This is a genomic window from Streptomyces sp. NPDC025833, assembly GCF_055558055.1.
Genome location: NZ_JBVHNF010000004.1, coordinates 113,721 through 170,828, shown reverse-complemented (window position 1 = coordinate 170,828; position 57,108 = coordinate 113,721). Strand labels below are relative to the sequence as shown.

Here is a 57,108-nt window from a genome sequence, read left to right as displayed (position 1 = left end):
CGGTCGACGTCAAGCGGGACGGCTACGGCATCCCGCAGATCTACGCGTCCTCCGACGAGGACCTGTTCATGGCGCAGGGCTACGTCCAGGCGCAGGACCGGTTCTACGAGATGGACGTGCGCCGGCACATGACCTCGGGGCGCCTGTCGGAGATGTTCGGCAAGGGCCAGGTCGAGAACGACGCGTTCCTGCGCACCCTCGGCTGGGACCGGGTCGCCCGGCAGGAGTACGACCACAAGCTGTCGGCCTCCACCAAGAAGTACCTCCAGGCGTACGCCAAGGGCGTCAACGCCTACCTCCAGGGCAAGGAGGGCAAGGACATCTCCCTGGAGTACGCGGCGCTGGGCTTCACCAACGACTACAAGCCGGGCGCGTGGACCCCGGTCGACTCCGTCTCGTGGCTGAAGGCGATGGCCTGGGACCTGCGCGGGAACATGCAGGACGAGATCGACCGCGCCCTGATGTCGGGCCGGCTCGGCCCGCAGCAGATCCAGGACCTCTACCCGGCGTACCCCTACGGCCGCAACAAGCCGATCGTGCAGGAGGGCGGGTACGACGAGGGGACCCGGACCTTCCAGCAGGGCGGCAGCGGTTCCGCCGAGGGCACGTCGGGCACCGACGGCACGTCCGGCACCGAGGGCACGTCCGGCACCGAGGGCACGTCGGGCACCGGGGGCACGACCGGCACGTCCGGCTCCTCCGCCCCGACGGGGACGGACGCGGGCCTGACGAGCCAGCTCGGCGGCCTCTACCACGTCCTGGACGACCTGCCCACCGCCGTCGGTGTGAACGGCCAGGGCATCGGCTCCAACTCCTGGGTGGTCGCCGGGAAGAACACCATCACCGGCAAGCCGCTGCTCGCCAACGACCCGCACCTGTCGGCGTCCCTGCCGTCCGTCTGGTACCAGATGGGCCTGCACTGCCGTGACGTCTCCGCCAAGTGCCAGTACGACGTCAGCGGCTACACCTTTGCCGGCATGCCCGGTGTGATCATCGGTCACAACGCGAAGATCGCCTGGGGCATGACCAACTCCGGTGTCGACGTCACCGACCTCTACCTGGAGAAGGTCAGCGCGAACGGCTACCTCTACGACGGCAAGGTCAAGCCCTTCAGGACCCGCGAGGAGACGATCGAGGTCGCCGGCGGCAAGTCCAAGACGATCGTCGTCCGCCAGACGCAGGACGGCATGCCGCTGCTCTCCGACCGCGACGACGAACTCGTGCAGGTCGGCAGGAAGGCGTCCGTGAACACCGCCGCGCCCGACCGCGGCGACGGCTACGGCATCGCCCTGCGCTGGACCGCGCTGGACCCGGGCACCTCCATGGACGCCGTGTTCGCCCTCGACAAGGCCGGCGACTGGGACGCCTTCCGCGCGGCGGCGGCCCAGTTCGACGTGCCGTCGCAGAACCTGATCTACGCGAGCACCGACAACCACATCGGCTACACGCTGCCCGGCAGGATCCCCGAGCGCTCCGCCGACGACTCCGGCGCCCTGCCCGTGCCGGGCTGGGAGCCGAAGTACCGCTGGAAGGGCTTCATCGACCAGGACGAGCTGCCCCACGAGTACGACCCGGAGCGCGGCTACATCGTCACCGCCAACCAGGCCGTGGTCGACCAGGCCTCCTACCCGCACACCCTCACCACCGACTGGGGCTACGGCGCCCGCAGCCAGCGGATCACCGACCTGATCGAGTCCAAGATCAAGAATGGTGGCAAGGTCTCCACGGACGACATGCGGCAGATGCAGCTCGACAACAGCAGCGAGATCGCCAAGCTGCTGGTGCCCAAGCTGCTCAAGCTCGACCTCCGCGACCCGGAGGTCCGCAAGGCGCAGGAGCTGCTGGAGGGCTGGGACTACACCCAGGACGCCGACTCCGCCGCGGCCGCCTACTTCAACGCGGTGTGGCGCAACATCCTCAAGCTGGCCTTCGGCAACAAGCTGCCCAAGGAGGTGCGCGTCAAGGGACAGTGCCTGTGGGTCCACAAGATCGACAGCACCGGCCCGGTGGACGACGACACCAAGGTGCGCGAGTGCGGCCAGCGCGACGGCGGCCAGGCGCAGCCGGACGGCGGCGACCGCTGGTTCGAGGTCGTGCGCAGGCTGATGGACAAGCCGGACAGCGACTGGTGGAAGACCCCCGCCTCGGGCACCCGTCCCGCCGCGAAGAACCGCGACCAGCTCTTCGCCCGCGCGATGATCGACGCCCGCTGGGAGCTGACCGCCAAGCTCGGCAAGGACATCGACACCTGGAGCTGGGGCCGGTTGCACCGCCTGTTCCTGAAGAACCAGACGCTCGGCACCGAGGGCCCCAAGGTCGTCCAGTACATCCTGAACCGCGGCCCCTGGAAGCTCAGCGGCGGCGAGGCCACGGTGAACGCGTCCGGCTGGAACGCCGCCGGCGGCTACAACGTGATCTGGGTGCCGTCCATGCGGATGGTGGTCAACCTCGCCGACCTCGACAAGTCGAAGTGGATCAACCTGTCCGGCGCCTCCGGGCACGCGTTCAGCGCCCACTACACCGACCAGACCGGCAAGTGGGCCAAGGGCGAACTGCTGCCCTGGTCGTTCTCGGGCAAGGCGGTGGACAAGAACACCAGCGACACGCTGGTCCTCCAGCCCTGACCCCTCCCCGGCGGCTCCGGCCGCCGGACGGCACGGCACGGGAACGGCCCCCCACGCGCGCGTGGGGGGCCGTTCCCGTGCCCGGGGCGCGCCGAAGGACCCGGGACGCGGGTCCCCGGTCAGGCGGACGGGAAGCGGCGCACCATGGAGGGGGTCACCACCGCGTGCACCGGCTTGTCGTGCGCCTCCGCCGGGACGCGCGCCACGACCTCGTCGTCGTACAGCAGGACCACGAGCCGGGGCCGCGCGCCCGCGCGCTCCAGCCGGGCCAGCACGCGGTCGTACGAGCCGCCGCCGCGGCCCAGCCGGACCCCGCGCGCGTCCACCGCGAGTCCGGGCAGCAGGACGGCGTCCGCGGCCGTCACCGCCGCCGGGCCCAGCCGCGGCCCGGAGGGTTCGGAAAGCGTCATCTTTCCCACGCGCTCGACCCGCGCGAGGGATTCGGGACCGGTGTACTCGCCCCAGTCCAGGTCGTTGTCGGGCAGGAGGGCGGGCAGCAGGACGCGTACGCCCCGCGCGCGCAGCGCGTCCAGCAGCGCGAGCGTGCTGGGTTCGCGCCCCACGGAGACGTACGCCGCCACCGTGCCCCCGCGCGCCAGTTCGGGCAGCTCCAGGGCGCGTTCCGCCAGCGCGCGGCCCGCCTCGCGGACGTCATCCGCCGTCAACCTGTTCCTCACCTCCAGGAGCCTTCGGCGCAACATGCGCTTGTCAGGCTCGCCCGTGCGTCCGACGTGTTCCACTGGTCTTTTCCGCGCCTTTCGCAATGCAGTTCATATGAGGGCGAATCAACCGGAGCCACGCATTTCCAGCAAAGGCACCGGATATGGTGGCGGGCATGACTCAGTCCCACAGGATCAGCAAGGCTGTCATCCCCGCAGCCGGCCTCGGCACCCGGTTCCTGCCGGCCACCAAGGCCACTCCCAAGGAGATGCTGCCCGTCGTCGACAAGCCTGCGATCCAGTACGTGGTCGAGGAGGCCGTGGCGGCGGGGCTCGATGACGTCCTCATGGTCACCGGGCGCAACAAGCGCCCGCTGGAGGACCACTTCGACCGCAATTACGAGCTGGAGTCCGCGCTGCAGAAGAAGGGCGACGCCGCCCGGCTCGCCAAGGTGCAGCAGTCCAGCGATCTGGCCACCATGCACTACGTGCGCCAGGGCGATCCCCGGGGACTCGGTCATGCCGTGCTGTGCGCCGCGCCGCACGTCGGTCAGGAACCCTTCGCCGTCCTCCTCGGCGACGACCTGATCGACCCCCGGGACCCGCTGCTGCGGCGCATGATCGAGGTGCAGGAGCGGCACGGCGGCAGCGTGGTCGCCCTCATGGAGGTCGCGCCCGAGCAGATCCACCTCTACGGCTGCGCGGCGGTGGAGGCCACCGCCGACGGCGACGTCGTGAAGGTGACCGGACTGGTCGAGAAGCCGGACCCGGTGGACGCCCCGTCGCGCTACGCGATCATCGGACGCTACGTCCTCGACCCGCACGTCTTCGGCATCCTGCGCACCACCGAGCCGGGCCGCGGCGGCGAGATCCAGCTCACCGACGCCCTCCAGCAGCTCGCGCAGGACGAGAAGGTCGGCGGTCCCGTGCACGGCGTCGTCTTCCAGGGCCGCCGCTATGACACCGGCGACCGTGGCGACTACCTGCGTGCCATTGTCAGACTCGCGTGCGAACGTGAAGACCTGGGCCCGGACTTCCGGGCCTGGCTTCGAAGTTACGTAGCCGAGGAGATGCAGCAATCTTGAGCAGCGCCGCGACCCGCCCCGCCGGCCCGGACGACCTGTGGTCGGTGGACGAGCACCTGGAGGACATCCTCTCGACCGTCCGCCCCCTCGAACCCATCGAGCTGCAACTGCTCGACGCCCAGGGCTGCGTCCTGGTCGACGACGTCACGGTGCCGGTGTCCCTGCCGCTGTTCGACAACAGCTCCATGGACGGGTACGCGGTGCGGGTCGCGGACGTCGAGGGCGCGGGTGAGGAGTTCCCGGCCGTCCTGGAGGTCGTCGGGGACGTCGCGGCGGGCGCGTCCGCTCCGGTGCGGGTCGGCCCCGGGCAGGCCGCGCGCATCATGACCGGCGCCCCGCTGCCGCCGGGCGCGGAGGCCGTCGTCCCCGTGGAGTGGACCGACGGCGGGCTCGGCGAGGGCCCGGTGAGCGGCATGCGGGCGCGCAGCCTGGCCCCGGAGGGGGCCGCCGGGCACGTGCACGTGTACCGCCCCGCGCAGGCACGCGCGCACGTGCGCGCCAAGGGCAGCGACGTGCGGGCCGGCGACCGGGCCCTGGCGGCGGGCACGATCCTCGGCCCGCCGCAGATCGCGCTGCTCGCCGCGATCGGCCGCGGCACGGTGCGGGTGCGGCCGCGGCCGCGGGTGGTCGTCCTGTCCACCGGCAGCGAACTCGTCCAGCCCGGCGAGCAGCTCGCCGACGGCCAGATCTACGACTCCAACAGCTTCTCCCTGACCGCCGCCGCGCGGGACGCGGGCGCCATCGCCTACCGGGTGGGCGCCGTCGCCGACGACGCCGAGACCCTCCGCTCCACCATCGAGGACCAGCTCATCCGCGCCGACCTGCTGGTGACCACCGGCGGGGTGAGCGTGGGCGCCTACGACGTGGTCAAGGAGGCGCTGTCCCAGGTCGGCGACGAGGACGTGGCCGGCGGCGGGGTCGAGTTCCGCAAGCTCGCCATGCAGCCCGGCAAGCCCCAGGGCTTCGGTTCCGTCGGGCCCGACCACACCCCGCTGCTGGCGCTGCCCGGCAACCCGGTGTCGTCGTACGTCTCCTTCGAGCTGTTCGTCCGCCCCGCGATCCGCGCCCTGATGGGACTCACCGACCTCCGGCGCCCGCACGTGCGGGCCGTGCTGAAGGCGGACGGCGCGCTCCGCTCGCCCCGGGGCCGCCGCCAGTTCCTGCGCGGGGCGTACGCCGAGGGCGAGGTGTCCCCGGTGGGCGGCGCCGGGTCCCACCTGATCGCGGCGCTGGCGCAGGCCGACGCGCTGATCGTCCTCCCCGAGGACGTGGAGTCCGCCGAGCCCGGCAGCGAGGTGGAGGTCGTCCTGCTCGGCTGACGCGCACGGGTGCCCGTCCACTGGACGATCCTGGTCCGCTGCGCGCGCCGGCTTGGCGGTAGCGTGTCGCGCACAGCAAGGCCCGCGCTCCGCACCGCGACGGGCCCGGACCGGGAGCGCCACACACCATGACTGTGCCTTCCCGGGGGGAGACCCCCGGACGCCCTGTGCAGGAACGACTGACGCACATCGACGAGGCGGGTGCGGCCCGCATGGTCGACGTGTCCGGCAAGGACGTGACCGCCCGCACCGCCCGCGCGAGCGGACGGGTCCTCGTCTCACCCCGCGTGGTGGAACTGCTGCGCGGGGAGGGGATGCCCAAGGGCGACGCCCTGGCCACCGCGCGCATCGCCGGGATCATGGGCGCCAAGCGCACCCCGGATCTGATCCCGCTGTGCCACCCGCTGGCGGTGTCCGGTGTGAAACTGGACCTGTCGGTCGCGGACGACGCCGTGGAGATCCGGGCCACCGTGAAGACCACGGACCGCACGGGCGTCGAGATGGAGGCCCTCACCGCGGTGTCGGTCGCCGCGCTCACCGTGGTCGACATGGTGAAGGCGGTCGACAAGGGAGCGGTCATCACGGACGTGCGGGTGGAGGAGAAGACGGGCGGCAAGTCGGGCGACTGGAGCCGGTCATGACGGACGACACCCGGGCGGGAGCACCGCCCGCGCACCACACCGCGCTGGTGGTCACCGCCTCCAACCGGGCCGCCGCCGGTGTCTACGAGGACAGGGGCGGCCCGCTGATCGCGCGGGCCCTGCGGGACCTCGGGTTCGCCGTGGACGGGCCGCGGGTGGTGCCGGACGGGGAACCGGTCCGTGCGGCGCTGCGGGAGGCCGTGACCGCCGGGTACGACGTCGTCGTCACCACCGGCGGCACCGGCATCTCGCCCACCGACCGGACCCCCGAGGCGACCCGCGCCGTGATCGACTACGAGGTGCCGGGCATCGCGGAGGCCGTCCGCGCGTACGGGCGGGACAAGGTGCCGACCGCCGCGCTGTCGCGGGGCCTGGCGGGCGTGGCCGGCGGCACGCTGATCGTCAACCTGCCCGGGTCGAGCGGCGGGGTGCGCGACGGCCTCGCCGTGCTGGAGCCCCTGCTGGTGCACGCCGTCGACCAGATCCGCGGCGGTGACCATCGCGGCCCCGCCCCCGGGGGTGCGAGCTGAACGCCTCCTCCTGGCCCGTCGTACTGGCGGACGGCGACGTCGTCCTCCGGCCGATAAAGCTGCGCGACCAGCGGGCCTGGCGCGAGGTGAACCGGCGCAACCGCGACTGGCTGCGCCCCTGGGAGGCGACCATCCCGCCGCCCACACCGAGCGGGCCGGTCGCGCACCGGCCGACCTACCGCCAGATGGTCCGGCACCTGCGCTCGGAGGCCGGCGCGGGCCGCATGCTGCCGTTCGTCATCCAGTACCGGGGTCGGCTCGTCGGGCAGTTGACGGTGGCCGGGATCACCTGGGGCTCGATGTGCTCGGGGCACGTCGGCTACTGGGTGGACGAGGAGGTGGCCGGGCGCGGAGTGATGCCGACGGCGGTCGCGCTGGCGGTGGACCACTGCTTCCGCACCGTCGGCCTGCACCGGGTCGAGGTCTGCATCCGCCCGGAGAACCGGCCGAGCCGGCGGGTCGTGGAGAAGCTCGGCTTCCGCGAGGAGGGGCTGCGGCCCCGCTACCTGCACATCGACGGCGCCTGGCGCGACCACATGGTCTTCGCCCTCACCGCGGAGGAGGCGCCCGACGGGCTGCTCGCGCGCTGGCACCGGGCGCGCTCGCAGGCGGACCGGCGCGCCGGCCGGGCGGCCGGTTCCGGAGAGGCGACGGAAACACCGGACCCCGCGCGGAATGCTCGGAACGCGTCCGGGAATCCCGCCGAGCGCCCCTGAATTGAATGTATGTTCGAAATTGACGACGGCTGTCCGCTCCGGGTCCGGGAAATTGCCGACCGTGCCGGCTCGGTGATCGCATCGGTCGCAAAAAATGCTGGAAATATCAGCCAGATCGTGCGACACACCGGCCCAATTGGCGGATGGCCTCGGGGAAACCCCTCTACGGTGTGAGACGTGAGCAGCAGCGGCCTCATCTACGCAGTCATTGTCGGGGCCTGGGCCGCCTACTTGGTGCCGATGTGGCTCCGTAGGCAGGACGAGCTGAACGAGGCCCGTCCGACGGAACGCTTCAGCACCGCCATCCGGCTGCTTTCCGGACGGGCGGGCATGGAGCGCCGGTACGCCAGGGACCTGCGGGCGCGCTCCGCCCAGGAGGGGGAGCCGGACGCCGGCGACCCGGACGCGATCACCGACTCGGTGGACGTCCGGGCCTTCGCCGTGCCCCCGACCACCCGTCAGGTCACCGAGGAGACCGGGCCCGAGACGCCCGCCGGTACGGAACCGGTGCGCGACGAGGTGCCCGTGCCCGAGGCCGAACCCCCGTCCCCGTCCGCACCGCAGCGTGAAGCGGTGGCGCGGCGCGCGGCCTCGGCGCAGACGGCCGCGGCACGCGCCCGGCGCTCGAAGGTGCTCGCGCGCCGCCGGCGCACCACGGTGATGCTCTTCCTCGCCTTCACGGTCGGCGCGGTCTTCGCCGCCGTCGGCGGACTCGCGCTCCTGTGGGTGCCCGCCGTACCGGCCCTGATGCTCAGCGGCTACATCGCCTACCTGCGGACGCAGGAGCGCCGCCGGTTCGCCTACCAGATGGACCGCCGCAGCGCCGAGGCCGCCGCCCAGCGCCTGCGCGAGCGCCAGCCGCGCCGGCGCGCGTCCGCCGAGGAGGGCGCCGGCCCCGACGAGGCCGCCGAGGTCCGGGACACCGGCACCGGGCTGTCCGCGCTCGCCGCCGACCGGCGCGCGCTCGTGGAGCAGACCGACCACGCCGAGTGGGTCGACCAGCAGCGGGAGCGGCAGCGGCGGCCCGGCCACGGGGACAGCTGGGACCCGGTCCCGGTGCCCCTGCCGACGTACGTGACCGCGCCCGTCGCCCCGCGCGCCACCTCCGACGTGGATCTCGGCGCGCCCGGCACCTGGAGTTCGGCGCGCTCCAGCGCGGTCGTGCCGGAGCAGGACACGGGCCGCGCGTCGCGGACCGAGCCGGGCGAGCCGGAGCGCGCGTCCGGCGAGCAGCCGGCGGCCGGCCGCGGCGACGCGGTCCCGCGCGCCCGGACGCGCTCGCGCGGCGGGTCCGCCGCCGGTGCCGCCGCGCGCCGGTCGCGGGAGCACGGGCGCACGCCGCTCTTCGACCAGTACGAGGACGGCGACCGCCCGCGCGCGGCCAACGAGTAGCCGTGCCGCCCTGACCAGGGAGCGGATTTCCGGGCACCCGGATCGGGATGCTAGAGTTTCACTCGTTGCAAGGGCCTGTGGCGCAGTCCGGTAGCGCACCTCGTTCGCATCGAGGGGGCCAGGGGTTCGAATCCCCTCAGGTCCACGCACAACTGCCTCCGAGTCAGTTCGGGAGCGGTGAACGAAGATCCCGCCGATCATCGCGATCGGCGGGATCTTCGTCGTTCACGGGGTCTTCGCCGTTCACGGGGCGGGCGCGGCCGCGGGCCCCCGGTGATCTCGCTGGCGGGGGCCCGGGGGCGGGTCAGAGCCGCTTGGCGTAGCAGCGGCTCTCCTCGTACTCGCGGTAGAAGCCGAACTTCGCGCACGGCGCGTAGCCGCTGGAGGCGTACAGGGCGATGGCCTCCGGCTGCTTGGTGCCCGTCTCCAGGACCATGCGGATCCGGCCGGCCGTGCGGGCGTCCTCCTCCAGGGCCGCGAGCATGCGGCGCGCCAGGCCCCGGCCGCGCATCTCCTCGACGACGAACATGCGCTTGAGTTCGGCGTCGCCGTCCTCGTTGCCCTCGCCGTTGGTGTCCTGGCTGCGCCAGCCGCCGGTCGCCACCGGGCGGTCCCGCTCGTCGTACCCGATCAGGTACACGCCACGGGGCGGGTCGAAGTCGGCGGCGGCCAGGGCCGTGGCGTCGCCCCCGTCGCCGTAGCGCAGGTGGTACTCGGCCTGGACCTCGTCGTTGAGCTTCAGGGCGTCGGGGTGGTCGAAGCGAACCCGGCGGATGTTCATGTGCACTATCGTATGCCTATGCAAAGTGAGGGCCGTGCGGACAGCGACCAGTGTGCCGGTATCGTGCCCTGGTGCTGACTGTGACCTCGGTGAACGTGAACGGACTGCGGGCCGCCGCGAAGAAGGGCTTCGTGGAGTGGCTCGCCGGTACCTCCGCCGACGTGGTGTGCCTCCAGGAGGTGCGGGCGGAGCCGCAGCAGCTCCCCGAGCACGTCCGCGGCCCCGAGGGCTGGCACGCCGTGCACGCGCCCGCCGCCGCCAAGGGCCGCGCGGGGGTCTCCCTCTACACGCGCCGTGAGCCCGACGCGGTGCGCGTCGGCTTCGGGTCGGCCGAGTTCGACGGCAGCGGCCGGTACGTCGAGGCCGATCTGCCGGGTGTGACGGTCGCCTCCCTCTACCTGCCCTCCGGCGAGGTCGGCACCGAGCGCCAGGACGAGAAGGTCCGCTTCATGGGCGAGTTCCTCGCCCATCTCAAGGAGCTGCGCGAGCGGGCCGCCGCCCAGGGGCGCGAGGTGCTGGTCTGCGGCGACTGGAACATCGCCCACCAGCAGGCGGACCTGCGGAACTGGCGCGGCAACACCAAGAACTCCGGCTTCCTGCCGGAGGAGCGCGAGTGGCTCGGCCGGGTGCTCGACGCGCGGGACGGCGGCTACGTCGACGTCGTGCGGGCGCAGCACCCCCAGGCCGAGGGGCCGTACACGTGGTGGTCGTACCGCGGGCGGGCCTTCGACAACGACACCGGCTGGCGCATCGACCTCCAGGTCGCCACCCCGGGGCTGGCGGAGCGCTGCGTGAAGGCGTTCGTGGAGCGTGCCGCGAGCCACGCCGAGCGGTGGAGCGACCACGCGCCGGTCACGGCCGTCTACGACCGCTGACGGGGCCGCCCGCCGGGCCGGCCTCGGGGCCGTGGCCACGGCCGGGTGAACCGGGAGTGGCCACTCCGTATACTCCGCCGGAGCACGCCGTACGCATCCCCGGCCAGGAAGCCCCCACGCGATCATGAGCAATGCCGTGCCCCCGCTGTCGCCCAACTACGCGTCCCGGATGGTCCGCGCCTACCAGGAGGACGTGGAGACGCACGGGAAGTGGCCGGTGGAGTTCCAGTTCCGGGCCGCTCAGGGAGACCACCGGCATCTGCTGGTGGTCTTCTCGTCCGTGGGCAGCACGTACGGGTTCGGGAACGCGCTGGACAGCGTGAAGTGCAACGTCCTGCGCATACGCGACCACTTCGACGGCGCGGCCTCCTACTACGTGGCGCGGGACATGGATTTCAGCGTTTCGGACTCCGTCCAGGAGCTGATCCGGGACTTCATGCGCCGGCTGCGGGTGACGCGTGACGAGGTGACCCTGCTGGGCGCGTCCAAGGGCGGCAGCGCGGCGCTCTACTACGGCCTGAAATACGACTACAAGAACATCGTGGCCTCCACGCCCCAGTATTTCCTGGGCAGTTATTCCAAGGGCCACGGACAGCTCGGGGACGCGGTGCTCGGCGAGGGGCAGCCGGACGCGAACGTGGCGGTCATGGACGCCGTGATGAAGGACGTCCTCGCGGCGGACACCGACCGCGGCCGGAACATATACGTGGTCTCCTCGCCGGGGGACTACCAGTACGAGCAGGAAGTCGTGCACTACCTCCCCGCGCTGCGGGCGTACGAGAACTTCAACTTCCTGTTCGTGGACTCGCCGACGGTGCAGCGGCACGACGAGGTGGTCCGGCAGGCGCTGCCGTCCATCCTGAGCATCGTGTACGCCGTGACGGAGGGCGTCGCGCCCCGCTGGGGGGACGTCCGGATCGGCTCCGGGCCCGAGGACCCGGAGGCCGCCGCCGAGCACCTCGCCGAGCTGCGCCGGCAGGACACCGCCCTGGCCGTGCTCACCCGTGCCGTGTTCGCGGACGGCGGGCTGGAGCTGAAGGGGCGCGCGTTCCTGCCGGGCCAGGCGCCCGGGGGGCCGAACGACGAGACCAAGCGGCTGGTCCTGGAGGCGGACGGCCGGACGTGGACGTACCCGCTGGAGACGACCGGTGAGGTCCGGCTCTACCGGGACTACTTCGACGAGTACGCCTGCGCGTACGACAAGGGCGGTTTCGCCTCGCGGCCCGGGCTGGCGTTCGACGGTCTCCCGCGGGGCACGTACGACGTGTCGGTCGGCATCGCCTGCGAGTCCGAGGGGATCGAGCGGCGCACCAGGCTCGTGTCGTCCGCGGCGGTGGACCGGCGGCAGGTGTGCGGCGACTCGGAGCTGCTGTTCCGCGGCGGCAAGGGCGGGCTGAAGCTGGTCAAGAGGAGCATCGTCGGGGTCGACTCCCCGGGCGTCTGCTTCTCGGTCGCGCGGGCCGCGGAGAGCGAGCGGAAGGTCCACGCCGAGGGGGTCCTCTTCCTGCCCGGCCGGAACGCGGACCGGGAGACGCACGCCTTCTACTACCTCGTGCTCGCGGGGAAGCCCGGGACGTTCTCCTACGCCCTCGGCGCGAAGCGGAACCCCGGGTCGGTGCGGCCGCACAAGCAGCCGGGGGACCTCGGGAACTACGACTTCGGGTACTTCACCTCGGGGACCGGCGGGATCGACGTCTCGGACCTGCCGGCCGGGAAGTACGACCTGCTCGTCTCCATGAGCGTCGGCGGCGCGCTGATCACCAAGAAGGCCGGGAAGGTCACCCTGAGGAAGGACCGCTAGGGGGTTCCGTGCGGATCAGGTCGGACCCGGGCTGATCCGAACGAACCCCCCCCGGCCCGCTCGGCGCCGCTCAGCCGGCGGTCGAGCGCCAGGGACAGCTCCGCCTCCACCACGCTGCGGGCCAGCGGGCGCAGGCGGTGCACGTTCTCCTCGGGGCCGTGGCGCAGGATGACGTCCGAGAAGAGCGCGGCCAGCGCCTCGGCGTGCTCGCGGACCCGGGCGGCGGCCGCCAGCACCTCGGCGAGCGGGATGCCCTCGCGGACCAGCGCGGAGGAGACGTCCAGCAGGCGGCGGCTGATGTGCACGATCTCGTCGCCGTCCGTGCCCAGGTAGCCCAGGTCCATGGCGGCGGCGAGGTTCTCGGGCGTGACCTCGCCCTCGAAGCGGGCGGCGAGCTCCTCGGGCGTGAGGCGGACCGGCTCCTCCTCCGTGGGGGTGCCCACGCCCAGCAGGTCCGCGACGTCCCGGCCGTGGTCGAACGCCTCGGCGAGCTCCGCGATGCCGCTCAGGGTGTGGCCGCGCTCCAGCAGCGCCGCGATGGTGCGCAGCCGGGCCAGGTGGTGGTCGTCGTACCAGGCTATGCGGCCCTCGCGGCGCGGTGGCGGAAGCAGCTTGCGCTCCCGGTAGAAGCGCAGGGTGCGCACGGTGATGCCGGCCAGCCGGGCCAGTTCCGTCATGCGGTACTCGCGCGGGGCACCGGGGCGGGCCGGCTCCGGGGTCTGCGGGTGTGCTGCGTCCTCTGCCACGCCCGCAGCCTATGGCGTACCGCCGGTAACTTCCTTCTCCCGCCCCCTACCGCTCGGTACGCGACTGTTCTACAGTCCCATTGCGCCAGTGTTCACTGGCAGAGTTCCTAGGTGATGCGTGGAGGCTTCGGGATGGCCGAGCACGAGCATGTACGGGTGGCGGTGATCGGGTCCGGGTTCGGCGGGCTGGGCGCCGCCGTGCGGCTGCGCCGCGAGGGAGTCACCGACTTCGTCGTCCTGGAGCGGGCGGGCAGCGTCGGCGGTACCTGGCGGGACAACAGTTACCCCGGGTGCGCCTGCGACGTGCCCTCGCACCTCTACTCCTTCTCCTTCGCGCCCAACCCGGAGTGGCCGCGCACCTTCTCCGGACAGCGGCACATCCGCGCCTACCTGGAGCACGTCACCGACCTCTTCGGACTGCGCCCGCACCTCCGCCTCGACTCCGAGGTCAAGCTGATGACCTGGGACGCCGCCAACCTGCGGTGGAACATCGAGACCACGCGCGGCTCGCTCAGCGCCGACGTCGTCGTCTCCGCCACCGGCCCGCTGTCCGACCCGAAGGTCCCCGACGTCCCGGGGCTCTCGTCCTTCCCCGGCAAGGTGTTCCACTCCGCCCGCTGGGACCACGACTACGACCTGCGCGGCAAGCGCGTCGCCATGGTCGGCACCGGCGCCTCCGCGATCCAGATCGTGCCCGCCCTCCAGCCGCAGGTCGGCCGGCTCACCCTCTTCCAGCGCACCCCGCCGTGGGTGATGCCCCGGGTCGACCGGGCCATCAGCGGCGCCGAGCGGTGGCTGCACCGGCGGCTGCCCGTCACCGCCCGGGCCCGGCGCGGACTGCTGTGGGGCATCCGGGAACTCCAGGTGCAGGCGTTCACCAAGCGCCCCGACGAACTGGGCCTGGTCGAACAGCTCGCCAAGCGGAACATGGCCCGGTCCGTCAAGGACCCGGCCCTGCGCGCCAAGCTCACCCCGGACTACCGCATCGGCTGCAAGCGGATCCTGCTGTCCAGCACGTACTACCCGGCGCTGGCCCGGCCCAACGTGGACGTCGTCGCCAGTGGTCTCGCCGAGGTCCGCGGGTCGACGGTCGTCGCCGCCGACGGCACCGAGGCCGAGGTCGACGCGATCGTCTTCGGCACCGGCTTCCACGTCACCGACATGCCCATCGCCGAGCGGGTGGTCGGCGCGGCGGGCGGCACGCTCGCGGAGTCCTGGAAGGACGGCATGCGGGCGCTGCGCGGCGCCACCGCGGCCGGCTTCCCGAACTTCATGACGATCATCGGCCCCAACACCGGCCTCGGGAACTCCTCGATGATCCTGATGATCGAGTCCCAGCTCAACTACCTGGCCGACTACCTGCGCCAGCTCGACGTCCTCGGCCCGGGCGCCGCCCTCGACGCCCGGCCCGCCGCCGTCGGGTCCTGGAACCACAAGGTCCAGGAGCGCATGAAGCGGACCGTGTGGAACACCGGCGGCTGCACGAGCTGGTACCTGGACGCGAGCGGCCGCAACACCACCATCTGGCCGGGCACGACGACCGAGTTCCGCACCGCCACCCGGCGGGTGGACCTGGCCGAGTACGAGGTGCTGCGCAGGCCCGCGGCCGACGCGCCGGTCACCCGGGAGCCGAGCGAGGTCACCGCATGAGCCGGCCCGCCTCCGTCCAGGACGGCCCCTACGCCCCGCCCGTCCCCGTCCGCACGCTCACCGTCACCTCCGCCGACGGCGCACGGCTGCACGTGGAGGTGCACGGCCCCGAGGGCGCGCCCGCCGTCGTCCTCGCGCACGGCTGGACCTGTTCGACCGCGTTCTGGGCGGCCCAGATACGCGACCTGGCGGCGGACCACCGGGTGATCGCCTACGACCAGCGGGGGCACGGGCGCAGCCCCGCGAACCCCGCCTGTACCACCGGGGCGCTGGCGGACGACCTCGAAGCGGTGCTGGCCGCGACGCTCGCGCCCGGCGAGAAGGCACTGCTCGCCGGCCACTCCATGGGCGGCATGGCGATCATGGCGTCGGCCGGGCGCCCCCGCTTCCGCGCCCACACCGCCGCCGTCCTGCTGTGCAGCACGGGCAGCTCGCGGCTGGTCGCCGAGGCGCGCGTGGTGCCGCTGCGCGCCGGGCGGGTGCGCACCTGGCTCACCGGACGCGTCCTCGGCTCGCGCGCCCCGCTCGGGCCGGTCACACCGGTGGCGAAGAGCGTCCTCAAGTACGCCACCATGGGCGCCGGTTCGGCCCCGCACCGGGTGGAGGCGTGCGCCCGGATCGTGCACGCCTGCCCGCGCGGCGCGCGCCACGCCTGGGCGGCCGTGCTGGAGGGGCTCGATCTCGACCACGGTGTACGGGAGTTGGAGGTGCCGACCGCGGTGCTGCACGGCTCGTCCGACCGGCTCACGCCCCCGGTGCACGCCCGCGCGCTGGTCGCCGCGCTGCCGCGGTGCCTCGGGCTCACCGAGCTGCCCGGCATCGGCCACATGACCCCGATCGAGGCCCCCGAGGCGGTCACCGGCCGGATCCGGGAGCTCGTCACCGCCCACGTCACGGGGGCCGGCCCCGGGGACGCGCACGCACACCGTTCCACCCCCGCGCAGATCAAGGAGGGCGCATGAGCAGGGTCAGCCTCGAAGGACAGGTCGCCGTCGTCACGGGAGCGGCGCGCGGCGTCGGTGAGCTGCTGGCGCGCAAGCTGTCCGCGCGCGGGGCGAAGGTCGCGCTGGTCGGGCTGGAGGAGGAGGCGCTCAAGGAGGTCTCCGGCCGGCTGCACGGCGAGAGCGCCCACTGGTACGCCGACGTCACCGACGACGAGGCCATGGCCCGGGTCGCCCGGGAGGTGAAGGAGCACTTCGGGAAGGTCGACATCGTGGTCGCCAACGCCGGTGTGGCGACCGGCGGTCCGTTCGCCGACTCCGATCCGCGGGCGTGGCGGCGGGTGATCGAGGTGAACCTGATCGGTTCGGCGGTGACCGCGCGCGCCTTCCTGCCGGTGCTGGCCGAGAGCCGCGGCTACCTGCTCCAGATCGCCTCGCTCGCCGCGATCACGCCCGCGCCGATGATGACGGCGTACTGCGCGTCCAAGTCGGGCGTGGAGGCGTACGCGCACAGCCTGCGCGCCGAGGTCGGCCACCAGGGCGTGCGCGTCGGTGTCGGCTACCTGTCCTGGACCGACACGGACATGGTGCGCGGCGCGGACCAGGACGACGTCATGCGGGAGCTGCGGCAGCGGCTGCCCTGGCCGTCGAACAAGACCTACCCGCTGGGGCCCGCCGTGGACCGGCTCGTCGCCGGGATCGAACGGCGCTCGTCCCACGTGTACGGGCAGTGGTGGCTGCGCGGCATGCAGGGGGTGCGCGGATATCTGCCGGCGCTCATCGGGACGGTCGGCCAGCGCGAGATGAAACGGTTCGCGCCCCGGCTCCAGGGCATGCGGTCCGGGCTCGTCGGCGCAGGTGGGGAGGCGGACGAGGCGGCGCGCGCCACGCACCGTAACTGATCGACATGCACTCCGTGTTGGGCCGTGTGAATCTGGTCGTGGCTCCAGCGAGGGGCCGAACCCCCCACCCGATACGGGAGTGAACCCACATGGGTATCAAGGACGAGACGCAGGACAAGTCCCGCCAGGCCAAGGAGAAGGCGGGCCAGGGCCGCGAGAGGGCCGGCCAGCGCGGCCAGCAGGGCGGCCGTCAGGGCGGCGGCCACGCCCAGCACCCGCAGCAGCCCCAGCGGGGCGGCCAGAACCTCCGTGACGTCGGGGAGACGGAGCGGCAGCCGGAGGACCGGTACGACCGGGACTACGACGCCTGACGCCGCGCCCGGCTCCGGCCGGGACCGACGCGGGGTGCCCTCCGGAGCGGAGGGCACCCCGTGCTCGTGGCGGCGCGCGGGGGCCGGGCCGTCACGAGGTGCGCGGGGGCAGCTTCGGCCTCGCCCGGTTCGGTACGTCGCCGTAGTCCGGGGGGACCGCCGCGGGCGTGACCCGGAGCAGGTCGAGGGCGAGCCGGACGGCGTCGTCCAGGACGGGGTAGCGGCCCTCCGCCCAGTCCAGGGGGGTGCGCAGGACCTCCACGTCGGGGGAGACGCCGTGGTTCTCGACGGACCAGCCGTAGGGTTCGAACCAGGCCGCGTTCATCGGCACGGTGATGACCGTCCCGTCGCCGAGGCGGTGCCGGCCGGTCATGCCGACGACCCCGCCCCAGGTCCGCTGGCCGACGACCGGGCCGAGGGCCAGCAGCTTGAAGGCCGCGGTGATCATGTCGCCGTCCGACGAGGTCGCCTCGTCGGCCAGGGCCACCACCGGCCCGCGGGGCGCGTTGGAGGTGTACGACACCGGCTGCGCGTTCCGGGTCAGGTCCCAGCCCAGGATCGTACGGGTCAGCTTCTCGATGACGAGTTCGCTGATGTGCCCGCCCGCGTTGCCGCGCACGTCCACGATCAGGGCGGGCCGGGACACCTCCATGCGCACGTCGCGGTTGAACTGGGCCCAGCCGGAGCCGCCCATGTCGGGGATGTGTAGATAGCCGCACGCGCCGCCGCTCAACTCCCTGACGACCGCGCGGCGTTTGGCGACCCAGTCCTGGTAGCGCAGCGGCCGTTCGTCGACGAGGGGGACGACGGCGACCCGCCGGGCCCGCCCGGAGCCGTCCTCGCCCGAGGTGAACGTCAGCTCCACCGTGGTGCCGCCCGAGCCGGCCAGCAGCGGGGCGGGGCCGGTGACCGGGTCGACCGGGCGGCCGTCGACGTGGGTCAGGACGGCGCCCTCGCGGATGCCCGTGCCGGCCAGCGGCGAGCGGGCCTTGGAGTCGGAGGAGTCGCCGGGCAGGATGCGCCGGATCGTCCAGTGCCCGTCGCGGCGGACCAGGTTGGCGCCGAGGAGGCCCTGCCGGCGCTGGTAGTGCGGCGGCCCCTCGTTGCGGCGCGCGGCGGTGACGTAGGCGTGGGAGGTGCCGAGTTCGCCGAGGACCTCGCGCAGCAGGTCGGCGAACTCGTCCGGGGAGGCGACCCGTTCGACGAGCGGGCGGTACTGGGCGAGCACCGCGTCCCAGTCGATGCCGCACATGCCCGGGTCCCAGTAGTAGGCGCGGATCAGCCGCCCCGCCTCCTCGTACGCCTGGCGCCACTCGGCGGGCGGGTCCACCAGGTGCAGGATGCGGCGCAGGTCGATCCAGACGGTCGTGTCGCCGTCGCCGGGCTCGGTCGACGGCACCGCCCGCAGCTCGCCCTCGTCCACCACGACCAGCCGGGTGCCGTCGCCGCTGACCGCGAACCAGTCGAGGTGGCCGACCAGTTCGGACTTCTTCGCCTTGGTGAGGGTGAAGTGCTCCAGGGTCGGGCGCCCGCTGACGTCCGCGGGGTTGACGAAGGTCTCGCCGAGCGCGCCGGAGATCGGCCAGCGCAGCCAGACCAGGCCGCCGCCCGCCACCGGGGACAGCGCGGAGTACTTGGAGGCGACGACGGGGAACGGGGTGACCCGGTTGGCCAGCCCCTCGACCTCGACCGTCACCGTCCCGCTCTCGCCGCTCTCCTCGTCCTCCAGCGGGTCGAGCCCGCCGGCGGCCGGACGGCCCTCCGGGTTGAGGGCGAAGGGGGAGGGGGTCGCCGAGGACAGTGTCACGAGGTAGGGGCGGCAGCCGAGCGGGAAGGACAGGTCGCCGGTGTGGACGTCGTAGACCGGGTCGAAGCCGCGCCAGGAGAGGAAGGCGAGGTAGCGGCCGTCGCGGGTGAAGACCGGGTTCTCGTCCTCGAAGCGGCCGTCGGTGACGTCCACGATCAGCCGGTCCTTGATGCGGGCCAGCTTGATCTGGCGCAGGGAGCGGCCGATGCCGGGGTGCGACCAGGTGAGCCAGGAGCCGTCGGGGGAGAAGGCCAGGTCGCGCACCGGCCCGTTGACGGACCGCACCAGCTCGGCGACGACCCCGGCGCCCGCGGTTCCTCCGGGCGCCCGCGCCGCCGCGGCAGCCCCGTCGGCCTGCTCTGCCTCCGTTCCCCCCGTCCCTTCCTCCTCCGTGACGTCGATCAGCAGGAGCCGTCCGTCGTGCGAGGCGACGGCCAGCCGTTCGCCCAGCGGGTCGCAGACCATCTCCAGTACGCGGCCCAGCGCGCCGGAGGCCAGCCGGCGGGGGGCGCGGTCGCCGGTGGCGCGGGGGAGCTGGGCGATCTCGACGGCGTCCTCGCCCTCGGCGTCGGTGACGTAGGCGACCTGCCCGGTGGAGCCCAGCATCTCCGGCAGCCGGACCCGGACGCCGGGCGTGTCGGTGATCGTCCGGGCCGGGCCGTCGCGGTGGGTGAGCCAGTGCAGGCTCCCGCGGACGACGACCGCGCTGGCCCGGCCGGTCTCGTCGACCGAGATGCCGTCGGTGTTCTGCGCGGCCGGCACCTGGTAGGAGCGGCGGCCGGTGCGCGGTCCGGAGAGCCGGACGTCGAGCCGGCGCGGTTCGCCGCTCGCGGAGAAGTCGTCCACCAGCCACAGGTCGCCCGCGCACTGGTAGACCACCCGGTCGCCGTCGCCGGCCGCGTGCCGGGCGTAGAAGGCGTCGTGGTCGCTGTGGCGGCGCAGGTCGGTGCCGTCGTGGGCGCAGGAGTAGAGGTTGCCGACGCCCTCGTGGTCGGAGAGGAAGGCGATCCGGCCGGCGACGAACATCGGGGAGGCGAGGTGGCCGCCGAGGTCGGGCAGCAGGCGCTGCCCGTGCACCCAGAGGCGGCCCGTGGCACCGCCGCGGTACCGCTTCCAGGAGGCCGGTTCGTGCGGTGGGGTGCCGGTGAGCAGCAGCGTCTTGTGCTCTCCGGCGACGTCGGCGACCTGGATCTCGGTGACCGGGCCCCACGGCAGCCGGCCGCCCGGGTCGCCGTCCGCGGCGACCTTGTAGGCCCAGGTGAAGTAGGAGAAGGGCTGGCCGTGGGAGGCCACGGCCAGGATCTCGCCGTCCGGGGTCCAGCCGCACACCTGGGTGTCGAGGCTGCCCCAGTACGTGAGCTGCCGCGCGGGCCCGCCGGCGTCCACGTCGACGAGGTGGATCTCGGGGACGAGGCTGCGCCAGTTCGTGTAGGCGATCAGGCGGCCGTCCGGCGAGAAGCGCGGGTGCCCGGCCTTGGTGCGGTCCGCGGTGAGCCGCCAGGCGCGGTCCGGCGCGTCGAGGCGGGCCAGCCAGAGGTCGTCCTCGGCCACGAAGCACAGAAGGTCGCCGCTCAGGTGGGGGAAGCGCAGATAGCTCACCTCCCCATGCTTTTCCGGGCACACCGCGGCAGCAACTCGTGGCCGGCGGGAGCGGGGCGCCGCGGATGCTTACGGGGCCTTCACCTTCGTGACCCAACCCACGTACGAAACCGTTTCGTTTCGTTTATGGGCGGGGTATCTTCGTGGATGTACGACGAAGAAGGTCGCGGAGCGGGAAGGTGGCGGGCATGACCGAGGCCGTCGCGGCGGCACGCCGCAGCCGGATCACGCCCGAGCGCGAGGCCGAGCTGTACGAGGCCGTGCTCGACCTGCTCCGCGAGGTCGGCTACGACGCCCTCACCATGGACGCCGTGGCCGCCCGCACCCGGTCCAGCAAGGCCACGCTCTACCGCCAGTGGGGCGGCAAGGCCCAACTGGTCGTCCAGGCCCTGCGGCACGGCAAGCGGGGCCGCGTGGAGGACATCGACACCGGCTCCCTCCGTGGTGACCTGCACGCCCTGACGGCGCTGGAGGACGACTGCACCATGGAGCGGAACTCCGCGCTGATGCGGGGCGTCGCCATGGCGATGCACCACAACGACGATCTGCGCGAGGCGTTCCGGGAACAGCTCATCGATCCCGAGATGGGCGGGTTCCGGCAGGTCCTGCAACGGGCGATCGACCGGGGCGAGGTCCGACCGGACTGCCCGGCGATCGACTTCCTGCTGCACATGATGGTCGGCGGCTTCGCCACCCGCGCGCTGCTCGACGACCAGCCGCCCGACCAGGCCTTCCTCATCTCGTACATCGACGCCGTGGTCCTCCCCGCCCTCGGCGTCCCGACCGGCTGAGTCCCCAGCGGTCCCCTTCCACCGGCTCCACCTGACGTCACCGCTCACGTCGTCGGGCTGATCGCCCCTGCCCAGAACCCCACGACCTGACCGGGAGTACGCCTCCGTGGCCACGTTCCTCTACAAACTCGGCCGTCTCGCCTTCCGGCGACGGCACTTCGTCGCCCTCATATGGGTCGCGCTGCTCACCCTCGCCGGGGTGGGCGCCGCGTCCGCGCCGGCCGCCGGCAACACGTCCTTCTCCATCCCCGGCACCGAGGCGCAGAAAGCCTTCGACCTGCTGGAACAGCGCTTCCCCGGGATGAGCGCCGACGGCGCCACCGCCCGTGTCGTCTTCAAGGCCCCCGACGGCGAGAAGGTGACGGCAGCCGCCCACAAGGCGGCCGTCGAGAAGACCGTCAAGGAGCTGGCGAGCGGCTCCGAGGTCGCCTCCGTCGCCGACCCCTACACCGCACACGCCGTCAGCCGCAGCGGCGCCGTCGCCTACGCCTCGGTGAAGTACGACGTCTCCGGCATGGAGCTGGCGGACTCCTCCAGGGACGCCCTGAAGGCGGCCGCGCAGCACGCGCGGGACGCCGGGCTGACCGTCGAGGTCGGCGGTGACGCGCTGAGCGCGACGCCCGAGACCGGCTCCAGCGAGGTCATCGGCATCGCGATCGCCGCTGTCGTCCTCGTCATCACCTTCGGCTCGCTCCTCGCCGCCGGTCTGCCGCTGCTGACCGCGATCATCGGCGTCGGCATCGGCGTCGCCTCGATCACCGCGCTCGCCAGCACGCTGGACCTCGGCTCCACCACCTCCACCCTGGCGACGATGATCGGCCTCGCCGTCGGCATCGACTACGCCCTGTTCATCGTCTCCCGCTACCGCGCCGAACTCGCCGAGGGCCGCGAGCGCGAGGAGGCCGCGGGCCGCGCCGTCGGCACGGCGGGCTCGGCGGTCGTCTTCGCCGGACTGACCGTCGTCATCGCCCTCGTCGGCCTCTCCGTCGTCAACATCCCGATGCTGACGAAGATGGGCGTCGCCGCGGCGGGCACCGTCGCCATCGCCGTGCTCATCGCCCTGACGATGATCCCGGCGCTGCTCGGCTACGCCGGCCGCAAGGTCAGGCCGGCCGGCCAGAAGAGCAGGCTGCTCGGCGGCGGCCGCACCCCGAAGCGGCCGGAGCGCCCCAACATGGGCACCCGCTGGGCCAGGTTCGTGGTCCGCCGCCCGGTCGCCGTCCTCGTGCTCGGCGTCCTCGGCCTCGGCGCCGCGGCACTCCCGGCCACCTCGCTGCAACTGGGCCTGCCCGACGACGGCTCCCAGCCGGTCTCCACCACCCAGCGCCGCGCCTACGACCTGCTCTCCGAGGGCTTCGGACCCGGCTTCAACGGCCCGCTGATGGTCGTCGTCGACGCCAAGGACAGCGCCGACCCGAAGGCCGTCTTCACCCGGGTCGGCGACGAGATCAAGGGCCTGAAGGACGTCGTCACGGTCACCCCGGCCGCGCCCAACAAGGCCGGCGACACCGCGACCATCACGGTGATCCCCGACTCCAAGCCGTCCTCGACCACCACCGAGGACCTCGTCCACGCCATCCGCGGCAAGGGCGCGGACATCGCCGCGAAGACCGGCTCCGAGGTGCTCGTCACCGGCTCCACCGCGATGAACATCGACGTCTCGCAGAAGCTGAACGACGCCCTGCTGCCGTACCTGGCGCTCGTCGTCGGCCTGGCCTTCCTGCTGCTGATCGTGGTCTTCCGGTCCGTCCTGGTCCCGCTGAAGGCGGCCCTCGGCTTCCTGCTGTCCGTCCTCGCCGCGCTCGGCGCCGTCGTCGCGGTCTTCCAGTGGGGCTGGCTGTCCGGCCTGTTGAACGTCGAGGAGACCGGCCCGGTCATGTCGATGATGCCGATCTTCATGGTGGGCGTCGTCTTCGGCCTCGCGATGGACTACGAGGTGTTCCTCGTGACCCGGATGCGGGAGGCGTACGTCCACGGCGAGAAGCCCACCCAGGCCGTGGTGACCGGCTTCCGGCACGGCGCACGGGTCGTGACCGCCGCCGCCGTCATCATGATCGCCGTCTTCTCCGGCTTCATCGGCTCCAGCGAGTCGATGATCAAGATGATCGGCTTCGGCCTCGCGATCGCCGTCTTCTTCGACGCGTTCGTCGTCCGCATGGCCATCGTCCCGGCGGTCCTCGCCCTGCTCGGCAAGCGGGCCTGGTGGCTGCCGAAGTGGCTGGACCGCGCGCTGCCCAACGTCGACGTCGAGGGCGAGGGGCTCCGCACCCACGCCGACCGCGACGAGGAGAAGGAGCTGGTCAACGCCTGACGCCCGGCGTCCGGCACAGAGCCGCCGGTGAGGGTGCCCGTGGGGACGGGGCCGCACCCTCACCGGCTTTCCGCTGTCCGGCGTCTGTCCCGTGCTGTCCCGGCTGTCCCGCGCGTTGTACGGGTACGGCTGGCGACGGAGGTGGCACGTGAACGAGGACGTGGACGAGTCCGGGTGGGACGTGGAACCGGGCGACGAGATCGAACCGGTCGTGCAGGCGGTGGGGCGCCTGCTGCGGGTGTGCCGGGAGTCGGCGGGGATGCGCGCCGCGGACCTGGGGGCCCTCACCGGCTACGGCGAGGACATGATCCGCAAGATGGAGAGCGGACAGCGGATCCCCCGGCCCGAGTTCCTGGACCGGGCGGACCAGGTCCTGAAGGCCCAGGGGCATCTGCGGGCGTTCATGGACGACATGAGGAAGGCCCGGTATCCGAAGCGGGTACGGGAGCTGAAGGCGCTGGAGGACCGTGCGATGGAGGTCCTCGTGTACAGCAACCACAACATCCAAGGGCTCTTGCAGGCGCCGGAGTACGCGCGGGCACTGTTCGAGATGGCACAGCCCGCGTACTCGGAGGACGAAATCGAGCGGGGCACCGCCGCCAGAATGGCGAGGAAGGCCATCTTCGAGCGGGACCCCGCCCCGACGCTCAGTTTCGTCCAGGAGCAGGTGACGCTGGAACGTCCCCTCGGTGGGCGGGCGGTGCTGAGAAGGCAGCTCGAACACCTCCTGGAGGTGGCGCGACTGCGCAACGTCAGCCTCCAGGTCATGCCGACCGACTGCGCCGAGCACGCCGGTGTCCACCACGGCATGATCCATCTCCTGAAGTTCGCCGACGGCACGGGGGTCGGCCGTTCCTCAGGCGCGTTCAACGGTCGGCCGGTTCAAACTCCCCGTGAGCTTCGTATCCTTGAACTGCGCTTCGGCAAGATCCGGGCGCAGGCTCTCACACCGCGGGAGTCGCTGGCCTTCGTCGAGCACGTGCTGGGGAGACTATGAACACGTCGTCGGAGCTCCGCTGGTTCAAGAGCAGTTACAGCGACAGCAGCGACATCAACGACTGCGTCGAGGTGGCCACCACCCCCACCGCCGTCCACGTCCGCGACTCGAAGTCTCCCGGGACCGCCCGGCTGACGCTCACCCCCGGCGCCTGGGCGCACTTCCTCACGCACGCCGCCGGGTGAGCCGTAGTGTGCCCACCATGACGACGACAACCGCCACCGGCGCCGAGGAGTTCGGCGCCCACCCCCGGTTCGCCGAAGCGCTGCGCACGCTCGGACTGGACGAGGTCCTCTCCCGCACCCGGCGCTTCCCCGACGCCACCCGGACCGCCGCCGAGGCCGCGGCCGCGATCGGGTGCGAGCTGAGCCAGATCTGCAAGTCGCTGGTCTTCGCCGCCGACGGGGTGCCGGTGCTGGTGCTGATGGACGGCGCCTCCCGCGTGGACGTGGAGCGGGTGCGGCAGGAACTGGGGGCCGCGAAGGTCACCCGCGCCGACGCCGGGATCGTCCGCGAGACCACCGGGTACGCCATCGGCGGCGTCCCGCCGTTCGGGCACCGTACGCGCACCCGGGTCCTCGCCGACCGCTCCCTCCTCGCCCACGACCAGGTGTGGGCGGCCGCCGGGACGCCGCACACCGTCTTCCCGATCGGTCCGCGGGACCTCGTCGCCCACGCGGGCGCGACACTGGTGGACGTGCGCGAGCGGACGGCGTGACACCGCTCGTGACGGCGGCCGTGCTGCTGGCCGCCGTCACGCACGCGAGCTGGAACGCCATCGCCCACCGCATCACCGACAAGCTCGCCGGCTTCGCCCTGATCTCCGGGGGCGGACTGCTCATCGGGCTCGCGGCGATCCCCTTCGTGGCGTTCCCGGCGGGACCCGCCTGGCCGTACCTGTTCGCCTCGGCGGCCGTGCACGTCGTCTACTACGCCCTGCTGATGACCTCCTTCCGGCTCGGCGACTTCGGGCAGGCGTACCCCCTCGCGCGCGGCAGCGCCCCGCTGGTGGTCACCGTGCTCGCCGCCGTCTTCGCCCACGAGGTGCCCGGCGCCTGGGCCGGGGCCGGCATCGCCGTGTCCTGCCTCGGCCTGACCGGCGTCGGCCTGTGGGGGCTGCGCGAGAGGCGGCCGGACTGGCCGGCCATCGGCGCGGCCCTGGCGACCGGCCTCACCATCGCCGCCTACACGGTGCTCGACGGCATGGGGGTCCGCGCCGCGCACGCGCCCCTCGGGTACACGGCGTGGCTGATGGCCGTGCAGGGCGCGGTCGTCCCCGCGTACCTGTACGCGCGCAGGCGGGGCGACACCGTACGGCTGCTGCGCCCGTACGCCGTCCTCGGGCTGCTCGGCGCCGCCCTGTCCGTCGCCGCGTACGCGCTGGTCCTGTGGGCGCAGACCCGCGCGCCGCTCGCCCCGGTCGCGGCGCTGCGCGAGTCGTCCGTCATCGTCGGCGCGGCCATCGGCGCGCTCTTCTTCCGCGAGCGCTTCGGCGCGCCCCGGATCGCGGCGGCGGGCCTGCTGGTGGTGGGCATAGGGCTGATGCTGCGCGCCGGGTAGCGGCCGCGGTGCCGACGTGCCGGGGCGGGGACGGTGGCGCACCCTGGAAGCAGTGGATTTCGGAGGTGGTCGCGATGACGACGCACACCGCTGTCGGATGGCACGTCGAGCTGGAGTTCAAGGAGGAGGACGAGCAGCACACGCGCGCGGTCGCCATGGTGCGCCTGGCCGACGGCACCGAGGTGCGGGCGCACGGCCGCGCCAGCAGGCACCAGGTCGACTCCAACCAGCCGCGGGTGGGCGAGGAGATCGCCGGTGCCCGCGCGCTCAACGAACTGGCCCTGCGGCTGCTGAGCAAGGCCCACGACGAGATCGACGCGGAGTCCGGGCGGGTCTCGCACCCGATCCACGTGTGACCCGCTCCGGCGCGCCCGCGCCCGCGTCTAGACCGCGGGGGCGAGCGCCGTGCGTACCGCCCGCACCAGCGACTGCGCCCTCGGGTCCGCCGTCACGCTCTGCCGGAAGCCGTTGGTGACGTAGCCGAAGGCGATCCCGGTGTCCGGGTCGGCGAAGCCGAGGGCGCCGCCGCGCCCGGGGTGGCCGAAGGAGCCCGGGGAGAGCAGCGGGGACGCGGCGCCGTGCAGCATGTGGCCGAGGCCGAAGCGGGTGGGGACGACCAGCACCCGGTCCGGCCCCGCGGAGCGCTCGGCCCGGGCCAGTTCCATGGTCCGCGGGGTGAACAGGCGGGTGCCGCCGTCCACGTCGCCGATGAGCGAGGCGTAGAAGCGGGCCAGCCCGTCGGCGGTGGCGATGCCGCCCGAGGCGGGCAGGGCCGCGGCACGGTAGGCGGGGTCGTTCTCGTCGGGCAGCGGCGTGATCGCGGCGAACGCGCGCCGGGTGAGGGAGTCCGGGTCGGCGTACGCCTCGGCCACCGCGCGCTTGGGGCGGATCTTCAGCCCGTCCGCGGTCTCGGGCGCCGCGGCCGGTCCGACGCGGCCCGCGCGCGCCCGCTCCGCCGCCGGCAGACCGAGCCACAGGTCCGCGCCGACCGGCCCGGCGATCTCGTCCGCCAGCCAGGCGCCGACCGGGCGGCCGGTGACCCGGCGCAGCAGTTCGCCGGTCAGCCAGCCGTAGGTCTGGGCGTGGTAGCCGTGGTCCGTGCCCGGCTCCCAGACGGGGGCCTGGGCGGCGACCGCCGCGGCGCCCAGATCGGGGTCGACGGCCTCGGCGGGGGTCAGCGGGCGGTCCAGGACGGGCACGCCCGCGCGGTGCGCGAGCAGGTCCCGTACCAGCGTGCGTTCCTTGCCGGCCGTCTTGTACTCGGGCCAGTACGTGCCGACCGGGGCGTCCAGGTCCAGTTCGCCGCGCTGGTGCAGGAGCAGCAGCGCGGCGGCGGCGACGCCCTTGGTGGCGGAGCGCACGATCTGCGCGGTCCCGCTCTCCCAGGGGGCCTCGCCGTCGATGTCCCTGGTGCCGGCCCACAGGTCCACGACCCGGTGCCCCTCGCGGTAGACGGCGACGGCCGCGCCGCGCTCGCCGAGCCGCGCGAAGTTCGCCGCGAACGCCTCCCTGACCGGCTCGAAGCCCTCGGCCACCGTGCCGTTCACGTCCACGCCCGCCGTCCCTTCCCTCGGGTCCCTCGGGTCCCTCGCCTGCGACAGTGGGGGAAACACCGGCCGCCCGCCCGCGATTCCGCGGTGGGACGGGGCCGGACGTGAGGTGCCTCTCAGTTTCCCGGCCGGTGCGTCACGCGCCCATGGCCACGGACCTCGGGTCGAAGCCGAACGGCAGCTCCAGGCGGTGCGCCCGCATCAGCGCGTCGTCGGAGAGCAGCGTGCCGGTCGGGCCGTCCGCCACGATCGCGCCGTCGCTGAGGACGAGCGCGCGCGGGCACAGCTCCAGGGCGTACGGCAGGTCGTGGGTGACCATGAGGACCGTGACGTCCAGGGAGCGCAGGATGTCGGCGAGTTCGCGGCGGGAGGCCGGGTCGAGGTTCGAGGACGGCTCGTCCAGGACCAGGATCTCCGGCTCCATGGCGAGCACGGTGGCCACCGCGACGCGGCGGCGCTGCCCGAAGGAGAGGTGGTGCGGCGGCCGGTCGGCGAAGTCCCGCATGCCGACCCGCTCCAGGGCGGTGCCCACCCGCTCCTCCAGCGCGGCCCCCTTGATCCCGGCGGCGGCCGGGCCGAACGCCACGTCCTCCCGCACGGTCGGCATGAAGAGCTGGTCGTCGGGGTCCTGGAAGACGATGCCGACCTTCTGCCGGATCGCGGCCATGTGCTCCTTGCCGACCGGCAGCCCGGCCACGGTCACCCTGCCGGTGCCGCCGCCCAGGATGCCGTTGAGGTGCAGCACCAGGGTCGTCTTGCCGGCGCCGTTGGGACCGAGCAGGGCCACCCGTTCGCCGCGGGCCAGGGAGAAGTCCACGCCGAACAGGGCCTGGTGCCCGTCCGGATAGGCGTACGCGAGGCCGGAGACCTCCAGAGAAGCAGTCACAGGAACCATCCCAGCAGACAGACGACGAGGGCGGCACAGGGGAGTGCCAGGGCGTGCCGCCACTGCGCGCGGGACGCGGTCACCTCGTCGATGACCGGCATCGCGCCGGCGTAGCCCCGGCTCACCATCGCCAGGTGCACGCGCTCCCCGCGCTCGTAGGAGCGGATGAACAGCGCCCCGGCGGACTTGGCGAGCACGCCCCAGTGCCGCACGCCCTTCGCCTCGAAGCCGCGCGACTCGCGGGCGATCCGCATCCGCCGCATCTCGTCGGTGATGACGTCGCCGTAGCGGATCATGAAGGAGGCGATCTGCACGAGCAGCGGCGGCAGCTTCAACCGCTGGAGCCCGAGCAGCAGTTCGCGCAGCTCGGTGGTGGCGGCGAGCAGCACGGAGGCGGCGACGCCGAGCGTGCCCTTGGCGAGCACGTTCCAGGCGCCCCACAGCCCGTTCACGCTGAGCGAGAGCCCGAGCACGTGCACCCGCTCGCCCTCCGCCACGAACGGCATGAGGACGGCGAACGCGACGAACGGCACCTCGATCAGCAGCCGTCGGAGCAGGAAGCCGGCGGGCACGCGCGCGCGGTGGGCGACGGCCGCGAGCAGCACGGCGTACCCGGCGAAGGCCCACATGGCCTCGCGCGGGGTCGACACCACGACCACCACGAACAGGAACGTGGCGGCGAGCTTGGTGTGCGGCGGCAGACCGTGCACGGGCGAGTGCCCGTGTCGGTACAGCCGGTGCGCGTGTCCCGCTCCCATCTCAGACGCCGGTGTTCGCGGGGGAGGCGTCGTTGTCGCGCCGCCTGCGCAGCGCCCAGAAGACCGCGCTGCCCGCGACGACGGTGACGCCGACGCCGATCACACCGGCGAGGCCGCCGGAGAGCCGCGCGTCGGTGATGTCCTTGACGCCGTAGTCGGCCAGCGGCGAGTCGGACGAGGCGTGCTCCTCCGTCTTCTTGTCGATGCCCTTGTCGTGCGCGACCTTCTCCAGGCCGTCGGGGTTCGCGGAGGCGTAGAAGCTGACGAAGCCGGCGAGGACGAGGGAGGTGACCAGGCCGGTCACCCACAGCGTGCGCCGCGAGGTGCGCGCCGCCACGGGCGCGGCCGGCGCCGGGGCGTCGACCAGCTCGCCGTTCACCCGGAGCTGGAGGCGCCGGCGCAGGCCGCGCGCGCCGTACACCAGGTCCGGGCGGACCGCGATGACGGCGCCGACGGTGAGCGCGGTGATGACCGCCTCGCCGATGCCGATCAGCACGTGCACGCCGACCATCGCGGTCGCGACCTTGCCGATGGAGACGTCGGTGGTGCCGCCGATCGCGTAGATCAGCGTGAAGGCGACCGCGGCGGCGGGCACCGACACCAGCGCGGCGACGAAGGAGGCCACGGTCACCGAGCGCCGTTTGCGGGGAAGCACGGCGAGCAGGCCGCGGAAGACGGCGTACGCCACGACGGTGGTGACGATCGCCATGTCGGTGATGTTCACGCCGAGCGCGGTCAGCCCGCCGTCGGCGAACAGCACGCCCTGCATCAGCAGGACGACCGACACGCACAGCACGGCCGTGTACGGGCCGACGAGGATCGCGGCGAGCGCCCCGCCGAGCAGATGGCCGCTGGTCCCGGCGGCGACCGGGAAGTTCAGCATCTGCACGGCGAAGATGAACGCCGCCACCAGGCCGGCCAGCGGGGCGGTGCGCTCGTCGAGTTCGCGGCGGGCACCGCGCAGGCTCACCGCGAGGGCGCCGGCGGCGACCACTCCGGTGACCGCGGAGGTCGGGGCGTCTATGAATCCGTCAGGTACGTGCACCCGACGATTTTAGGCCCTTGTTGCGAATGCCTTGCAAGAGAGACGTTGTCTCCTCTTTCCGCGGGGGCGGGCACCTGTTCCGGAAGGCGCCCACCGGGAGATGTGCGACTCTTGAGGGACAAGCGGATGCAGGGCTTTCGCATACGTCACGGTGCGTGAGAGGGCGGTCCGATGTCTGTGGTCGAACAGTACGCGCGTGCTCACATCGTCACGGACGAGGAGGACCCGGGGGCCGTCCCCGTCCTGCTGCGGTACGACCCCGACCGGGACCCCCGGTCGGTGCGGGTCGGCCTGCCCGGACCGCACGAGTGGACCTTCTCGCGCGCGCTGCTCGAACGGGGACTGCGGGCGCCGGCCGAGAGCGGGGACGTGCGGGTGTGGCCCTGCGGCCGGGTGCAGGCCGTCGTGGAGTTCCACACCGACGACGGCGTCGAGGTGGTCCAGTTCGAGTCGAGGGCCCTGCTCAGGTTCCTGCGGCGGACGTACACCGCCGAACCGGTGCGGACCTGATCAGCCCCCGAGCCTCAGCAGCTTCGCCACTATCGGCCCGGCCGTGTCGCCGCCGTGCCCGCCCGCCTGGACGACGCCCGCGGCGGCGAGGTCGCCGCGGTAGGCGGAGAACCAGCCGTTCGGCTTCTTCTGGCCGTCGACCTCGGCCGAACCGGTCTTCGCGCCGTAGTCCGGGCCGAGCCCCGACATGGCCTCGGCGGCCGTGCCGGACTCGGCCGTGTACCGCATCAGCTCGCGAAGCTGGGACAGCGTCCCGGGCGACATCTTGCGCGAGGCGGTGGCCAGCGTGCGGTGGTCGACGGAGGGCGCGACCAGGTACGGCTGGTGGAAGGTGCCCGAGCGCACGGTCGCCGCGACCGAGGCCATGTTCAGCGGGTTCATGCGCACCCCGCCCTGCCCGATCAGCGAGGCCGCCATCTGGGCCGCCGACTGCACCGGGACCGAGCCGTCGAAGGTGGGCACGCCGATCGCCCAGTTGTTCATCGACAGACCGAAGACCTGCTGGGCCTGCTTGGTCAGGTCGTCGTCCTTCAGCTTCTTCGCCTGGCTGATGAACGCCGTGTTGCAGGACCGGGCGAAGCTCGCCTTGAAGGTGCCGCCCTTGATCTCGAAGTCCTTGTCGTTGTGGAACTTCCAGCCGCCGTAGGTGAACGTCTTGGGGCAGGGGTGCTTCCTGTCCACCCCGGCCAGGACCTTTTCGAGCAGCAGCGACGACGTGATGATCTTCATGGTGGAGCCGGGCGCGAGGGAGCCCTGGAGGGCGACGTCGAAGCCGTGGCCATTGTTGGCGGCGGCGAGGACCTCACCGGTCGAGGGCCGCAGGACCACCACCGAGGCACGCGCGCGCTTGGCCACCAGCCGCTCGGCCTCCGCCTGGAACGCGGGGCTGAGCGTCGTGCGCACGGTGCCCGGGGTGCCCTTGCTCAGCTCCAGCAGCGTCTTGTCGGAGAGCTTGGCCTCCTTGGCCGCCTTGCCCCGCACCACGCGCAGCTCGACGCCCGCCGTGCCGCCCGCCTGCTTGCCGTACTTCTCCCGCAGGCCGTCCAGCACCGTGCCCAGGGACGGGTACCGCGCGGTCGTGATCTCGGTGCCGTCGCGGTCCAGCGCCTTCACGGGCGGGGTGCCGGACTCGCCGGTCACGAGGGTGTCGCCGTCGCGCAGGTCCGGGTGGACGACGGCGGCGCTCCAGTCGACCAGCGGCGCGCCGTCGCTCGCCCGGCGGGCCACGGTGAGCGAGCTGTCGTAGGCCAGGGGCTTGCTGACGCCCCGGTAGGCGACCGTCGCCCGCACGGTGAACGGGACCTGCGCGCCCTTCGGCGCCTTGGGGGTGACGGTGACGCCCGTCAGGTGGGCGTCCTTGGTGTAGCCGGTGAGCAGCTTGCCGGCGGCGGACGGCTCGTCGGTGACGGCCGCGGCCTCGGCGGCCCTGCCGTGCTGCCAGGCGGTGAGGAAGCGGGTGGCGGCCGTGTGGACCTCGGTCGCGGTGAGCGGGCCGGTCCGCACCGTCTTGCGGTGGGCCGCGGACCCCTCGTCGGCCGAGGCGCCGCCGTCGTACAGCGCGTAGACGCCGAACCCGGCGCCGCCGGCCACGACGGCGATCATCCCGCCGAGCACGGCGGGCCCGGTCTTCCGCCGTCGTTCGGCGACGCGTCTTCTCTTGCCCACAGCCTCGGTTCCTCCGCGCCTTTCCGGGATCTTCGCAGCCCGCACAACTCCCCAACGACGGCCTTCACCTTAAGGTCCCCGCCTCCCCGGGACACGTCAGGCGGTGTTCCGTAGCACGCTTGCGACAATCGGACCGGCGGCGTCGACGCCGTGTCCGCCGTCCTGGACCAGGGCCGCCGCCGCCACGTCGTCCCGGTATCCGGCGAACCAGCTGTCCGGCCTCTCCTCCCCGTCGACCTCGGCGGAACCGGTCTTCGCGCCGACGTCGCCGCTCAGCCCGGCCATCACACCGGCCGCGGTGCCGCTGCGCGCGGTGCGGTTCATCATCGCGCGCAGTTGCCGCACGGTGCCCGGCGACAGGCCGCGCGCCCGGGCCGGGTGCCGCCCGTCGAGTGAGAGCGGCACGATCACCGGCTGGCGGAAGACGCCGGTCGTCGCGGTCGCCGTCACGGACGCCATGTTCAGCGGGCTCATCTGGACCTGGCCCTGGCCGATCAGGGCCGCCGCCGTGTCGGGCCCGGCGGCGGCCGGCACCCGGCCGTCGAAGGACGGCACGCCGATCTGCCAGTCGTTCCGCCCGAGCCCGAACCGGTCCTCGGCCTCGCGGGTGAGGGTGTCCGGCGCCACCTCGTCCGCGAACTTGACGAAGGCCGTGTTGCAGGAGCGGGCGAAGCTGTCGGCGAGCGTGGCGTGCCCGTCGGGCGCCAGCCCCTCGAGGTTGTGGAAGGTCTGGCCCTGCCAGACGGCCGACGGCGGGCAGGGCGCCGGGCCGTCCGCGCGGGCCTTGCCGAGGTCGATGAGGGCCGCCGCGCTGACGATCTTCATCGTGGAGCCGGGGGCGCGTTCGCCGAGGAGGGCCGCGCCGAAGCCGTCCCGCCGGTTGTCGGCGACGGCGAGGATCTCGCCGGTGCTCGGCTTGACGGCCGCCACGGACGACTCGGGGTACTTCATGACGGCCGTCTCGGCAGCCGCCTGGACGCTCGCGCTGAGCGTGGTCACGAGCCTGCCGGGCCTGCCCTCGGCGAGGGTCGCCAGCGGGGTGTCCGCGGGCCGGGTGCCGTCGGCCCCCGCCTGGTGGCGTATCACCAGTTCCGCGCCGGGCCGGCCGCCCGCCGCGCCGCCGTACCGCCGGCGCAGCTCGTCCAGGACCGGGCCGAGGGACGGGTACCGCTGCCGGGTCAGTAGCCGCCCGTCCCGGTCCACGGGCCGGATCTCCGGGGCGGCCGACGCGCCGGTGGCGAGCGTGTCCCCCTCGCGCAGGCGCGGGTGGACGACGGAGGGCCGCCAGTCGACCAGCGCCCGGTGCGAGGTCCGGCCCCGGACGACGGTCAGCGTGCCGCGGTAGGACAGCGGGCGGGACGTGCCGCGGTACGACACCGTCGCCGCCACCGCGAACGGCACGGTGTCCCCGGTGGTCCGGCCGGGCGTGATCCGCACCCCGCCGATGTGCGCGGCACCGCGGTAGGCCGTGAGCAGGTCCCGGGCCGCCTGCGGGTAGTTCGTGTACGAGGCCGCGGCCGCCGCGTCTCCCCGCTGCCAGGCGGCGAAGAACGCGGAGGTCGTCGCCCGCACCTCGGAGGCGTCGGGCGGCCCCGTGGGCACCGCCGGGCGGCCCGGGCCGTCGTCGCCGCGCAGCGCGGCCGCGAAGGTGTACACCCCGTATCCGGCGCCGCCGAGCAGCGCGACGCACACACCGGCCGTGACGGTGGCCTTGACCCCCTTGCGCATGGCGCGGCTCCCCTTCCCGTCCCCCCTGTATTGAACGTGTTCAATACAGGCTTCCGCGGGAGCACTGTAAGCGGTCGTGGGGGCCCCGGTGACCGCACGTGTCGAAACCGTTACCCCACCGCGGGGCCCTGCCGGCCGGTCAGATCGGCCGGCAGGTCGCAGTGCGGGTCACCCGGGAACGGCCGCCGGTACTGCTCCCCGGGGCCGGTCATCCCCGCGTCACACCCACGTGTCCAGCCACATCCGCGACCGCCACTGGTCGATCGGGATCGCCTGGCCGGTGTAGATCGGCCAGAAGTAGATGAAGTTCCAGACGATCAGCAGCACCAGTACGCCCGCCGCGGTGGCGCCGACCACCCGGCGGGTGTCGCCGGAACCCGGTGGCCCGATGATCGCGCCGATCATCATCGCCACCGCCAGGCACAGGAACGGCAGGAAGACGACCGCGTAGAAGAGGAAGATCGTCCGCTCCTGGTACAGGAACCAGGGCAGGTAGCCCGCCGCGATCCCGCACGCGATGGCACCGGCCCGCCAGTCCCGGCGGAACGCCCAGCGCCACAGCACGTAGACGAGCGCGAAGCAGGCCGCCCACCACAGCACCGGCGTGCCGAGCGCCAGCACCTCGCGGGCGCACTTCTCGCCCGCGTCGGCCGGGCAGCCGCCCGTGCCGGGGGAGGGGGACTCGTAGAAGTACGACACCGGGCGGCCCAGCACGATCCAGCTCCACGGATTCGACTGGTACGTGTGCGGCTGGTCGAGGTGGACGTGGAACTTGTACACCTCGTGCTCGTAGTGCCACAGGCTGCGCAGCCAGTCCGGCAGGAACGCCCAGGTGCCGCCCTTGCCGTCGGTCGCCGCCCAGTTCCGGTAGTAGCCGCCCGTGCCGTCGGACGCGGAGAGGATCCAGCCGGTCCAGGACGCCAGGTAGACCACCAGCGCCACCGGGACCGTCGCCAGGAAGGCCATGCCGGTGTCGTACTTGAGGACGGCGGCGTACGGGCGCCGGGCGCCGGCCACCTTGCGGGTGCCGACGTCCCACAGGACCGTCATCACGCAGAACGCGACCATGACGTACAGGCCGTTCCACTTCGTGCCGGCGGCCAGCCCCAGCATCGCCCCGGCCGCCCAGCGCCAGGGCCGCCACCCGAAGCGGAAGGTGTCGGCGAGCTGTGCGTCCGGCCGGACCCGGCCGTCCGGCCCCGCGGGCAGTGCGGCGGCCAGTCTCGCCCGCGCCCGGTCCCGGTCGAGGACCAGACAGCCGAACGCGGCCACCACGAAGAACATCAGCACGCCGTCGAGGAGCGAGGTCCGGCTCATCACGAAGTGCAGGCCGTCCACCGCCATCAGCGTGCCCGCGAGGCAGCCGAGGAACGTCGAGCGGAAGACGCGCCGCCCGATCCGGCACAGCATCAGCACGCTCAGCGTCCCCAGCAGCGCCGTCATGAACCGCCAGCCGAACGGGTCGAACCCGAAGACCAGCTCCCCGAGCCCGATCACGTACTTGCCGACCGGCGGGTGCACCACGTACGCGGGGTCCGTGGGCAGCGCCAGGCGGCCGTGCTGACTGAGGACCATGTCGTTGGCGTTCTTGCCGTACTGGTCCCAGCTCACCTCGAAACCGCGGTGGACGAGCGCCCAGGCGTCCTTCGCGTAGTACGTCTCGTCGAATATCACCGCGTCCGGGCTGCCCAACCGCCAGAACCGCAGCACGCCCGCCAGCAGCGTCACCAGCAGCGGCCCGGCCCAGCCCGACCAGCGCGTGATCCGGCCGGCGAGGACCGGCCCCGCGCCGAGCGCCCGCCACAGCCGGGGGCTCGGCTGCGTGTACGGCGGAACCAGCCGGTCGCGGACGTCGCCCGCGGGCGCGTCCCCGGCCGGTGCGTATCCGAATCGGCGCAGCCGCCGCTGCCACGACGGCCGCGGGTCGTCTGGTGCCCGGCCCTGCCGGAGGTCCATGGAGGACGCGGTACTGGTCACCGCGCCATCGTAGGGAACCGTGCTGTGCGAGTCCCGCGCATGCGCGGTACCGGTCGGGACACGGTCGGATTCCGCCGCCCCGCCCGCCCCGGAGCCCGCCCGGGAACTCCTGGGAGGATGGGGGGGTGACTGGAACCCTTGTCCTCGCAGGTACCCCCATCGGCGACATCGCGGACGCGCCGCCCCGGCTCGCCGAGGAGCTGGCCGGCGCCGACGTGATCGCCGCCGAGGACACGCGGCGGCTGCGTCGGCTGACCCAGGCGCTGGGCGTCACGCCCGGCGGCCGCGTGGTGTCGTACTTCGAGGGCAACGAGTCCGCCCGCACCCCCGAACTGGTCGCCGAGCTGCTCGGCGGCGCGCGCGTGCTGCTGGTGACCGACGCCGGCATGCCCTCCGTCTCCGACCCGGGCTACCGGCTGGTCGCGGCCGCCGTGGCGGAGGACGTCCGGGTCACCGCCGTCCCCGGGCCGTCCGCCGTGCTCACCGCGCTCGCCCTGTCCGGGCTGCCCGTCGACCGGTTCTGCTTCGAGGGCTTCCTGCCGCGCAAGGCCGGCGAACGCCTCTCCCGGCTGCGCGAGGTCGCGGGCGAGCGGCGCACCCTCGTCTACTTCGAGGCCCCGCACCGGCTCGACGACACCCTCGCCGCCATGGCCGAGGTCTTCGGCGCGGACCGGCGGGCCGCCGTCTGCCGCGAGCTGACCAAGACCTACGAGGAGGTGCGGCGCGGTCCGCTGGCCGAGCTGGCCGAGTGGGCCGCGGAGGGCGTGCGCGGGGAGATCACCGTCGTGGTCGAGGGCGCGCCCGAGACCGGGCCCGAGGAGCTGGACGCCGAGGAGCTGGTGCGCCGGGTGCGGGTGCGCGAGGAGGCCGGCGAGCGCCGCAAGGAGGCCATCGCGGCGGTGGCGGCGCAGGCCGGGCTGCCCAAGCGGGTGGTGTTCGACGCGGTGGTGGAGGCCAAGAAGGCGGCCGGCTGAGCGCCCCGGCCGGTCTCCGGGTCTCCCGGCCGGGCCCGTCGGCTTCCTGGCCGGTTCTCTGGGCTTCCCGGCCCGTTCCGCGGGCGTCCCGGCGCCCGTCCTCTGAGCGGGGCGCGTCTCGGCTGAGCGTGCGCCCCATGCGCGGGCAAAAGGCCGGCGGTGAAGGCAAAGCCCAGCTCCCCCACCCGGAGCGCTTGGGCAAGCGGAGCCCAAATCGACTCCAACACTCGACAGGCCGCATGCGTTCGCCCCGGTGGGAGGCGTCCACTGGTCGGAGGGACGCACCCGTCCCACGCCCCGGGAACCGGCGGGGGGAGCCCGTACGCCGGGGTGCTTGTCCAGCGGACAAGAGGAGCTGGCATGAGTGACACAGCAGGGCGGACCGGCCTGCGCGGTACGGCCACAGCCATCGTCCACGAGTCGTATTCGTTCGCCTGCATGCATTGCGGGCACGGCTGGGAACAGTCGTACGAGATAGAGCACCACACGGACGCCGAGGGGGCGGAATTCGTGTGCTACGTGGCCGACGGGCTGGTGGTGCCGTCGCCGCTGAGCCGGCCGAGCTGCCAGAACTGCGACGGCCACGTCGTGCGGATCATGCGCGCGGGCCAGGTCTCCTCGGTGCGCAGCGCCGCCGACCGGCTGCACCACCCGGTGCCGCAGGCCGGGCCGGCCGAGGCGCCCCGGGTACCGGCCGCGGGCGGCGGGGCGGCGGTCCCGGCGCACGGGCACCACTGGCACCTGTCCGACCTGCTGCACCCGTTCCAGCGCAAGGCGGGCTGAACGGATCTCCGGTCCGGGCCGGCATGCCCCTTTCGTAGGATCGGGGCATGCCTTCGAACGCCGGCCAGCGCCCCAGGGACGACGACAAGAACGCGGCACCGCCGCTCCCGGCCCCGCTGCGGGTGCCCGTCGCCGACTCCCACACCCACCTCGACATGCAGTCCGGCACGGTCGAGGAGGGCCTGGCGAAGGCGGCTTCCGTGGGCGTCACGACCGTCGTCCAGGTCGGCTGCGACATCGCGGGCTCGCGCTGGGCCGCCGAGACCGCGGCCGCCCACGACGGCGTCCACGCGACCGTCGCCCTCCACCCCAACGAGGCCCCGCGCATCGTGCACGGCGACCCCGACGGATGGTCCCGGCAGGGCGCCCGGCGGCCCGGCGGCGACGCGGCCCTGGACGAGGCGCTCGCCGAGATCGACCGGCTCGCCGCACTGCCCCAGGTCAGGGGCGTGGGCGAGACCGGGCTCGACCACTTCCGCACCGGGCCCGAGGGCAAGGACGCGCAGGAGCGGTCCTTCCGCGCCCACATCGAGATCGCCAAACGGCACGGCAAGGCGCTCGTCATCCACGACCGCGACGCCCACGCCGACGTGCTGCGGATCCTGAAGGAGGAGGGCGCCCCCGAGCGCACCGTCTTCCACTGCTACTCCGGCGACGCCGAGATGGCCGGGATCTGCGCCCGCGAGGGCTACTTCATGTCCTTCGCGGGCAACGTCACCTTCAAGAACGCCCAGAACCTGCGGGATGCCCTCGCCGTCGCCCCGCTGGAGCTGGTCCTCGTGGAGACCGACGCGCCCTTCCTGACCCCGGCGCCGTACCGCGGGCGGCCCAACGCCCCGTACCTCGTCCCGGTCACGGTCCGGGCGATGGCCGCCGTACGGGGCATCGACGAGGACGCGCTGGCGACGGCGCTGGGTGCGAACACCGCCCGCGCCTTCGACTACTGAGAGTGAGTGAATCGTGACCGACGGGTAACGCCCGGTCGGCCCGGTTGGCATCGATCGGTCACGTTGTGTGCTCGCGCCGCTTTGGAGAGTGACCGGCGCTCGGCTAGGTTCTGGCCCCGATCCGGACCCCTCCGGCCTCCGCGGCCTTCTGGAGCGTATCGGCATGAGCATCTCGCGGAAGCAGACCTTTCAGGCGCCCGTCCCCCGTGCCGTGCCCCCGGCCGCACCGGGCGGCGCCCCGCCCGGCCCGCACGAGGACGTCCACCGGCCCGGCCGCGGGGCGCGAACACCCACCGGGGCGCCGGCGCCGGAGCACACGCGGCCCGACGAGCAGGAGCTGCCCTGGCGGCATGCCGGGACGGCGCGGACCGGAACCCTGACGATCAGGACCGCGGCGGCCGAGACCGTGGCGGCCGCAACCGTGGCGATCGGGACGACGGAGACCGGGGCCGCGGTGACCGCGGCGGCCGGGGCCGTGCGGGACCGTGCCGGGCGCCCGCCGCAGGACGGACCCGGGCACGGCGGGGACCCCCGCGCCACCGGCCCCCGGTACGAGGACGGCGCGCCGCCCGGACCGCCCGGACCGCCCGCCGGACCGCCCGCCGGGCCGCGCGGGCGGTCCGGGCGGCGCCGAAGAACGCGCTTCGGCGAACGCCCGGAGTCCGCCGTGCGCCGGCTCCTGCCCCAGGCGCTGGTCGTGGCCTTCCTGGCGGGCGGCACCACCGCCTTCGTCGCCGAGGACAAGGTCGTCGAGCTGACCGTCGACGGCCGGCAGCGGACCCTGCACACCTTCGCCGACGACGTGGGCCACCTGCTCGCCGAGGAAGGCGTGCGCACCGGGGCGCACGACACGGTCGCGCCCGCTCCCCGGGTGGCGCTCGCGAGCGGCGAGGCGGTCGCGGTGCGGTACGGGCGCCTCCTGCGGCTCACGCTGGACGGCCGGCGGCAGGAGGTGTGGACGACGGCCCGCACGGTCGAGGGCGCGCTGGAGGAGCTGGGGGTGCGTGTCGAGGGCGCGTACCTGTCCACCGCACGCTCCCAGCGCATCGGACGTGCCGGGCTCACGCTCGAGGTGCGCACCGAGCGCGCCGTCACGGTCATGGCGGACGGCCGGTCCCGCACCGTCCGCACCAACGCGGCCACCGTCCGCGAGGCGGTCGAGGAGGCCGGGATCGCCCTGCACGGCGAGGACACCACCTCCGTCCCGCAGGGCAGCTTCCCGCGCGACGGGCAGACGGTGACCGTGCTGCGGGTGAGCGGCCGGCACGAGGTCCGGGAGGAGCGGATCCCGTTCGGGGTCGAGCGGACCGAGGACCCCTCGCTCTTCAAGGGCACCGAGGTCGTGGTCCGGCCCGGCCGGCCCGGCCTGCGCCGCACCACCTACCTCGTGCGCACCGTCAACGGGGTCCGGCAGAAGGCGCGCCGGGAGCGGACCGAGGTGGTGCGCGCACCGCGCAAGCAACTGGTCAGGTTCGGCACCAGGTCCCGGCCGCGCTCCGTGCGCGGCGCCGACCACCTCGACTGGCACGGGCTCGCCGCCTGCGAGTCCGGTGGCCGGCCGCACGCGGTCGACCCCTCCGGCACGTACGGCGGCCTCTACCAGTTCGACGCCCGCACCTGGCGGAGCCTCGGCGGCACCGGCCGCCCCCAGGACGCCCCGGCGGAGGAACAGACGTACCGGGCGAAGAAGCTGTACCTGCGCCGCGGCACGAGCCCCTGGCCCCACTGCGGGGCCCGGCTGCGGGGGTGACGGCGGAGGGCTCCGCCCGGCGGCGCCGCGGCCCGTCGCCGGGTGGCGCGGGCCGCGGCCGGACCCCCCGGGTCCGACCGCCCCCGGTCCGACCGCCCCCGGTCCGACCGCCCCGGGTCCGACCACCCTCCGCCCTCCGCCCCCGCCCTCCGCGCGCCGCCTGCCGCCCGGTCCGGCCGGGGCGTCGGGCCCGTGTGGCGGAGTGGGTTCCCGGGGGCCCGTACCCTTGTCCCGTGACCAGCCCCACCCCCGACGCCCTCCTCGGCCCCGCCGACATCCGTGAGCTCGCGGCGGTGCTCGGTGTCCGCCCCACCAAGCAGCGCGGCCAGAACTTCGTGATCGACGCCAACACCGTCCGCCGCATCGTCCGCACCGCCGGCGTGCGCCCCGACGACGTCGTCGTCGAGGTCGGACCGGGACTCGGCTCGCTCACCCTCGCGCTGCTGGAGGCCGCCGACCGGGTCACCGCCGTCGAGATCGACGACACCCTGGCCGGCGCGCTGCCCGCGACCATCGCCGCGCGCATGCCGGAACGGGCCGACCGGTTCGCGCTGGTCCACTCCGACGCCATGCACGTCGGCGCGCTCCCCGGCCCCGCGCCGACCGCGCTGGTGGCGAACCTGCCGTACAACGTCGCCGTCCCCGTGCTGCTGCACATGCTCGACACGTTCCCGACCATCGAGCGGACGCTCGTGATGGTGCAGTCCGAGGTCGCCGACCGGCTCGCCGCCGCCCCCGGCTCCAAGGTGTACGGCGTGCCGTCCGTGAAGGCCAACTGGTACGCGGAGGTGAAGCGGGCCGGGGCCATCGGCCGCAACGTCTTCTGGCCGGCGCCGAACGTCGACAGCGGGCTGGTCTCCCTCGTCCGGCGGACCGAGCCCGTCAGGACCACCGCCACCAAGGCCGAGGTCTTCGCGGCGGTCGACGCGGCCTTCGCCCAGCGCCGCAAGACGCTGCGCGCGGCGCTCACCGGCTGGGCCGGCTCCGCGGCGGCGGCCGAGGCGGCCCTGGTCGCCGCCGGGGTCTCGCCGCAGGCGCGCGGGGAGTCGCTGACGGTCGAGGAGTTCGCCCGCATCGCCGAGCACAAGGACGCCCACGAGAGGACGGGCGAGTGAGCGTCAGGGTCAGGGTCCCGGCCAAGGTCAACGTCCAGCTCGCCGTCGGCGCCGCCCGGCCGGACGGCTTCCACGACCTCGCCAACGTCTTCCTCGCCGTCGGCCTGTACGACGAGGTCACGGTGACCCCCGCGGCCGAGCTCCGGATCACCTGCGCGGGCCCGGACGCGGACCAGGTCCCCCTGGACCGCACCAACCTGGCCGCGCGCGCCGCGATCGCGCTCGCCGGGCGGCGGGGCCTCGAACCCGCGGTGCACATCCACATCGCCAAGGACATCCCGGTCGCCGGCGGCATGGCGGGCGGCAGCGCGGACGGCGCCGGCGCGCTCCTCGCCTGCGACACGCTCTGGGGCACGGGCGCCTCCCGTGCGGAGCTGCTCGACATCTGCGCCGAACTGGGCAGCGACGTGCCCTTCAGCCTGGTCGGCGGCGCCGCGCTGGGCGTCGGGCGCGGCGAACGGCTGACCCCCCTGGAGACCGGCGGCACCTTCCACTGGGTGTTCGCGATGGCCCGCGGCGGACTGTCCACCCCGGCGGTCTTCCGCGAGTTCGACCGCCTCGCCGAGGGACGCGACATCCCCGCCCCCGAGGCCTCGCCCGAACTGCTCGGCGCGCTGGCGAAGGGCGACCCCGACGCGCTCGCGGCCGTCGTCTCCAACGACCTCCAGCCCGCCGCCCTCTCCCTCTTCCCGGAGCTGTCCGCCACCCTCGCCGCGGGACGCGCGGCCGGCGCCCTCACCGCCCTGGTCTCCGGCTCGGGCCCCACCACGGCCTTCCTCGCCCGGGACCCGGAGTCGGCCACGGAGATCGCCGACGCGCTCCGCGCCCGCGGCACCTGCCGCACCGTGCGCACGGCGACGGCCCCCGCGCCGGGCGCGACCGTGCTGACGGCGTAGCCGGGCGGAGAACGCCCCCTCCGCCGCGGACTACGCTGGGAGGCTGACCGATCCCCGCGCACAGGAGTGAAATGGCCGTCAACCTGGTCAATGTCGAGAACGTCAGCAAGGTGTACGGCACCCGTGCCCTGCTGGACGGCGTCTCGCTCGGCGTGTCGGAAGGGGACCGGATCGGGGTCGTCGGACGCAACGGCGACGGCAAGACCACCCTCATCCGCATGCTCGCCAAGCTGGAGGAGGCCGACACCGGGCGGGTCACCCACTCCGGCGGGCTGCGCCTGGGCGTGCTCACGCAGCACGACTCGCTCGACCCCGCCGCGACCGTCCGCCACGAGGTCATCGGCGACCTGGCGGACCACGAGTGGGCCGGCAACGCCAAGGTCAGGGACGTGCTCACCGGACTGTTCGGCGGGCTGGACCTGCCGGGCTTCCCGAAGGGGCTCGACACCGTCATCGGACCGCTGTCCGGCGGCGAGCGGCGCCGCATCGCCCTCGCCAAGCTGCTCATCGAGGAACAGGACCTGCTCGTCCTCGACGAGCCCACCAACCACCTCGACGTCGAGGGCATCGCCTGGCTCGCCGAGCACCTGCGCAACCGGCGTTCGGCGCTGGTCTGCGTCACCCACGACCGCTGGTTCCTGGACCAGGTCTGCACCCGCATGTGGGACGTGCAGCGCGGCGACGTCTACGAGTACGAGGGCGGCTACTCCGACTACGTCTTCGCCCGGGCCGAGCGCGAGCGGATCGCGGCCACCGAGGAGGCCAAGCGGCAGAACCTGGTCCGCAAGGAGCTGGCCTGGCTGCGGCGCGGTGCCCCCGCCCGCACGTCCAAGCCGCGCTTCCGGGTCGAGGCCGCCAACGAGCTGATCGCGGACGTGCCGCCGCCCCGGGACAGCAGCGAGCTGATGAAGTTCGCCTCCTCGCGGCTCGGCAAGACCGTGTTCGACCTGGAGGACGTCACCGTCCAGGCCGGCCCCAAGGTGCTGCTGAAGCACATCACCTGGCAGCTCGGCCCCGGCGACCGGATCGGTCTCGTCGGCGTCAACGGCGCCGGCAAGACCTCCCTGCTGCGCGCCATGGCCGTCGCGGCCCGCACGGACGGCGAGACGCAGCCCGCGGGCGGGCGCGTCGCCGTCGGCAGGACCGTCAGGCTCGCCTACCTCTCCCAGGAGGTCGACGAACTCGACCCCACCTGGCGGGTCCTGGAGGCCGTGCAGAGCGTCCGCGAGCGCGTCGACCTCGGCAAGGGCCGCGAGATGACGGCCGGGCAGCTCTGCGAGACGTTCGGCTTCGGCAAGGAGAAGCAGTGGACGCCGGTCGGCGACCTCTCCGGCGGTGAGCGCCGCCGGCTCCAGCTGCTGCGGCTGCTGATGGACGAGCCCAACGTCCTCTTCCTCGACGAGCCCACCAACGACCTCGACATCGAGACCCTCACCCAGCTCGAGGACGTCCTCGACGGCTGGCCCGGCTCGATGGTCGTCATCTCCCACGACCGGTTCTTCGTCGAGCGCACCACCGACCGGGTGTTCGCCCTCCTCGGCGACGGCGCGCTGCGCATGCTGCCGCGCGGGATCGACGAGTACCTGGAGCGGCGCGCGCGCATGGAGGAGGCCGTCGCGGCGCAGTCCGCCGCCTCCGCGCCCACGCCGTCCGGCACCGAGAAGAGCGCCGCCGACCAGCGGGCCGCGAAGAAGGAACTCCAGAAGATCGAGCGGCAGTTGGACAAGGTCTCCGAGAAGGAGGCCAAGCTGCACGCCCAGATCGCCGAGAACGCCACCGACTTCGCGAAGGTGGCCGAGCTGGACGGCCGGCTGCGCGACCTCGCCGGGGAGCGCGAGGAACTGGAGCTGCGCTGGCTGGAGCTGGCCGAGGACGCCTGAGGCGCGCGCCTCAGGAACGCGACCGAGCGCACGCCGCCGTGACCGGCGGGCGTGCGCTCCGCCGCGCTCCGGGGAGTGAGCGGCGTGTTCCGGCCGCGTGCGCGCCGGGCGCGTGCGCGGCGTGAAGGGGGCGTGAAGGCGCGTAACGAGGGCATCACAGGGCGGTTCTCCCTTGGGAACAGCGGTGGCCGCGGGCCCGCCGGGCGTCGGTCCCGGTGATAGAAAGAGCCGTCCGAGAACTGTCTGAGAACGACCCTTGGGTCTGTCATGAACCTCGGGGCGTGGCTAAAAATCAGTGAACGAGGGGGAGAGCGCTGATGACTCAGCCGCCCGACCAGCCGCCGCAGGGCGGATCCGGCGCACCGCAGGAACAGCCGCCGAAACCCGGCGGATTCGGCCCCCCGCAGACGCCCCCGGCGGCACCGCCGGCCCAAGGTGACTCCGGCGCCTCCCAACCCCCGCCGCCGCAGGGCGGGTTCGGCGCCCCGCAGACTCCCCCGGCGCAGGGCGGGTTCGGCGCGCCCCAGTCCCCGCCGCCGCAGGGCGGGTTCGGGGCACCTCAAAGCCCCCCGGCGCAGGGTGCGTTCGGCGCGCCCCAGCCGCCCGCCGGGTCCCCGCCCCAGCCGCAGCCGGGCTACGGTGCCCCGCAGCAGCCGGGTCCGTACGCCGGCGCCCCCGGCCCCTACGGCTACCCCCAGCAGCCCCCGCAGCAGGGCCCGTACGGCGCCCCGCAGCCCGGCTACGGCCACCCGCAGCAGCCCCCGTACCCGGGCGCGCCCGGCGCCCCGGCCGGTGGCGCCCCGGCCTCCCGGAAGAAGGCGGTGCTGATCGTCGGCGCCGCGGTGGCCGCGCTGGCCGTCATCGGCGGCACGGTCTTCGCGCTCACCGGTGACGGCGGCGGCGGGAAGAAGCCCGTCGCCGGGCCGAGCGACGACCCCAAGCAGTCCGCGTCCTCCTCCGCGTCCGCTCCCGCGTCCGCGTCCGCCTCGCCGTCGGCCGCCGGCGGCGAGGACCCGGAGAACCTCAACGCGGGCCGCCAGGCCGGCGAGGCCAAGGTGCTCTGGTACAAGCCGGCGCCCGACGCCCCGGCGTCCGGCGCCGACGCGCCCGGCATGTGGGTCACCGGGGACACCGTCGTGAAGGCGGCCTACAAGCAGGTCTTCGCCTTCCGCACCGCCGACGGCACCGCCGCCTGGGGCCCGGTCGCCCTCCCGCAGAAGATCTGCGCGGTCACCACCCGCAAGTCGGCCGACGACAAGATCGTCGTGGCGTACATGAACGGCGACGGCGAGCGCGCCAAGTGCAACCGGCTCCAGCAGATCGACCTGCGCACCGGCGCGAAGGGCTGGAGCGGCGCGGTCGCCGACGGCGGCCTGTTCGACAGCGCGCTCAGCGTCGAGCTGTCGGTGAGCGGCAAGACGCTGATGGTGGGCCGTTCGCAGTCCGGCACGGCCTACGACATCGACAGCGGCAAGAAGCTCTACGACAAGAAGCGGTACGGCGAGGCGTGCTTCCCGGCCGCCTTCGCGGGCGGCACCGACCGGCTGGTCCAGGTGGCCTCCTGCGGTGTCGGCGGCTCCGACGAGCACGAGGAGATCCAGGAACTCGACCCGGCCACCGGCAAGGTGCGCTGGACCCAGAAGGTCAAGAAGGGCTGGGAGGTCAGCCGCACGTTCTCGGTCGACCCGCTCGTCGTCTACCTGACCAACCGGGACGCGAAGACCTGGAACATCTCCACCTTCACCAAGGACGGCAGGTTCCGCTCGGAGGTCAAGGTGAACGAGAAGTTCGCCCCCCGCTGCGGCTGGGCGATCCTGCAGCGCAAGCTCCAGGCCTGCCAGGGCGTCGTGGCCGACGCCGACACGCTGTACCTGCCCACCGACGCCACCGTCAGCGCCAACGAGGTCGTCGCCGTCGGCCTCGCCGACGGCAAGGAGAAGTGGCGGGTCAAGTCCCCCGGCGACCGGCCGATGGCCCCGCTGAAGGTCGAGGGCGGCAAGCTCATCGCGTACGTGCAGCCGTCGTACGACACGGGCGGCCAGGTGGTGTCGGTGCCCCTCGCCGGCTCCGCCCACCGGACGTCCGGGCTGCTGCGCAATCCCGCGGCAGCCGCCGGCGCCGAGAACGCCTTCTACGACGGCGTCCTCGACTGGAGCGGTGGACGCCTCCTCGTCTCCTCGGGCCGGCTGTCCGGCAACGACGCCTCGAAGGAGAAGCTGATCATGGCCTTCGGCAACTGAGCCGGGCGCACCGCCCCGGCCCGCCCTCAGCCCCGTCCCCCGGGCCCGTCCCGCCGCCCGGCCTTCCGCACGCCACCGAGGTACCCGTGTCATGACCCAGCCACCCCCGCCGCCCCACCAGCCCCCGAACCAACCGCCGAACCAGCCGCCGCAGCCCGGCTACGGCTACCCGCAGGCGCCCCCGCCGCAGCCCCCGCAGCCGGGCTACGGCTACCCCCAGGCCCCGCCGCCGCAGGCCCCGCAGCCGGGCTACGGCCACCCGGGCGCACCGCAGAACCCGTACGCCCAGCAGCCGCCGCCGGCGTACAACCCCTACGCCCAGCCCACGCAGCCCATGCAGGGCGTGCAGCCGGGGTACGGCCATCCGCACCCGGCGCAGCCGCCGACCGCCGTGCCGCCGTCCGGGCCGGGGACCGGCGGCCGCCGGAACAACACCGTGCTGGTCATCGTCGCCGCGGCGGTCGTCGCGATCGCGCTGATCGTCGGCGGCGGCGTCTGGTACGCCAAGTCCTCCGGCGACGACGCACCGCGGGACACCGCCTCCTCCGGTGGTCCGAAGGGCACGGGCGGCTCCGGCGGCACGGGCGGCACGGGCGGTGGTGGCAAGGAGAAGGTGCCGGACGACCCGGCCTCCAAGGTGCTCTTCCAGGTGCCGCTGCCCCAGACGGAGGACACGGTCGTCACCGCGGGCTCCTGGCTGACCGACAAGGTGTACGCCAAGAGCGGTGTCGCCGAGATCGTCGGCTACGACCCGGCCGGCGGCAGCAAGCTCTGGACCCTCAAGCTGCCCGGCCCCGTCTGCGCGGCCGGCGGCCGCGTCGACGACGCCGGCCGGACCGCGGTCGTCTACCAGCCGAAGACGCCCGCGAAGGGCTCCTTCGCGGGGTGCAGCCAGGTCGCGGCGATCGACCTCGCCACCGGCAAGAAGCTGTGGACGAAGTCGGTCGACTCGGGTGACCGGCCGCTGAGCTGGCAGAACGTGACGGTCGCCCAGCACACCGTCGCGGTCGGCAGCCTGGAGGGCGGCGCCGCGTTCGACATCGCCTCCGGCAAGCTGCTGTGGCAGCCCAAGCCGGACGACACCTGCTTCGACGAGGGGTACGGCGGCGGCTCCCGCCTGGTCGCCGTGCGGCGGTGCGGCACGTACGACAACCGGCAGCTGCACATCCAGAACGTCGACCCGGCGAGCGGGAAGGTGCTCTCCGAGTACAAGATGCCCGACGGCGTCGACTACGCGGCCGTCGCCTCCACCGACCCGCTGGTGGTCGGGGGCAGCGGCACCAACGTCTCGGACTACTTCTCCGTCGACGGCGCGACCGGCCGGCTGCTCGCCCGCATCCCCGCGCCCAAGGACACGTACCTGGGCCGCTGCAACGGGCTCACCCAGATCGACGGCTGCAAGCAGGTGGCCGCCGGCAACGGCCGACTGTACCTGGCGACCCAGCAGCACGAGGGCAAGGGCGAGTACTCCCGGACCAACGAGATCGTCGCCTTCGACCTGAACACCGGCAAGCCCACCGGCCAGCGCGCCGAGGCCGGCGACGGCTACACGATCTCCCCGCTGCGCACCGACGGCCGCAACCTGCTCGCCTACAAGGCGCCGCCGTACAACAAGGGCGGCCAGGTCGTCAGCATCGACAGCGGTTCGTTCGCCTCGGCGAAGCTGCTGGAGAACCCCGCCGAGCGGGGCGTGCGCGAGGCGGAGACCAGCCTGCTGCCGGACTACGCCGAGCTGATCTACGGCGGCGGCCGCCTCTACATGTCGGCCGTGTACGCCCACAAGTCCAGCGCCTACACCAAGCAGTACCTGGTGGTGGTGTTCGGCGCGGGCGGCTGACCGCCCGCCGGACTCGCCCGGACGAGTGACGTGCCGAGAAGTGCCCCGTGATTCGCCGATCCGGGGCACTTCTCGTCGGGAGGGGCAGCGCGACGTCGAACAAGCGTGTAGCTTCCGGGGGGCATGCAGGGCGGGGGCCGGGGGGAGTGGGGGGTTGCTCTATGGGAGTGCGGCTCATCGTCGTCGACGACCACCGCCTGCTCGCGGAGGCGCTGGCGTCGGCGCTGAAGCTGCGCGGGCACCGGGTGGTCGCCGCGGCGGCGCCGGCCGCGGGCGCGGCGGACCTGGTGATCGCACGGGCGCCGGAGGTGTGCCTGCTGGGCACGGCGGCACCGGCCGACCCCGGGGTCTTCGACCCGGTGGTGAAGATCAAGCGGGAGCGCCCGCAGGTGGCGGTGCTGGTGCTGGGTCCAGTCCCGTCGCCGCGCGGGATCGCGGCGGCCTTCGCCGCGGGCGCGTCGGGGTACGTACGGCACGACGAGCGGATCGAAGGGGTGGAGCGGGCCATCATGAAGGCCCGGTCCGGGGAGGCGGCGGTGGCGCCGCAGCTCCTCCAGGGCGCCTTCGGGGAGCTGCTGAACCCCGCCGCGCAGCCCGACGACGAGGCCCAGCGGCTGCTGGAGATCCTGACGCCGCGTGAGGTGGAGGTCCTGGTCCGGGTGGCCGACGGGGAGGACACCCGGCTCATCGCGGCCGGGATGGGCATCGCCCCCAGCACGGCCCGTACGCATGTGCAGCGGGTGCTGATGAAGCTGGGCGTGGGGTCGCGGCTGGAGGCGGCCGCGCTGGCCGCGCGGACGGGCCTGCTGGACCGCGCGGGCTCCCCGCGCGGGACCGGCCCGGGGTAGGGGCGCGGGAGCGGTCGGCAAGGCCCCGCGCGCCCGTACCCGGGCAGGGCGTCCTACTTCCCCTCCGGCTCCCCGGGCAGGCCCTCGGCGGGCGGCGGCGGAGGAGTCGGCCGCAGCTTCAGCCAGGCCAGGAAGAAGACGCCGAGGACCAGCATGCCGATCCCGGTCCAGAGGTTGATGTTGACGCCCTCGGCCTTGTCGATGGCGGCCTGGGAGTCGGTGATGCCGGTGATCGTGACGATGACGCCGTAGACGACGAACAGGCCGCCGATGATGCGGCGCAGGTCGAAGATGCGGGCGGCGGTCGCCGACCTGGTCTCCAGCTCGGTGACCTCCCGCTGGAGGTCCTGCTCGGTGTAGTGCGGCCGGCGGGGCTGCTCGGGATGCTCGGTCATGGTCTCCTCGGTCCTCCCGCGTCAGAACGAGAACGGGATGTAGCAGGCGGCGGCCAGGACGACGGCGCCCCAGCCCAGCAGGGCGGGCTTGCGGTACCACGCGTCGTCGCCCGCGGCGGGTGGTTCGGACATGCCGGGGGAACGGGTGCCGTAGACCAGGCCCTGGAGTTCCGCCACCGGCTTCGGCTCGGTGAACAGGGACACCGCGACCATCACGACCGCGCCGGCGACGAAGCCCGCGATGGCGGAGACGAAGTTGGCGCCCTGGTCGGAGGGGAGGGAGATGATGCCCTTCTCGTAGAACACGAAGTAGTTCACCATCGCGGTCGCGGTGCCGGCGAGCAGCCCCCAGAAGCCGGACTTGGCGGACGCGCGCTTCCAGAACATGCCGACGATGAAGACGACGAACATCGGCACGTTGAAGAAGGAGAACAGCGTCTGGAGGTAGCTCATGATGTTCGAGAACGAGGAGGCGAGGAACGCCGTGCCGACGGAGGCGCCGACGCCGATCGCGGTGATCAGGCGGCCGAACCGCACGTAGTAGGCGTCCTCGCGGCCGCGCACCACGTACTTCGCCCAGATGTCGTTGGTGAACACCGTGTTGAACGACGACACGTTCGCCGCCATGCCCGCCATGAAGGCCGCGAGCAGACCGGTGACGGCGATGCCGAGCACGCCGTTGGGCAGCAGCTCCTGCATCAGGTAGGGGATGGCGTCGTTGTACTGGTACCCGGAGGCGGGGGTGCCGAAGCCGGGGACGAGCGCGGCGGCGGCCAGGCCGGGAATCATCACCAGGAAGACGATGAAGATCTTCGGGAAGGCGGCGATCAGCGGGGTCCGCTGCCCGGCGGAGAGGTTCTTCGCGGACAGGGCGCGCTGCACCTCGGCGAAGTTGGTGGTCCAGTAGCCGAAGGAGAGCACGAAGCCGAGGCCGAGGACGATGGTGAGCCAGTTGGCTCCCAGCGGGTTGGCGTGGCCGATGCCGGTGCCGCCCCAGGCCGTGGTGAAGTCGGCGCCGTGGGCCGCGGTGAGCTTGCCGGTCAGGCCGTCCCAGCCGCCGGCCTTCTTCAGGCCGAGCACGGTGATCGGGATGAGCGCGGCGAGGATCACGAAGAACTGGAGCACCTCGTTGTAGATCGCCGAGGACAGGCCGCCGAGGGTGATGTACGCGAGCACGAAGGCGCCGGCCACGACGATGGCGACCCACTGGGGCCAGCCGAGCAGGGCCTGGACGACGATCGCGAGGGCGTAGAGGTTGACGCCGGCGATGAGGATCGCGGCGAACGCGAACAGGACCGAGCTGAGCAGGTGGGCGGCCCGGTCGAAGCGCAGCAGCAGGAACTCGGGGACCGAGCGGACCTTGCTGCCGTAGTAGAAAGGCATCATCACGAGGCCCAGGAAGACCATGGCGGGGATGGCGCCGATCCAGTACCAGTGGACCGTGTAGGCGCCGTACTGGGCGCTGTTCGCGGCCATGCCCAGGATCTCGGTGGCCGCCAGGTTGGCCGAGATGAAGGCGAGACCGGTGATCCAGGCGGGCAGCGAACGTCCGGAGAGGAAGAAGTCGAGGCTGGTCCGCACCGACCGCCGGGCGGCGAGTCCGATGCCCAGGACGACGATGAAGTAGATCGCCAGGATCGCGTAGTCCAGCCAGTTGGTGGGCAGGCGTAGCTCCGCCGCCAGTTCGGTGGTGCCGGATGTGGGGATCTGCATGAAGAACTCGCTTCGTCGCGCGAACTGATCAGAGCGGAACCTACGCCTCGCTGTTCAGTTGTTGAACAGTTCTGTTTGTTTTCTTTGTTTGATTGTGATGATCCACGGCGTTGTCGTGTTGTGCTCTGTTATGTTTGATTGTGTTGAGTCATTGGTGCGGGACGCAGAGGAGCCCGGCGTGAAGAAGACCTCGACCCGGCTGGCCGACGGTCGCGAGCTGATCTACTACGACCTCCGGGACGACACCGTGCGGGACGCCGTCGACCGCCGCCCCCTGGACCGCACGGTCACCACCTCCGAGATCCGCCCCGACCCGCTGCTCGGCGACCGCGTCGCCGTCGCCTCCCACCGCCAGGGCCGCACCTACCACCCGCCGGCCGGCGAGTGCCCGCTCTGCCCGGCCCGCGGCGGCCGGCTCGGCGAGATCCCCGACTCCTCCTACGACGTCGCCGTCTTCGAGAACCGCTTCCCCTCCCTCGCCGGCGACTCCGGCCGCTGCGAGGTCGTCTGCTTCACCCCCGACCACGACGCCTCCTTCGCGGACCTCACCCCCGAACAGGCGCGCCTGGTGCTGGACGCGTGGACGGACCGCACCGCGGAGCTGTCGCACCTGCCCTCCGTGGAGCAGGTCTTCTGCTTCGAGAACCGCGGGGCCGAGATCGGCGTGACCCTGGGCCACCCGCACGGGCAGATCTACGCCTACCCCTTCACCACCCCGCGCACCGCGCTGATGCTCCGCTCGCTCGCCGCGCACCGGGCCGCGACCGGCGGCGGGAACCTCTTCGACGCCGTCCTGGAACGCGAACTCGCCGCCGAACGGGTCGTCCTTGAGGGTGAACACTGGGCGGCCTTCGTACCGTACGCGGCGCACTGGCCGTACGAGGTCCACCTGTACCCGAAGCGCCGCGTCCCCGACCTGCTCGCGCTCGACGAGGCGGCGCGCACAGAATTCCCCCAGCTCTACCTGGAACTCTTGAGGCGCTTCGACCGGATCTTCGGCGAGGGCGAGCCTCCGACCCCGTACATCGCGGCCTGGCACCAGGCCCCGTTCGGCACCCCGGAGGGGCTCGACGGCGTGACGCGGGACGATTTCGCGCTCCACCTCGAGCTTTTCACCATCCGACGCACTTCCGGCAAGCTGAAGTTTCTCGCGGGTTCCGAGTCCGGCATGAACGTGTTCATCAACGACGTGCCGCCGGAACGCGCGGCCGAGCGACTGCGAGAGGTAGCGAGTTGATGAAGTACCTGGTGACGGGTGGCGCGGGATACGTCGGCAGTGTCGTGGCCCAGCATCTGCTGGAGGCCGGCCACGAGGTCACCGTCCTCGACAACCTCTCCACCGGCTTCCGCGCGGGCGTCCCCACCGGTGCCGCGTTCGTCGAGGGCGACATCCGCGACGCCGCCAAGTGGCTCGACCCCTCCTTCGACGGCGTGCTGCACTTCGCCGCGTTCTCGCAGGTCGGCGAGTCGGTCGTGAAGCCGGAGAAGTACTGGGACAACAACGTCGGCGGCACCATGGCCCTGCTCGCCGCGATGCGCGACGCGGGGGTCGGCCGGCTGGTCTTCTCCTCCACCGCGGCCACCTACGGCGAGCCGGAGCAGGTCCCGATCCCGGAGACCGCCCCGACCCGCCCCACCAGCCCCTACGGCGCCTCCAAGCTCGCCGTCGACCACATGATCACCGGCGAGGCCACCGCCCACGGCCTGGCCGCCGTGTCGCTGCGCTACTTCAACGTGGCCGGCGCCTACGGCGCGTACGGCGAGCGGCACGACCCCGAGTCGCACCTCATCCCGCTGGTCCTCCAGGTCGCCCAGGGCCGCCGCGACGCCATCTCGGTCTACGGCGACGACTACCCGACCCCCGACGGCACCTGCGTGCGCGACTACATCCACGTCGCGGACCTGGCCGACGCCCACCTGCTCGCCCTCGCGGCCGCCGCCCCGGGCGAGCACCTGATCTGCAACCTCGGCAACGGCAGCGGCTTCTCCGTCCGCCAGGTCGTCGAGACCGTCCGCGAGGTCACCGGCCACCCGATCCCCGAAGTGGTGGCCCCCCGCCGGGGCGGCGACCCCGCGATCCTCGTCGCCTCCGCGGACACCGCCCGCGCGAAGCTCGGCTGGAACCCGTCCCGCGCGGACCTCGCGGGCATCGTCGCGGACGCCTGGAAGTTCACCCGGAGCATCGCGGAGGAGCACTAGTGGGGGCACAGCAGGTCGCGGAGCGCTTCGCCGAGCTGTACGGGGCGGAGCCGGAGGGCGTCTGGGCGGCACCGGGCCGCGTCAACCTGATCGGTGAGCACACCGACTACAACGACGGCTTCGTCATGCCGTTCGCGCTGCCGCACCGGACGCTCGCGGCGGTCTCCCGCCGCACCGACGGCGTCCTGCGCCTGCACTCGGCGGACATCGGGGCCGGGCGCGCACCGGTCACCGAACTGCGGCTCGACGCCCTCACCCCGCGGGGCGACGACGACTGGACGGCGTACCCGGCGGGCGTCGTCTGGGCGCTGCGCGAGGCGGGCCACGACGTCACCGGCGCCGACGTCCACCTCTCCTCCACCGTGCCGGCCGGCGCGGGCCTGTCCTCGTCGGCCGCGCTGGAGGTCGTCACCGCCCTCGCACTGGACGACCTCCACGGGCTCGGCCTGCCCCGCCGGGACCTGGCCCGGCTGTGCCGGCGCGCCGAGAACGTCTACGTCGGCGCCCCCACCGGGATCATGGACCAGACGGCGTCGGCGTGCTGCGAGCCGGGCCACGCCCTCTTCCTGGACACCCGCGACCTGTCCCGGCGGCAGATCCCCTTCGACCTCGCGGCCGAGGGCCTGCGCCTGCTGGTGGTGGACACCCGGGTCGAGCACGCCCACAGCGGCGGCGAGTACGGCAGGCGCCGGGCCGGCTGCGAGAAGGCCGCGGCCGTGCTCGGCGTCGACGCCCTGCGGGACGTGCCGTACGCCGGGCTGGCGGCGGCCCTCGCCCGCCTCGGCGACGAGGAGGAACTGGTCCGGCTGGTCCGGCACGTGGTGACCGAGAACCACCGGGTGGAGCGCGTCGCCGGCCTGCTGCGCTCCGGCGAGACCCGCGCGATCGGCCCCCTCCTCACCGAGGGGCACGCCTCGCTGCGCGACGACTTCCGCGTCTCCTGCCCCGAACTCGACCTGGTCGTCGACACGGCCCTCGCCGCGGGCGCCCTGGGCGCCCGGATGACCGGCGGCGGCTTCGGCGGCTCGGCGATCGTCCTGGCGGAGGCGGCGGACGCCGACACCCTCACGAAGGCCGTCGAAGCGGCCTTCACCACGGCCGGCCGCACACCCCCCGGGATCTTCGAGGCGGTACCGTCCGCGGGAGCCCACCGACTGACCTGACGCGTCTTTCCCCAGCCCGCCGCGGGGAACCCAACTACCGTGGGCGGCAAGCCAGTTGGCGCCGGTACCCTCCATGTCCGACACCGCCGGACCCGGCGGCGCGCGACGGGCAGGGGGAGGCCGGACACGGTGTGGGAGGAACGGCCGACGGGTCGCGAGGGCGGCTCCCGGCCGCCCCGCCACGGGGACCGCTGATGGGGGACGGGGAGATCCGGTCCCGGTTCGACGGGCGGGGGCACGTCGAGATCGCGGGGCCGGTGCCCGGGCGGGAGCGGGCCGAGCGGATCGCGTACCCGCTCGGGCACGAGCTGGTCGCCGCCGAGCGCCGCCGCGGTCCCGGACGGGTGCTCGGGCTGCCCGCCCCCGCCTCCGCGCGACTGCGCTTCCGGCGCGACGACGCCCCCCGGGCCCGCCGCCGGGCCGAGCGGACCGTCGAACGGCTGCGGGCCGGAGGTCCGCCGCCGGCCGACGACGCCCCGGCGCCGCCGCTCGTCCCCCGCCCGCCGGTGCCCCGTCCCCGGCGGTCCGCGGAGCCGCCCCCGCCGGCCCGCGCGCCCGGGCCCCGGATCCCTCCGCGGCCGGTCCACCCGCCGCCGCCCACTCCGCCTCCCCCGCGCCCGGATGAGCCGCCGTCGGGGCGGGTGCCGCGCGCGGCGGCCGGTGCCGGGGGAGGCGCGGTACCGGTGGCCCGCGGCCGGGGGCGGAGCCGATCGGGCCGGGCGTTGTCGACTTCCGTCCCGTTACGAACACGCGGCGCACCGGGAACATGCCGGACGGTCAGTTCTGCGAATGTCCTTCCGCTGCGTGCTCGCATCCGTACTCTGTGGAACAGCACCGGTGGGGGCCGGTGCCGCTCAGGGGGCGAGACGGGCGGGTACGGCGCCCACGGTGGGGATGGCAGTCTCCGCAACGGCGGCGGCCGTGCGGCGCGCGTCCTCGTCCGCGGGTGTCCTGCCGTGCCTGTCGTCGTCCTCCCGACCGACCTTTCACCGGGCACGCCCGGGCCGGCCTATTCCGGAGCATCTCCGGACCTTGGGTATCCCCTGCTCCGCGCGGAGCCTGGGGGAGGGGGTTTAGTGGTTCGCATCCGAGTCCTGGTCGTCGACGACCACCGCATCTTCGCCGAGTCGCTCGCCGCCGCCTTGGCCGCCGAGCCGGACGTCGACGTCTTCGCCGCGGGCAGCGGCCCGGCCGCGCTGCGCTGCCTGGAGCGCGCGGCCGGCGAGAACCGCCGCTACGACGTCCTCCTCGTCGACGCCGACCTGGGCGGCAACCTGCCCGGCGCCCGCCCGGCCGTACCGGTGCGCGAGGGCAACGAGGAGGGGCTGGTCGACGGGATCTCCCTGGTCGCCGGGGTCCGCACCACCCAGCCCGCCGTACGGACCGTCGTCCTCGCCGAGAAGGACGACCCGCGCCGCGCGGCCCTCGCCCTCCAGGCCGGCGCCTCCGGCTGGGTCGCCAAGGACTGCTCCCTGTCCCGGCTGCTGACGGTGATCCGCGGCGTGCTGCGCGACGAGACGCACCTCCCGCCCGCGCTGCTCACCGGGGTGCTCAAGGAGCTGACGGCCGCCCGCCGGCACCGCACCGAGAGCGAGCGCCTGGTGGAGTCCCTCACCCCCCGCGAGCGCGAGGTGCTGCGCTGCATGGTCGCCGGGCTCGGCCGCAAGGCGGTCGCCGAGCGGCTGTTCCTCTCCCCGCACACCGTCCGCACCCACATGCAGAACGTCCTCGGCAAGCTGGGCGTCCACTCCACGCTGGCCGCCGTCGCACTGGCCCGGCGGGCGGGCGTGGGACCGGCCGACCTAACCGGGGATGTTGTCGAACGGGGCGGTCAACTGGCGTAGCAGCCCGGCCAGTTCGACGCGCTGCGTACGCGACAGCTCGGCAAGGATCGCCCGCTCCTGCGCCAGCAGCCCCGCCAGCGACTGGTCCGCGCGGTCCCGGCCCTCGTCGGTCAGCCGGACCAGCACGCCCCGCCGGTCGCTCGGGTCCGGCAACCGCTCCACCAGGCCCTTCTTCGCCAGCCGGTCGATCCGGTTGGTCATCGTGCCCGAGGTGACCAGCGTCTGCGTCAGCAACTGGCCCGGGGAGAGCTGGTACGGCGTGCCCGCGCGCCGCAGCGCGGTCAGCACGTCGAACTCCCACGGCTCCAACTGGTGCTCGGCGAAGGCGAGCCGGCGCGCGCGGTCCAGGTGCCGGGCGAGGCGGCTC

General features: G+C 73.5%; 49 protein-coding genes and 1 tRNA gene (2 of these 50 running past the window's edge). 36 read left to right on the top strand and 14 right to left on the bottom strand.

Annotated elements, in window-relative coordinates; translation table 11 throughout:
- Positions 1-2,624: the 3' portion of a penicillin acylase family protein gene (locus tag ACZ4K2_RS08185; protein ID WP_467470753.1), read on the top strand. It extends 223 nt beyond the left edge of the window; only the last 2,624 of its 2,847 coding nucleotides appear in the window; its start codon lies off the left edge, out of view; the stop codon is at positions 2,622-2,624.
- 119 nt (positions 2,625-2,743) lie between these two features.
- Here ACZ4K2_RS08185 and ACZ4K2_RS08180 read toward each other — a convergent pair whose 3' ends face one another.
- Entirely contained in the window at positions 2,744-3,325 is a 582-nt protein-coding gene (locus ACZ4K2_RS08180; protein ID WP_467470750.1) for a 5-formyltetrahydrofolate cyclo-ligase, read from the bottom strand.
- Between the two features lie 134 nt (positions 3,326-3,459).
- Here ACZ4K2_RS08180 and galU point away from each other — a divergent pair, with 134 nt between their 5' ends.
- The 7 genes from galU to ACZ4K2_RS08145 all read left to right on the top strand — a co-directional run bounded on the left by galU (position 3,460) and on the right by ACZ4K2_RS08145 (position 9,111).
- Positions 3,460-4,368, top strand: a complete 909-nt coding sequence (gene galU, locus ACZ4K2_RS08175; protein WP_467470747.1) for a UTP--glucose-1-phosphate uridylyltransferase GalU — start codon at positions 3,460-3,462, stop codon at positions 4,366-4,368.
- Positions 4,365-5,687, top strand: a complete 1,323-nt coding sequence (gene glp / locus ACZ4K2_RS08170; RefSeq protein ID WP_467470744.1) for a molybdotransferase-like divisome protein Glp — start codon at positions 4,365-4,367, stop codon at positions 5,685-5,687. The genes galU and glp overlap by 4 nt, the downstream gene beginning before the upstream one ends.
- A gap of 128 nt (positions 5,688-5,815) precedes the next feature.
- On the top strand, positions 5,816-6,328 hold the full coding sequence (gene moaC, locus ACZ4K2_RS08165) for a cyclic pyranopterin monophosphate synthase MoaC (RefSeq protein ID WP_467470742.1): 513 nt from the start codon (positions 5,816-5,818) through the stop codon (positions 6,326-6,328).
- Positions 6,325-6,858: a MogA/MoaB family molybdenum cofactor biosynthesis protein gene (locus tag ACZ4K2_RS08160; protein WP_467470740.1), complete on the top strand. Its 534-nt coding sequence runs from the start codon at positions 6,325-6,327 to the stop codon at positions 6,856-6,858. Before moaC ends, ACZ4K2_RS08160 begins: the two co-directional genes overlap by 4 nt.
- On the top strand, positions 6,855-7,574 hold the full coding sequence (locus ACZ4K2_RS08155) for a GNAT family N-acetyltransferase (RefSeq protein ID WP_467471244.1): 720 nt from the start codon (positions 6,855-6,857) through the stop codon (positions 7,572-7,574). Before ACZ4K2_RS08160 ends, ACZ4K2_RS08155 begins: the two co-directional genes overlap by 4 nt.
- Positions 7,575-7,751: 177 nt before the next feature.
- Positions 7,752-8,966: a divisome protein SepX/GlpR gene (sepX, locus tag ACZ4K2_RS08150; protein ID WP_467470738.1), complete on the top strand. Its 1,215-nt coding sequence runs from the start codon at positions 7,752-7,754 to the stop codon at positions 8,964-8,966.
- A 71-nt stretch (positions 8,967-9,037) separates the two neighbouring features.
- Positions 9,038-9,111 (top strand) — tRNA-Ala (locus tag ACZ4K2_RS08145).
- A 159-nt stretch (positions 9,112-9,270) separates the two neighbouring features.
- Here ACZ4K2_RS08145 and ACZ4K2_RS08140 read toward each other — a convergent pair.
- Positions 9,271-9,747 carry a GNAT family N-acetyltransferase gene (locus ACZ4K2_RS08140; protein WP_467470736.1) on the bottom strand — a complete coding sequence of 159 codons (477 nt, stop codon included), beginning with the start codon at positions 9,745-9,747 and terminating at the stop codon, positions 9,271-9,273.
- Positions 9,748-9,818: 71 nt separating this feature from the next.
- On the opposite strand from ACZ4K2_RS08140, the gene ACZ4K2_RS08135 reads away from it, so the two are divergent.
- A complete protein-coding gene (locus tag ACZ4K2_RS08135) occupies positions 9,819-10,622 on the top strand; it encodes an exodeoxyribonuclease III (protein ID WP_467470734.1) in 804 nt (267 codons plus the stop codon).
- A 124-nt stretch (positions 10,623-10,746) separates the two neighbouring features.
- The gene (locus ACZ4K2_RS08130; protein ID WP_467470732.1) at positions 10,747-12,423 is read left to right on the top strand and encodes a hypothetical protein; all 1,677 of its coding nucleotides are present in this window, start codon (positions 10,747-10,749) and stop codon (positions 12,421-12,423) included.
- On the opposite strand, the gene ACZ4K2_RS08125 is transcribed toward ACZ4K2_RS08130, so the two are convergent.
- Entirely contained in the window at positions 12,420-13,100 is a 681-nt protein-coding gene (locus ACZ4K2_RS08125) for a MerR family transcriptional regulator (RefSeq protein ID WP_467471242.1), read from the bottom strand. The two genes, ACZ4K2_RS08130 and ACZ4K2_RS08125, sit on opposite strands and share 4 nt — an antisense overlap.
- 201 nt (positions 13,101-13,301) lie before the next feature.
- On the opposite strand from ACZ4K2_RS08125, the gene ACZ4K2_RS08120 reads away from it, so the two are divergent.
- The 4 genes from ACZ4K2_RS08120 to ACZ4K2_RS08105 all read left to right on the top strand — a co-directional run bounded on the left by ACZ4K2_RS08120 (position 13,302) and on the right by ACZ4K2_RS08105 (position 16,973).
- Complete coding sequence (locus tag ACZ4K2_RS08120; RefSeq protein ID WP_467470730.1) at positions 13,302-14,819, top strand: flavin-containing monooxygenase; 1,518 nt, start codon at positions 13,302-13,304, stop codon at positions 14,817-14,819.
- Positions 14,816-15,781 (top strand): alpha/beta fold hydrolase, encoded by a 966-nt coding sequence (locus tag ACZ4K2_RS08115; RefSeq protein ID WP_467470728.1) that lies wholly within the window; start codon positions 14,816-14,818, stop codon positions 15,779-15,781. The genes ACZ4K2_RS08120 and ACZ4K2_RS08115 overlap by 4 nt, the downstream gene beginning before the upstream one ends.
- Complete coding sequence (locus tag ACZ4K2_RS08110; RefSeq protein ID WP_467470726.1) at positions 15,778-16,662, top strand: SDR family oxidoreductase; 885 nt, start codon at positions 15,778-15,780, stop codon at positions 16,660-16,662. The genes ACZ4K2_RS08115 and ACZ4K2_RS08110 overlap by 4 nt, the downstream gene beginning before the upstream one ends.
- Before the next feature lie 89 nt (positions 16,663-16,751).
- On the top strand, positions 16,752-16,973 hold the full coding sequence (locus ACZ4K2_RS08105; RefSeq protein WP_467470724.1) for a hypothetical protein: 222 nt from the start codon (positions 16,752-16,754) through the stop codon (positions 16,971-16,973).
- A 91-nt stretch (positions 16,974-17,064) separates the two neighbouring features.
- Here the strand turns inward: ACZ4K2_RS08105 and ACZ4K2_RS08100 are convergent, their stop codons facing one another.
- Positions 17,065-20,379 carry a S41 family peptidase gene (locus ACZ4K2_RS08100; protein WP_467470722.1) on the bottom strand — a complete coding sequence of 1,105 codons (3,315 nt, stop codon included), beginning with the start codon at positions 20,377-20,379 and terminating at the stop codon, positions 17,065-17,067.
- Positions 20,380-20,567: 188 nt separating this feature from the next.
- Here ACZ4K2_RS08100 and ACZ4K2_RS08095 point away from each other — a divergent pair, with 188 nt between their 5' ends.
- The 7 genes from ACZ4K2_RS08095 to ACZ4K2_RS08065 all read left to right on the top strand — a co-directional run bounded on the left by ACZ4K2_RS08095 (position 20,568) and on the right by ACZ4K2_RS08065 (position 26,394).
- Complete coding sequence (locus tag ACZ4K2_RS08095) at positions 20,568-21,170, top strand: TetR/AcrR family transcriptional regulator (protein WP_467470720.1); 603 nt, start codon at positions 20,568-20,570, stop codon at positions 21,168-21,170.
- 106 nt (positions 21,171-21,276) lie between these two features.
- Positions 21,277-23,481: an MMPL family transporter gene (locus tag ACZ4K2_RS08090; RefSeq protein WP_467470717.1), complete on the top strand. Its 2,205-nt coding sequence runs from the start codon at positions 21,277-21,279 to the stop codon at positions 23,479-23,481.
- Positions 23,482-23,629: 148 nt separating this feature from the next.
- The gene (locus ACZ4K2_RS08085; protein WP_467470715.1) at positions 23,630-24,478 is read left to right on the top strand and encodes a helix-turn-helix domain-containing protein; all 849 of its coding nucleotides are present in this window, start codon (positions 23,630-23,632) and stop codon (positions 24,476-24,478) included.
- A complete protein-coding gene (locus ACZ4K2_RS08080; protein WP_467470714.1) occupies positions 24,475-24,663 on the top strand; it encodes a DUF397 domain-containing protein in 189 nt (62 codons plus the stop codon). Before ACZ4K2_RS08085 ends, ACZ4K2_RS08080 begins: the two co-directional genes overlap by 4 nt.
- Positions 24,664-24,680: 17 nt before the next feature.
- Positions 24,681-25,196 (top strand): YbaK/EbsC family protein, encoded by a 516-nt coding sequence (locus tag ACZ4K2_RS08075; protein ID WP_467470712.1) that lies wholly within the window; start codon positions 24,681-24,683, stop codon positions 25,194-25,196.
- A complete protein-coding gene (locus ACZ4K2_RS08070; protein ID WP_467470710.1) occupies positions 25,193-26,038 on the top strand; it encodes an EamA family transporter in 846 nt (281 codons plus the stop codon). Before ACZ4K2_RS08075 ends, ACZ4K2_RS08070 begins: the two co-directional genes overlap by 4 nt.
- A gap of 74 nt (positions 26,039-26,112) precedes the next feature.
- A complete protein-coding gene (locus tag ACZ4K2_RS08065) occupies positions 26,113-26,394 on the top strand; it encodes a DUF1876 domain-containing protein (RefSeq protein ID WP_467470708.1) in 282 nt (93 codons plus the stop codon).
- Between the two features lie 27 nt (positions 26,395-26,421).
- Here ACZ4K2_RS08065 and ACZ4K2_RS08060 read toward each other — a convergent pair whose 3' ends face one another.
- From ACZ4K2_RS08060 to ACZ4K2_RS08045, 4 genes are all read right to left on the bottom strand, one after another.
- Positions 26,422-27,591, bottom strand: a complete 1,170-nt coding sequence (locus ACZ4K2_RS08060; RefSeq protein ID WP_467470706.1) for a serine hydrolase domain-containing protein — start codon at positions 27,589-27,591, stop codon at positions 26,422-26,424.
- A gap of 133 nt (positions 27,592-27,724) precedes the next feature.
- Complete coding sequence (locus ACZ4K2_RS08055; RefSeq protein ID WP_467470704.1) at positions 27,725-28,483, bottom strand: energy-coupling factor ABC transporter ATP-binding protein; 759 nt, start codon at positions 28,481-28,483, stop codon at positions 27,725-27,727.
- A complete protein-coding gene (cbiQ, locus tag ACZ4K2_RS08050) occupies positions 28,471-29,232 on the bottom strand; it encodes a cobalt ECF transporter T component CbiQ (RefSeq protein WP_467470702.1) in 762 nt (253 codons plus the stop codon). Before cbiQ ends, ACZ4K2_RS08055 begins: the two co-directional genes overlap by 13 nt.
- A gap of 1 nt (position 29,233) precedes the next feature.
- Complete coding sequence (locus ACZ4K2_RS08045; RefSeq protein ID WP_467470700.1) at positions 29,234-30,277, bottom strand: energy-coupling factor ABC transporter permease; 1,044 nt, start codon at positions 30,275-30,277, stop codon at positions 29,234-29,236.
- Positions 30,278-30,448: 171 nt separating this feature from the next.
- Here ACZ4K2_RS08045 and ACZ4K2_RS08040 point away from each other — a divergent pair, with 171 nt between their 5' ends.
- Positions 30,449-30,787: an SsgA family sporulation/cell division regulator gene (locus ACZ4K2_RS08040; RefSeq protein WP_467470698.1), complete on the top strand. Its 339-nt coding sequence runs from the start codon at positions 30,449-30,451 to the stop codon at positions 30,785-30,787.
- Here the strand turns inward: ACZ4K2_RS08040 and ACZ4K2_RS08035 are convergent, their stop codons facing one another.
- The 3 genes from ACZ4K2_RS08035 to ACZ4K2_RS08025 form a co-directional block, all read right to left on the bottom strand.
- Complete coding sequence (locus tag ACZ4K2_RS08035) at positions 30,788-32,452, bottom strand: penicillin-binding transpeptidase domain-containing protein (protein WP_467470696.1); 1,665 nt, start codon at positions 32,450-32,452, stop codon at positions 30,788-30,790.
- A gap of 96 nt (positions 32,453-32,548) precedes the next feature.
- A complete protein-coding gene (locus ACZ4K2_RS08030; RefSeq protein WP_467470694.1) occupies positions 32,549-34,180 on the bottom strand; it encodes a penicillin-binding transpeptidase domain-containing protein in 1,632 nt (543 codons plus the stop codon).
- A gap of 219 nt (positions 34,181-34,399) precedes the next feature.
- Positions 34,400-36,157, bottom strand: coding sequence for a dolichyl-phosphate-mannose--protein mannosyltransferase (locus ACZ4K2_RS08025; protein WP_467470692.1), 1,758 nt, complete (start codon positions 36,155-36,157; stop codon positions 34,400-34,402).
- 125 nt (positions 36,158-36,282) lie between these two features.
- Here ACZ4K2_RS08025 and rsmI point away from each other — a divergent pair, with 125 nt between their 5' ends.
- From rsmI to ACZ4K2_RS07975, 10 genes are all read left to right on the top strand, one after another.
- Positions 36,283-37,131, top strand: coding sequence for a 16S rRNA (cytidine(1402)-2'-O)-methyltransferase (rsmI, locus tag ACZ4K2_RS08020; protein WP_467470690.1), 849 nt, complete (start codon positions 36,283-36,285; stop codon positions 37,129-37,131).
- Between the two features lie 360 nt (positions 37,132-37,491).
- On the top strand, positions 37,492-37,914 hold the full coding sequence (locus tag ACZ4K2_RS08015; protein ID WP_467470688.1) for a hypothetical protein: 423 nt from the start codon (positions 37,492-37,494) through the stop codon (positions 37,912-37,914).
- A gap of 47 nt (positions 37,915-37,961) precedes the next feature.
- Positions 37,962-38,861: a TatD family hydrolase gene (locus ACZ4K2_RS08010; RefSeq protein WP_467470686.1), complete on the top strand. Its 900-nt coding sequence runs from the start codon at positions 37,962-37,964 to the stop codon at positions 38,859-38,861.
- A gap of 163 nt (positions 38,862-39,024) precedes the next feature.
- Complete coding sequence (locus tag ACZ4K2_RS08005; protein ID WP_467470684.1) at positions 39,025-40,611, top strand: ubiquitin-like domain-containing protein; 1,587 nt, start codon at positions 39,025-39,027, stop codon at positions 40,609-40,611.
- A gap of 233 nt (positions 40,612-40,844) precedes the next feature.
- Positions 40,845-41,726 (top strand): 16S rRNA (adenine(1518)-N(6)/adenine(1519)-N(6))-dimethyltransferase RsmA, encoded by an 882-nt coding sequence (gene rsmA, locus ACZ4K2_RS08000; protein WP_467470683.1) that lies wholly within the window; start codon positions 40,845-40,847, stop codon positions 41,724-41,726.
- Complete coding sequence (locus ACZ4K2_RS07995; RefSeq protein ID WP_467470681.1) at positions 41,723-42,622, top strand: 4-(cytidine 5'-diphospho)-2-C-methyl-D-erythritol kinase; 900 nt, start codon at positions 41,723-41,725, stop codon at positions 42,620-42,622. Before rsmA ends, ACZ4K2_RS07995 begins: the two co-directional genes overlap by 4 nt.
- 71 nt (positions 42,623-42,693) lie before the next feature.
- Positions 42,694-44,502 (top strand): ABC-F family ATP-binding cassette domain-containing protein, encoded by a 1,809-nt coding sequence (locus tag ACZ4K2_RS07990; RefSeq protein ID WP_467470679.1) that lies wholly within the window; start codon positions 42,694-42,696, stop codon positions 44,500-44,502.
- A gap of 317 nt (positions 44,503-44,819) precedes the next feature.
- Complete coding sequence (locus ACZ4K2_RS07985; RefSeq protein ID WP_467470677.1) at positions 44,820-46,742, top strand: outer membrane protein assembly factor BamB family protein; 1,923 nt, start codon at positions 44,820-44,822, stop codon at positions 46,740-46,742.
- 91 nt (positions 46,743-46,833) lie between these two features.
- Complete coding sequence (locus ACZ4K2_RS07980) at positions 46,834-48,579, top strand: outer membrane protein assembly factor BamB family protein (protein ID WP_467470676.1); 1,746 nt, start codon at positions 46,834-46,836, stop codon at positions 48,577-48,579.
- A 161-nt stretch (positions 48,580-48,740) separates the two neighbouring features.
- Positions 48,741-49,427 carry a helix-turn-helix transcriptional regulator gene (locus tag ACZ4K2_RS07975; RefSeq protein WP_467470674.1) on the top strand — a complete coding sequence of 229 codons (687 nt, stop codon included), beginning with the start codon at positions 48,741-48,743 and terminating at the stop codon, positions 49,425-49,427.
- A gap of 53 nt (positions 49,428-49,480) precedes the next feature.
- Here ACZ4K2_RS07975 and ACZ4K2_RS07970 read toward each other — a convergent pair whose 3' ends face one another.
- Together ACZ4K2_RS07970 and ACZ4K2_RS07965 are read right to left on the bottom strand one after the other, a co-directional pair.
- Positions 49,481-49,822, bottom strand: coding sequence for a hypothetical protein (locus tag ACZ4K2_RS07970; protein WP_467470672.1), 342 nt, complete (start codon positions 49,820-49,822; stop codon positions 49,481-49,483).
- A 21-nt stretch (positions 49,823-49,843) separates the two neighbouring features.
- Positions 49,844-51,535, bottom strand: a complete 1,692-nt coding sequence (locus ACZ4K2_RS07965; protein ID WP_467470670.1) for a sodium:solute symporter family protein — start codon at positions 51,533-51,535, stop codon at positions 49,844-49,846.
- A gap of 178 nt (positions 51,536-51,713) precedes the next feature.
- On the opposite strand from ACZ4K2_RS07965, the gene galT reads away from it, so the two are divergent.
- The 4 genes from galT (at position 51,714) to ACZ4K2_RS07945 (ending at position 56,741) form a co-directional block, all read left to right on the top strand.
- Positions 51,714-52,772 (top strand): galactose-1-phosphate uridylyltransferase, encoded by a 1,059-nt coding sequence (gene galT / locus ACZ4K2_RS07960; RefSeq protein WP_467470668.1) that lies wholly within the window; start codon positions 51,714-51,716, stop codon positions 52,770-52,772.
- Complete coding sequence (gene galE, locus ACZ4K2_RS07955) at positions 52,772-53,734, top strand: UDP-glucose 4-epimerase GalE (RefSeq protein WP_467470666.1); 963 nt, start codon at positions 52,772-52,774, stop codon at positions 53,732-53,734. Before galT ends, galE begins: the two co-directional genes overlap by 1 nt.
- Positions 53,734-54,897: a galactokinase gene (galK, locus tag ACZ4K2_RS07950; RefSeq protein WP_467470665.1), complete on the top strand. Its 1,164-nt coding sequence runs from the start codon at positions 53,734-53,736 to the stop codon at positions 54,895-54,897. Before galE ends, galK begins: the two co-directional genes overlap by 1 nt.
- Before the next feature lie 1,076 nt (positions 54,898-55,973).
- On the top strand, positions 55,974-56,741 hold the full coding sequence (locus ACZ4K2_RS07945) for a LuxR C-terminal-related transcriptional regulator (RefSeq protein WP_467470663.1): 768 nt from the start codon (positions 55,974-55,976) through the stop codon (positions 56,739-56,741).
- Here ACZ4K2_RS07945 and tamR read toward each other — a convergent pair.
- Positions 56,700-57,108: the 3' portion of a MarR family transcriptional regulator TamR gene (gene tamR / locus ACZ4K2_RS07940; protein ID WP_467470661.1), read on the bottom strand. Its footprint extends 89 nt past the window's final position; 409 of the gene's 498 nt are visible here — the last part of the coding sequence; its start codon lies beyond the right edge, outside the window — the gene reads right to left on this strand; it ends in the stop codon at positions 56,700-56,702. The genes ACZ4K2_RS07945 and tamR overlap by 42 nt on opposite strands.

Coding starts and splice junctions, on each gene's coding strand:
- ACZ4K2_RS08180 (WP_467470750.1), bottom strand. CDS start 3,325: ATGTTGCGCCGAAGGCTCCTGGAGGTGAGGAACAGGTTGACGGCGGAT.
- galU (WP_467470747.1), top strand. CDS start 3,460: ATGACTCAGTCCCACAGGATCAGCAAGGCTGTCATCCCCGCAGCCGGC.
- moaC (WP_467470742.1), top strand. CDS start 5,816: ATGACTGTGCCTTCCCGGGGGGAGACCCCCGGACGCCCTGTGCAGGAA.
- ACZ4K2_RS08160 (WP_467470740.1), top strand. CDS start 6,325: ATGACGGACGACACCCGGGCGGGAGCACCGCCCGCGCACCACACCGCG.
- ACZ4K2_RS08140 (WP_467470736.1), bottom strand. CDS start 9,747: ATGAACATCCGCCGGGTTCGCTTCGACCACCCCGACGCCCTGAAGCTC.
- ACZ4K2_RS08130 (WP_467470732.1), top strand. CDS start 10,747: ATGAGCAATGCCGTGCCCCCGCTGTCGCCCAACTACGCGTCCCGGATG.
- ACZ4K2_RS08125 (WP_467471242.1), bottom strand. CDS start 13,100: ATGACGGAACTGGCCCGGCTGGCCGGCATCACCGTGCGCACCCTGCGC.
- ACZ4K2_RS08120 (WP_467470730.1), top strand. CDS start 13,302: ATGGCCGAGCACGAGCATGTACGGGTGGCGGTGATCGGGTCCGGGTTC.
- ACZ4K2_RS08115 (WP_467470728.1), top strand. CDS start 14,816: ATGAGCCGGCCCGCCTCCGTCCAGGACGGCCCCTACGCCCCGCCCGTC.
- ACZ4K2_RS08110 (WP_467470726.1), top strand. CDS start 15,778: ATGAGCAGGGTCAGCCTCGAAGGACAGGTCGCCGTCGTCACGGGAGCG.
- ACZ4K2_RS08105 (WP_467470724.1), top strand. CDS start 16,752: ATGGGTATCAAGGACGAGACGCAGGACAAGTCCCGCCAGGCCAAGGAG.
- ACZ4K2_RS08095 (WP_467470720.1), top strand. CDS start 20,568: ATGACCGAGGCCGTCGCGGCGGCACGCCGCAGCCGGATCACGCCCGAG.
- ACZ4K2_RS08080 (WP_467470714.1), top strand. CDS start 24,475: ATGAACACGTCGTCGGAGCTCCGCTGGTTCAAGAGCAGTTACAGCGAC.
- ACZ4K2_RS08075 (WP_467470712.1), top strand. CDS start 24,681: ATGACGACGACAACCGCCACCGGCGCCGAGGAGTTCGGCGCCCACCCC.
- ACZ4K2_RS08065 (WP_467470708.1), top strand. CDS start 26,113: ATGACGACGCACACCGCTGTCGGATGGCACGTCGAGCTGGAGTTCAAG.
- ACZ4K2_RS08055 (WP_467470704.1), bottom strand. CDS start 28,483: ATGGTTCCTGTGACTGCTTCTCTGGAGGTCTCCGGCCTCGCGTACGCC.
- cbiQ (WP_467470702.1), bottom strand. CDS start 29,232: ATGGGAGCGGGACACGCGCACCGGCTGTACCGACACGGGCACTCGCCC.
- ACZ4K2_RS08040 (WP_467470698.1), top strand. CDS start 30,449: ATGTCTGTGGTCGAACAGTACGCGCGTGCTCACATCGTCACGGACGAG.
- ACZ4K2_RS08030 (WP_467470694.1), bottom strand. CDS start 34,180: ATGCGCAAGGGGGTCAAGGCCACCGTCACGGCCGGTGTGTGCGTCGCG.
- ACZ4K2_RS08015 (WP_467470688.1), top strand. CDS start 37,492: ATGAGTGACACAGCAGGGCGGACCGGCCTGCGCGGTACGGCCACAGCC.
- ACZ4K2_RS08010 (WP_467470686.1), top strand. CDS start 37,962: ATGCCTTCGAACGCCGGCCAGCGCCCCAGGGACGACGACAAGAACGCG.
- ACZ4K2_RS08005 (WP_467470684.1), top strand. CDS start 39,025: ATGAGCATCTCGCGGAAGCAGACCTTTCAGGCGCCCGTCCCCCGTGCC.
- ACZ4K2_RS07990 (WP_467470679.1), top strand. CDS start 42,694: ATGGCCGTCAACCTGGTCAATGTCGAGAACGTCAGCAAGGTGTACGGC.
- ACZ4K2_RS07985 (WP_467470677.1), top strand. CDS start 44,820: ATGACTCAGCCGCCCGACCAGCCGCCGCAGGGCGGATCCGGCGCACCG.
- ACZ4K2_RS07980 (WP_467470676.1), top strand. CDS start 46,834: ATGACCCAGCCACCCCCGCCGCCCCACCAGCCCCCGAACCAACCGCCG.
- ACZ4K2_RS07975 (WP_467470674.1), top strand. CDS start 48,741: ATGGGAGTGCGGCTCATCGTCGTCGACGACCACCGCCTGCTCGCGGAG.
- ACZ4K2_RS07970 (WP_467470672.1), bottom strand. CDS start 49,822: ATGACCGAGCATCCCGAGCAGCCCCGCCGGCCGCACTACACCGAGCAG.
- ACZ4K2_RS07965 (WP_467470670.1), bottom strand. CDS start 51,535: ATGCAGATCCCCACATCCGGCACCACCGAACTGGCGGCGGAGCTACGC.
- galE (WP_467470666.1), top strand. CDS start 52,772: ATGAAGTACCTGGTGACGGGTGGCGCGGGATACGTCGGCAGTGTCGTG.